Source organism: Ruegeria sp. CDSA246 (assembly GCF_059611225.1).
On the sequence record NZ_JBXWPD010000011.1, the window covers coordinates 115,344 to 173,014 of the forward strand.

Below are 57,671 nucleotides of genomic sequence, written 5' to 3' on the forward strand. Positions count from 1 at the left end.
GGCGGCACAGGCGCTCACTCCCCTGGAGGGCGCAGATTCAGTCGCCGCGCCCGCAGGCTTTGACGGAACATATGGAAACGTCGACGGGCTCCGGTTTCACGCAGACCACCTGCAAGGATACGATATACGACCGGACGGGCCACTCAGACCTCTCCGCTCTGCAACAGGATCTGCTTCCAGACCGAGGTTTCATCGAACAGAGTATATTCACGGCGCAACTGCGGTTGCCCCGCAATCAGTGCGCCAAACTCGGCATGGCTGATCCCGAGGACATAAACCTGTGCCCCTGACGGCGCCCCGAACATGCCCCAGCCGTCATGCTTGCCCCAAAGGCTCCAGCGAATTGCTGATCGCGGCGGCATATCCGGGTCGTCGCGCCCGATCTGGTGTTCAATCTTGAATTCAGCATTCGGGAAACTCGCCCGCAGCCCCATCCAGAACCGGTCGACGGCATTCCAGCCATGCCCCGTGACGCCGCCCACATACTCAGACTGCACCGCACGGTCATATTCAGCCGCGATTGTGCCCATATCGGCACTCATGATCCGGGTCAGGATATCAGCATATCGCTGCCCCCACGCATTATCATTTCCGCGACCCTTGTAGGGGCCGGGCTGGTCGATTTCGGGGGTCAGAGGCTTGGTGCAGCTGTCCTTACCGCCCTCGCGCGCAATCAGACCAGCGGCGTATTCCTTTGGGTCCCAGCCCATCTGCCGCACAATCGCGCCCTGATCGCGGATCAACCATTCGTCGTTGATCTGGTTGTCGATGGCGTGGCAGTCGGCCAGAATTCGATAGCATAGTTTTGTACCCGTAGGTTTGCCGTAAACCCCCTCGGCCAGATGCGTGGCAGTAGACAGGATGCGGTGAGAGCTCAGCATGCCTTCTTCCGGCGTGCCCGACCAGATCACATCTTCACCCATCAACTGCCGGTCCGGAAACTCGGCCAGGGTCGCCATCGTCGCGCCGATCACATTCTGATTTCCCAAAACCACCGAACCGGGTGAGCGAACGACGATATCTTCGCTGTAATACTCGTGCAGGGTTGCGATGCCCCGGTCTTCCCAGATCTCTTTGGTAATTCCGATGATATAGTCGGGAAAATCCCGGAACTTGGGATCAAAGCCTTTCATGTTTTCATCCTTTGCGGGGTCCAGCCTTTGGGCAGCCGTGCCGAAGTGCGCACGATCAACGGCCCATCAATCGCGACCTTGCGGGCTGCGGCAACTGCCGGGTTTTCAATATGGTCCAACAAGGCATCAACGGTTTCCGCCACCATCAGGTTGGCGCGCTGACGAATGGTGGTGAGATTATAGGCAAGCCATCCGGCCTGCGGAACATCATCGTATCCAACGACAGAAACATCTTCTGGTATACGCATTCCAAGTTCAAACCGAATGACGTCCATCACGGCAAGCGCCATATGGTCATTGGCGACGAACACCGCATCGGGTCGTTTTTGCGGTTCAACATCAAACATGCGGCGCGCGGCCAATCGCGCATTCTCGGTCAGAAACTCTCCTATTTCATAGGCGTACAGATCCTGACCTGCATCACCGAGAGCGGCGCGAAACCCGGCCTCGCGGTCTCGCTGGGTTGAGGCACCCTGCCAACCGGCAATGTAAGCGATGCGACCGTGGCCTGCGGCAATAAAGAATTCAGCGACCTTGCGGCCGCCGGAATAATTGTCAGAGGTCACCGAGGTGATCCCGTCGATATCCTGACTACGGTTGAACAGCACGACCGGCACACCAGCTTGTTGGCACCGTGTTGCGATATCGGACGACATCGCGACCGAGGCCAGGATCACGCCATCAACCTGATAATCAAGAATTTCCTCCATAACGTCGTCAATGTTTCCGGCGGTTCTGGAGGCCATGAAAATCAGGACGTGATAGCCCTGCTCCTGCAACTCGTTCGACAGCTTCTCGAGCGCTTCGGGGTAGAAATAGTTGTCCAAATAGGCGACGACCAAACCGATGATGCGGCTTTTGCCCGACACCATCGCGCGCGCCAATACATTGGGGCGATACCCAAGCTCAGTCGCGGCTTTGCGCACCTTTTCTTCCGTCTTCTTGCTGACCGAAGCGCCCGGCGTGAAGACGCGACTGACGGCGGATTGGCTGACACCGGCCAGTTGCGCGACCTGGAGTGATGTTACTTTCTCAGCCATCAATCTGCTGTCCAACCTCCGTCAATCAACATCGAGGTGCCTGTAACCAGCGCTGAGGCATCCGAGGCGAGGTAGCGTACCGCACCCATGATATCTTCGACCTCGCCCACGCGACCCAGTTTGATCTTTTCCATGATCCACGCGGCGCGTTCTGGGTTGTCAAAGGTGGATTGGGTCAGAGGCGTTCGAATGAACGTCGGGCAGACCGTGTTGATTCGGATGCCCTGCTTGCCCCATTCGATGGCCATGGATTTGACCATACCTTCGAGCCCATGCTTGGTTGCACAGTAAAGCGCCCTGTCTACGCCGCCCACATGGCCCATTTGACTGGAGATATGAATTATGGACCCTGGCTTGCCAGCATCGATCAAGGCACGCGCAGCATAGGCGGAAAGGAAGTAGGCGGAACGCAAGTTGACGCCGGTAACGACATCGAAGTCTTCGGGTGTCGTTTCAATTGCGGGGCTATGACGGGCGACCCCGGCCGAGTTCACCACGACTTCGAAGTTTCGCGTTTCGAAAAGCTGTTTCAGCTTTCCCAGATCGCCCTGGTCCAGCACAAGCGCTTCGGCTGACCAGCCCTGCCCCTGCAGAGCAGCCACCGTATCATTCAACCGGTCCTCGCCTCTGGCCGCACAGACGACATGCGCGCCCGCCTCGGCCAGCGCCACGGCACAGCCCTGCCCAATGCCTGAAGAGGCACCTGTCACCAGGGCGGTCTTTCCTGTCAGGGAAAACGAAGGGGTGCGCGGCAGTTCAGTCATCAGCTCATTCCATCCGGTATATCAATGCGCCCCATGTTTCGGGCCTTGTTGAATTCCCGCAGACGGGCAAAGACGTCAACGCCTAGCTGACGATAAGCATCCAGAAGATCGACCAGCACCCAGTTTTCACGAATGCGCCCGTTTTCCTGCCGCCAAAAATCGAGGCTGCGCATGGTGATCTTCTGGCCCGCAGGCGCGATCCCCATCCATCCGTCATGGGTGACGGTCTGGATCATATTAGGCCAGCCGGTCACAGCCGCGTATTCGCCATCGCCGAAGAAATGGTAGGTGATGTCCTCGACGTATTTCCCGCGATCCGGCATCCCGTTCAGGAACGGAATCTGGTGCCAGTTACGGAATCCTGCATAGCCTCGTCCGGTGCCGATGCCTGAGGGGCCGTACCAATTCATACGGGGATGCCAGAACCGCTCCATCTCCATCACCTCGGGGCCGCCTTGCGACGGGTGTTTCTTGAGGTGCTCCAGCATGTCGATGATGTGTTTGCAGGTCTCTTTACCTTTGGCCTCATCATGGGGCCCAGGTACCAACCCGTCCTGCGCGGCCGGCCCGGGCACGTGCCATTCGCGGCCAAGACTGGGGGCCATGGGCCAGGTACTTGCCTGAATCATAACCTCGGGGATATCCCAAAGGGCTTGCATTTCAGCAACTTTGCCGTTTTCGAAACGGTAAAACTCATGAAACCGCATGGTGACCTGGTGGCCTGTCGGCGGGATGTCCAGCCACGGGCCGGTGAACGTACCGGTGTAGTAGCCGCCGCATCCAATCCAGTCAGAACCATGTTCATCCGGTCCACCCATGACGATATAATCCCGCCGTTCCAGATCGGGCCAGGCAACCAACAGATCTTTATAGGCGCGGTCATAGAAAGCGTCGCTGCCAATGCTGTCGCCAAAGGGATGGCATAGGTGGAAAACGGCGTCCGAGGCCGTTACCTCGGCCAGTGCCGCGCGAACACCGGCCTCGGAAAAATCATACATCGCGGCCCTGAGCGGAGCGATCAGGGCCTTGTGTTGAGTATGCCTGTCACTCATTCAGCGGCATCCCGATACGGCGCGGGTTCGCCATAGGGCACATTGATGCCACCATAGCGACGCACGCGGACGTTGCACTGTTCTGCGTGGCCTACAAAACCTTCCAACATGCACAGACGCGAGCCGTATTCGCCGATTAGTGTCGCCGCCTCGTTGGTCAGAACTTTCTGATAACTGTGCGTTTTCAGGTACTTCCCGACCCAAAGCCCACCGGTGTAGCGCCCGGCCTTCTTCGTTGGCAGGGTGTGGTTCGTACCAATCACCTTGTCCCCGTTTGACACGTTGGTGCGCGGACCAAGGAACAACGCGCCGTAGCAGGTCATATTCTCAAGGAACCAGTCGTCACGATCCGTCATCACCTGCACATGTTCCGAGGCGATATCATCGGCAACCTGCAGCATCTCGTCATACGTGTCGCAGACAATCACCTCGCCATATTCCTCCCAGGACACTTTCGCAGTGTCGGCGGTCGGCAGGATGCCCAACAGGCGGTCCACCTCGGAGAGCGTCTCATTAGCAAGCTTTTCAGAGTTTGTCAGCAACACGCAGGGGCTGTTGTATCCGTGTTCGGCCTGCCCCAGCAGGTCGGTTGCGCATAGCTCGGCATCTGCCGCGGTCTCGTCCGCGATCACCATGGTTTCGGTGGGACCTGCAAACAGATCAATGCCGACGCGCCCGAACAACTGGCGCTTGGCTTCGGCAACAAAAGCGTTGCCGGGGCCAACCAGCATGTGGACCGGATCAATCGTCTCGGTGCCCAAAGCCATCGCACCAATGGCCTGTATGCCACCCATAACGTAGATCTCATGCGCGCCACCCAAATGCATGGCCGCAATCACTGCTGGGTTCGGCTTGCCTTTGAACGGAGGCGTGCAGGCAATGATACGAGGGACACCCGCGACCGAAGCCGTGGCCACGGACATGTGAGCCGAGGCCACCATTGGGAACTTGCCACCGGGGACATAACATCCGACCGATTGTACGGGGATGTTCTTATGGCCAAGGATCACGCCCGGCAGGGTTTCGACCTCAATGTCCAGCATTGAATCCCGCTGAGCCTGCGCAAAGTTGCGCACCTGTTCCTGTGCGAATTTTATGTCGGCCAGTTCCCTATCGGTCAGTTGACCGATCAAGTCATCGATTTCCTTCTGGCTCAGGCGGAACGAGGCTGGCGAGTAGTTGTCGAACTTCTCACTCAACTCACGCACCGCAGCATCACCGCGGGTTTCAATGTCTTTCAGCGTCGCCTCAACCACGGCGCGGGTCTTGGCATCATCTTCAGCCCGGTCCGCATCGGATTTGCCGCGTTTAAGATACTCGATTGCCATGTTTCCAATCCTCAGTTTTCGGGCCGGGGTGGACATTTCTCACCCCGGTCAAATGCTTCCCAGCCTTCGCCGTTGAACAGGTCGACGCCCAGTTGCGCCGCGACATGTGCGAAATCGACATTCACCCAGTTGTCGACGATCTTGCCGTCAACGACTTTCCAAAAATCCATATAGCGGATCTCGACCCGCTTGCCGGTAGGGGCGATGCCCAGAAACTCACCCGTATGGGTTGCTTCCTGACGACCAAAGGCTGCTGCCCATTCGCCCATGTAAAGACGGGCTTCATCGATGCAGGTTTTGTCCGAAAACGCCGCTTGAAACGGGCGCTGCCAGTTTTCCTGAAACTCTTTCAGCCCGGTTTTGGTGCCGCAGCCTTGATTGCCCATCCAGCGGAAGCCTTGGGTGAAGAATTCTCCGATGTCATCAATGCGGTGATCGTTCAGACCATCCACCATGGTTTCGATCACGCGGCGCGTGTCTTCGGTTTTGCTCATGTCCGTGTCGCGGGTCAGGACCGCTTGTTCGGGACGGGAACCTTTCATGTCTATGTCCTTTCAGGTTGCCAGAGAGAGAGTTTGGGGATCGCAGCCCCTATACTCAGAAAGTCCCTCGGCATCCTGTTCAGCGCCGGGTGGCGCGACATGGCGTTATGGCGTGCATGGTTGCTCATCAGCCTTTGACCGCTCCGGCTGTCAGACCGCTGACGATCTGGCGCTGGAAGATCAGAACAAGGAAGATCAGCGGCGCAGTGATCGACACGGCGGCGGCAACCGCGACCACCTGATCGGTTGTTGTCGTCTCTCGGTTGAACATGCCGACAATAGCGGGAACCATGGTCTGGTTCTGCGCATCCAGCAGCAGTGCAGTGACAAGAAAGTCGTTATACGCCAGCAGGAAGCTGAACAGACCTGTGGTGATCACCCCCGGCCACATTACCGGCATGATCACACGGCGGAAGGCCTGAAAATGGCTGCAACCATCAACGCGCGCAGCCTCATCCAGCTCTGCCGGGATATTCTGAAAGAACGAACGCAGCATCCAGATCGTGAATGGCTGATTGATCGCAACCAGAACGGCGATCACCGCAAATGGCTTGCCATACAGCGTCGGTGCGTTTTCACCCAGGATCGGGGCCAGCCACTCGGCCGAGTTGATGAATACCGGTAGATAACCGGCCACCAGCACCGAATGCGGCAGGGCCCGGAACACCAAGGCGACAATCAGGATCCAGAAAGCCAAAGTCGATCCAGACCGTGCCAGACCATATCCCGCCAACGTGCCAACGGTCAGCGACACGGTCACCACACCTGTTGTCACGATCAGTGAGTTTTTGAAGTTGTTTGAAAAGCCCCGGTCAATCCAGACGGTCTTGTAGTGTTCGGTGGTCAGGCCAAGCACGTCCCGACCCAAGGGTCCGAACCAGGGGTTCAGCACGTTTAGAACGGCGGGCAGGACGACAAAGAATGCAAGCAGAAAGCCAACAAGAACAACCAGCACGCCGATCACCCAGCCAAACCATTCTTGCTCGGGTTTCGTGTAAGACTTCACCATCGACGGGAGTGTTTTTGTGGAGATCACAATCGTCGCCCAAATCACCGCGATGCCCAGAATGATGTCCAGCAGCGAAAGACCTTTGCCAACGCCCAGAGTGGCAGGACCGAAGATCACGTTCAACGCGTTGCTGTCGAAGGCATCCACTGGCGACTTGAAGCTCATCACCACGATCCAGAAGATCGGGAAGGCCGCGATCAGGCACCACAGCGCAAGGAAGATGTTTGAAGTCAGCCGCAGGCCAAAAGGCTGGCGAAGCGCACGCGAGGACATATCAGTGACCTCCTTTATGATCGCGCCATGTGCGGCGCAGCGGAAGGATAAGCAGGATGACAACGCCAATCATGGTCAGCATCGAGTTGGCCGAGGCACGGCTGATCGACCGGTTACCCGCCTGATCCGGCGTCAGGTAGTCAAAGGTCAGCCACTGTAGCGAGATCACATAGCCCTGGCTTGAGAAGCCTACGATTTCTTCGAACACGCGGTAGCTGTCCATCAGGTGGATCATTGATACAAATATGATAAGCGGCATCAGATGCGGAATGACGATGTATTTCAGCCGCTGCCAGCGGGTCGCCCCGTCAATTACCGCGCTCTCCAAACTGTCTTGATTAACCGTTTGGAGACCGGCGTAAAAGATGATGGCCGCAAAGGGCGCCACGTGCCAGACGCGGTAGATCATCATCAGGACTTCAATCGTCCAAGCCTGGGCAAACAGGGCTATGTCACGGTTCAGCCACCATTCCATCATCGCAGTCAGGATACCGTCGCCGCGAAACAGCCAATTGATTGACAGAACTCCGATCACCGGAGTGATGATAAAAGGTAGCAGAGAGACGAATATCACCGGGCCGCGGATAGAACGCGCGGCATTGTTTATCAGAATGGCAATCCCAAGCCCGCAACCGACCACCAGCGGCAGGGTGATCAAAGTAAACGTCAGAGTGAACCGCAGGGCCTTCCAGAAATTGATCGTCGACAGCACATGCCAGCTGCCATCACTTATGGCGCGCCATGCACGGTCAGGTTCCAGAACATTGCGATAGCTTTGCAGCCCCACGTACTGGGTTTGCGTGATTATCTCACCATGCTCATCCAGCTTTGGCTGCGACACATTTTCAGTCACACAGGTCTGGGTCAGGAAACCGGGGGTACAGGTTTCTTTTTCAACCGTCTCATAGATCGGCTGAGTGACATAGAAACTCTGCTTGAACACGCTGACCAGCGGGAACGCGATGAAGAGAAGCATCATAAAGACAGAGGGACCGACAAAAGCAGCAAATGTCCGGAAGTTCATGGCTCTGCCTTTCTAATGGTTCTCGGGGGAAAGGGATGGGAGGGCCGTAGCCCTCCCAAGGGAGGATCAGTTGCTGATCAGACCCGCTTCTTTCGCGGCAGTGACATAGTCTGCCTCGATATCGGCCAGAGTCGTCTGCGCGTCTTTGGCACCGGTCAGGTAGTCGGCCAGTCCGTTACCCAACGAGGTGTGCATGATGCCCATAGGACCGGAAGCCGGGTAAGCCTTGGCGCCGCCTTCAGCGGACGCTGCAGCACCTGCAGCCAAAGGGCCTGCCGAATAGGCCGTGCTCAGCCATACTGCGACATCGTTGTTCGCACTGACCGTATCGGTGTCCATGCCCTCAAGTGCGACGCGGAAGGCAGCATCCGCTTCTTCGTCGCTCATGTTCGAAGCCAGAACAATACCGTCCCACCAGATTGTGGTCGCCGGAACCGCCGATCCCATTGGAGCCGCGGCCATGGTCACCTTGCCAACGACCTGGCTTTCGGCCTCATCGTTCATCGCAGCGGCACGGCTGGCCCACAGGTTCGCCATGGCAATCTTGCCCTGCTGGAACTGCTGTTGCACATAGGTCGAGTCGGAAACCAGATATTCTGGGTCCATATACTCGGTCATGGCTTTCAGGGTTTCCAGCGCCGCTACGCCTTGCTCGTTGTTGATTGCAGGCATGTTGCCGTCACCAAAGAACGAACCGCCCTCGCCCAAATACATATTGACGAATTCCTGACCAAGGTTCCAACCGGTCTTGAACGTCCCACCAATGGGATAGTCCATGACGCCGGCTTCCTTGATCTTGGCAGCCGCGGAAAGAACATCGCCATATGTCTTGGGTTCTTCGATGCCCAGTTCAGCCAGAACATCGTCGCGATACATCAGGTGCTGCGCATTCACCATCATCGCAATCGCCATGGTCTTGCCATCGACTTTGATCAACTGATTGGGCAGCAAATCCTGACCGTACTTCTCGACCAGATCGTCCAGCGGACGGATCGTACCGGCATTGAGCAAAGGCACCAGAGTTGCGTTCGAAACACCGCCGATCTGATAAAGCGCCGGATCAGCGGCAAATGCCTCAGGTTGCTTTTCGCGGAATTCCTGGTCCAGCGAAGCGCTGAAGTTACCGCATTCCGCCATTGCATCGGTGACCGCTTTCCAGGCTTCAAACCCGGCGGACAGCGACTTCAGTGGCACGTCGTTTTCAAAGGCACATTCCGCCCATGCGCCGGTGGCGGCGATGGACATGGCACCTGCCATAAGGATCGTCTTGAGTTTCATGCGTTTCTCCCTGTCAGGATCGGTCCGTCGTCGACGTCCGGACCGGTGTTAAGCCCGTTTGGGCTGTTTGTGGGGGTGGTCCCCAATCCGCGCACCGCTTTCAGCTTCAAAGAGGTGACAGATTTCTTTTGGCACCGATAACGAGACTGTCTCGCCAATCTCGGCGCGGAAGGCTTTATCGGCTTTGACCGATACCAGAGCACCGCCGACCCGGACCGAGATCATGGTCGCGTCGCCCAGCAATTCCAGCGTGTAAATGGGTGCTGTGATCTGGCCCTGCCCTTCGGCAAGGCTGGCGTCTTCTGCGCGGAATCCCAGTGTCATTGGTCCGTCCGGAGCATCGACTGGAATTTCGACATGCTCGGCTCGGAACACGCCGCCCGAAACCTCGCCATCCATCAAATTCATCGCGGGTGAGCCGATGAAGCTGGCCACAAACGTGTTAGCCGGCATGTCGTAGATTTCCGTGGGGCTACCCACTTGCTGAACCACGCCTTGTTTCATCACCACAACGCGGTCGGCCAAAGTCATGGCCTCAATCTGGTCATGGGTTACATAGATGGTGGTGACGGCCAACTCATGACTTAGATTTTTGATCTGCGCCCGGGTGGAAACCCGCAGTTTAGCATCCAGATTTGAAAGAGGCTCGTCCATCAGGAACACGTTGGGTTCGCGCACAATGGCACGGGCGAGTGCCACACGCTGCCTTTGACCACCTGACAATTCGGCAGGCTTACGATGCAGGAAGTCGTCCAGCTCGACCATCGCGCTGGCGCGGCGCACTTTCTCGTCATGGGTCGACGGGTCGATGCCGCGCACTTTCAGCGGAAAGCGGATGTTTTCATAGACGTTCATGTTGGGATAAAGCGCATAGCTCTGGAACACCATCGCAACGTCGCGGTCCTTCGGCTCCAGATCGTTGACCACATTGCCATCGACCAAGATTTCGCCCTCGGTCACGTCCTCAAGTCCGGCGATCATCCGCATCGTCGTTGTCTTGCCGCAGCCCGAGGGGCCGAGCAGGACCAGAAACTCGCGATCAGCAATGGTCAGGTCGAAATTGTGAACCCCAACGAATGAGCCCCATCGCTTGCCGACGTTCCGCAATTGAATTTCCGCCATGGTGCCCCCTGCAAGGAATCATTTTGCATACGTTTGCAAAACTGTAATTCGCATACGTCAATTCAGGCAAGACTTTTTTGCATACGTATGCAAAACTGACGCAAATACCCGACTCAACCCGGCTTCGTGCCTCTCGTAAAACTTTGATCACAATGGCAAATACCGTGACCTTTCAGACAGAAAAAAAACTCGTCTCTGCGTTTCACACCGCGTTGGATTCCGCGACAGAACAAGAAATCCCGAAGGCAATGGGCCAATACTGCGCCCCGGATCTGAAGTGGCGCGGCTTTCACCCATTCAACGAAATCAATGGCGCCGAACAGGTTGCCCGGCAGTTCTGGCAACCACTAAAGAGCAGCCTAACCCGCCAGCAGAACCGTGTAGATATCCTGTTTGCGGGGCAAAACTCGCTGCGGGACGAGGCCCACGTTTGGGTCGTATCTATGGGGCATTTGATGGGGCTGTTCGACCGTCCGTGGCTGGGCATTCGCCCAACTGGCAAGCTGGCATTCCTGCCCTATTGCGCGTTCTACAAGGTCGCCGGTGACAGGATTGTCGAAACAGCGATGTATTTCGACATACCGCACCTGATGGTGCAAGCCGGGCAGAATCCGTTTCCCCCGCAAACAGCGGCGCATTTGGTGCAACCCGGACCAAGGCCCCATAACGGTCTGCTACTGAACGAGCAGCCCATTGAAGAAGGCGAAAGGACGCTGGCAGTCATCAACGCGATGATCTCGGATCTGGGCCAATGGGACAGTGGGTTGTCGCTTGAGGATGAATTGGCCCGAACCTGGCACCAAGACATGATCTGGTGGGGACCTGAAGGGATCGGCGCGACCTACACGATAGAACGCTATGCCAAGCAGCACTCAGGCCCGTTCCGCGCCGCCTTCGCAGACCGGTCAAAGACCAATCATTTCTGCCGTTTGGCCGAGGGGCATTATGGCGGGTTCTTCGGCTGGCCCAACTTCACGGCAACTCCGTCCGGTGGGTTCATGGGTATGCCCGCAACCGGTACGCCCGGCGAATTCAGGGTGATCGATATCTATCGCCGCGCTGGTGACAAACTGGCAGAAAACTGGGTCTTCATTGACCTGTTGCATTTCTGGAATGCGCAAGGTGTCGATATTCTGGAACGCACGACGGGGATCGAAACGCCATGAGAATAGATGCGCATCACCACTTGTGGGACCTGTCTGCCGTGAACTACCCCTGGCTCATGGAAAAGGGCGTCGCTCGTTTCTTTGGCGACCCCTCCCCCATCCAACGAAACTATTTGCTGCCGGAATTTCGCGCAGATGCCAAAGCCGAGGGTTTCGGCGCCTCGGTCCATATTCAGGTGGGCGCGGCTGACCCCTGGGCCGAAGCGCAATGGGTGCAAACAGTGACCGACCGGTTCCCAGACTGGCCGTTGGTGCAAGTGGCGTTCTGCGATCTGACCGCTGATGATCTGGACAAACAACTCGACCGGCTTCAAACCCTGCCGTCTGTACGTGGCGTTCGTCAGATTATTGGCCGTGCTCCGGGCGAAGATGCCTCAACTGGAACGAACTCGCTGCTAAAAAACCCAGAGTTTTTGGCTGGACTGAAGCAACTGGGCCGCCGCGGTCTTTCCTTTGACCTTCAACTACTGCCTGAACTTATGGGTCAAGCTGCAGATGTCCTTGCGCAAGCTCCGGAAACCCAGACGGCGTTGTGCCACGCAGGTTCACCGTATGACCGGACTCCGCCAGGTTTGCGAAAGTGGGCTGACGAATTGACCGCATTGTCAAGCCTTCCGCAGGTCTATTGCAAACTCTCCGGCCTTGGAATGTTCGATCACAACTGGAGCGCAGAAAGTGTCGCGCCTATCGTTTCAAATTGCTTGTCTCAATTTGGCAGCGATCGCTGCATGTTCGGATCGAATTTCCCAGTTGATAGCCTAACATCAACTTTCAAAGATCTTGTTTCCTGTCACCAACAGATCATCTCAAAATCGGACCATGACGACGTGTTTCATATCACCGCAAAACGCTTTTATCGTTTTGAAGAATGAAAAAACGCATAAACCGAAGTTTTTGGCACCACTTTCTGATGGCTTCTTTGCAATTGCGGCGGATGTCTACTGTCCGCCGTAAGTTCTGAATGCAACGAACAACTTTCGGCTGCCCTTCCAAATGGGTTTTAGCATGCTGCAAAGTACACAATATATGACGCGAGTTGAGTGTACGTAGAATTCGAGAACGAGTGCTGTTGGCCCGCCGCAATGCAACAGTTTTGCCTATCACGTACAAATCTCTTGACGGTAGGCTACTGGCGTGGCTTGCCGCGCTCAGTGCCATTAGGTTGCGACGAGAGATACCTCGTTGTCCGGCGAGTAAGTGTCCCAGATGTTCCAGTGTCCGGTCGTTGGTGTCGGGTTGTTGATTATTGGAACATCGAGCACGGTGGGCTTGCCACCGTCCACAAACCAATATGCCGCAGGTAAATCTGACCGTTCCGTTTAACCCTCGAGGGTATTGGGGCTTATATATTATAAGGTCTATTGTGTGAGGTTCTCATCCAAATTGGGCGTCCGAACCAGTCCTCGCAAAATTCTGTTACTCTTCGCGGGCAATGATCATTGGTTCCCTTGCCACTAATCTTCCCGCAACAGCTCAACTATTTCATCAAGTTCCGCGCGTCGCCTCGATGAATGCGGAAGAGTTATCATCAGCGACCGGCCTGTTTCGCAGGCCTGCGCCGATACACGCACCAAATGCCCGGCCTTCAGCGCAGGCTCGATCAAGCATCCATGCGCCATCAAGGCACCGGCCCCGGACTTGGCCTCTTCGACTGCAAGACCGTAAAGCGAATATTTCGGCCCTTTGGTAGGATCGCTGATAATTGTCCCCGTCTCCTCGGACCACCGCCGCCAATCGTCCTGCCATGTCTGATCGTGCAGCAGCGGGGTGGTTTCAAAGTCGAAACGCTCGACCAGTTCTGGCGCGCAAACCGGGAAAATGACATCCTTCGCGACTACAATTTGATCAGCCGCCCCATCAGGATCGGCAATGAAGACCGAAAGATCAAACAGATCACGTGATAGGCGAGGCGGTGTTTCCATGGCCGTTACCGAGAACTTCATGTCCGGCCAAGTGTTTCGGATGCGCCCCAAACGCGCCGGCAGCCAAAGTTGCGCGACCGAAGGCAGGGCGGCGATGTGGATCTCAACGCTCGGGCTCAGGTTCCGCAGGTTCTGCGTTGCGGCGGCAAGCTGATCGAAGGCCTGGGTGAAATCACTGGCCAAGTGGCGCCCAGGCGCGGTCAGCTCAACCCCTTGCGCGTTTCGCCGGAACAGCGGCACGTCCGCCCAAGCCTCAATCGTTTTGATGTGTTGCGAAATCGCACCGGGAGTGACGCTCAGCTCTTCGGCAGCAGCGACGAAACTGCCCAGCCTTGCTGCAGCTTCAAAAGCGCGGAGTGCGTTGAGAGGTGGCCCTTTCGGGCGTCTTGGTAGAACAGCCATTGTCTTAGACTCAGTTTTTCTACGCCAAGAAATAGCAATTCTGATTTGCGATGTCGCCCCGTTTGTTCAATCTGGTGACAAGCAGGAGGTCACAGACATGACAATCACACACCGAAACTGGGTCCCGGATCAGTGCGAAACCCGTGTTCAGCAAATCGCCGCCAAGGCGTCTCAGGCCGCGTCTGATGAGCTGATCAAACGGATCGGCGATCTTGCGACGCGGAACCGCGAGATCCACGAGCAAGAGTGTTTCAACCTTAACCCGGCAACAAATGTGATGAATCCAAGGGCCGAGGCCCTGTTGTCATCCGGCATCGGGTCCCGACCATCGCTGGGCTATCCCGGCGACAAGTACGAGATGGGGCTGGAAGCTATTGAAGAGATTGAAGTGATTGCCGCCGAGCTTTGCGCCGAGATCTTTGAAGCCAAATTCGCCGAAATTAGGGTGCCGTCAGGCGCGATTGCCAACCTCTATGGGTTTATGGCGACCTGCAAGCCGGGCGATACAATCATTGCACCGCCAGCCTCGATTGGTGGGCACGTGACTCATCACCTTGGGGGGTGTGCTGGGTTGTTTGGTCTGCGCACGATTGAGGCGCCAACGGATGGTGATGGCTATACGGTCGATCTGGATCAGCTACGCGCGTTGGCGCTGAAAGAACGGCCCAAGCTGATCACTATCGGGGGCAGCCTCAATCTGTTCGAACATCCCGTAAAAGAGGTCCGGCAGATCGCTGACGAGATCGGGGCCAAGGTCATGTTCGACGCCGCCCATCAATGCGGGATCATCGCAGGCAAAGCGTGGTGCAATCCTTTGGCCGAGGGCGCGCATTTCATGACGATGAGCACTTACAAAAGCCTGGGCGGCCCCGCCGGTGGTTTGATCGTCTCAAATGACGCGGAGATTGCGCAAAAGCTCGACGCGATTGCCTTTCCGGGAATGACGGCAAACTTCGACGCGGCCAAGTCTGCAGCATTGGCCGTAACAATGCTGGACTGGCGCGACTTCGGCAAACAATACGCGGCCGAAATGATCTCGATGGCGCAAGTGCTCGCAGAACGATTGGACGCCCACGGCGTTCCCGTCTTTGCGGGTCGGGAAGGATTTACCAACTCGCACCAGTTTGCTGTGTTGGCAGACTCTTATGGCGGCGGGCAAGCGGCGTCCAAAACGCTGCGCCGCGCTGGGTTTCTTGCTTGCGGAATTGGACTGCCTGCACCCGAAGTAAAAGGGGACATGAACGGCCTTCGGTTCGGGACGCCTGAACTGGTCAGATGGGGGATGACGTCGCAGGACACTGATCGGTTGGCGGCATTGATCACCTCTGGATTGGCAGGCGCGGATATCGCCGCCGAGGTTGCAGAGTGGCGGCAGAGTTTTTCAAAACTGCATTTCGTGCACTGACGGCACGTTGGGTGCTATCCAAGGCGCTTTCGCCGCGCCCGCATGATTGCGCCTTTGCATCGTATATGGGCGCGGGCCGACCGTTATGGCCCGCGTTTTGGCATTTCACATTGCCAGATCCGGTTGGTTCCGAGTTATCTCATACGTTTGGGTTTGACCGGATCGGGTCACCTGCAAGATCAACGTCTGCGCATTTTCGAACCGCTCGAAATACGCAAACCGAATATTCGCCAGCGCTGTAATATCCTGGCACTGAATCAGGTAGTCGGCCAAAAAATCGCTATGTTGATCTTGATCAGCAAACTTGGTGGTATTGTCCTGCCCCAATCCTTCACCCGTAAGGGTGACATTGGCTGATGCGGTAACGCATCCGGCCTCTTCCGGCAGCACAAACAAGCCCAAAGGTTTGGACAGGTCTGAGACCGCAACCGCCACCTGCGCACGATCTTCATCGGTTTCGGCCGGCCCTTCAAAACCGATAATGTCTGCAGAAGGCACGTTGAGGGACAAAGAAAATGCCTGATCAGAAAAGGCGATATTCACATATCCCGTACCATGTTTATGGGCAGGGCCTTGCACCTGCGATAGAACAATCGCCGGTGTCAGCATCAAAGCAATGGCTGCACATTTCATAAACAAAGCACCATCCAACAAGGAATCACGTAGTTCATTCTAATGTGATTAATACCCCGTGCAATCGCGGCTTCGGTCCACCTACCCCGCTAATTATGGGGAAAGGGTGCGACATTTATTTCTGACAATAAGACTCAGGTTGACTTACCTTACTATTTCACTCAGTTTTTGGTGCGTGCGCGTCGCTGAAGCGGCGCTAGTGAGTTTTTTCTGACAGGAAAGTGTCACCTCCATGACCAAATTTTTTGCCGCCACCAGCGTATTGACCCTTGGGATCGCGACAGCAGCATTTGCCGAAACCCCCGCGAAGATCGACGTTCTGACCACCTATGCGAACATCGCCGAAGCCAAATATGACGACAGCCTGATCGCGGCAAAGTCGCTGCAGGCCGCAGTAAACGCGCTGATCGCTGATCCGTCAGACGCCACACTAAACGCAGCACGCGCTGCATGGATTGCTGCACGTGTTCCGTACCAGCAGACCGAGGTTTACCGTTTTGGCAACGCGATCGTCGACGACTGGGAAGGCAAGGTAAACGCATGGCCGCTGGACGAAGGGCTAATCGACTATGTGGACGCAGCCTATGGTGGTCCAACTGACGAGAACGAATTCGCCGCACTGAACGTCATCGCCAACCCGACGTTCGAGCTGTCAGGCAAAACCATCGACGCCAGCGAAATCACCCCGGAACTGCTGGGCGAGCCCCTGCACGAAGCCGACGGAATCGAAGCGAATGTTGCCACAGGCTACCACGCGATCGAGTTCCTGTTGTGGGGCCAGGATCTGAACGGCCATGGCGCGGGCGCAGGCGACCGTCCGTACACCGATTACGTTCAGGGTGACGACTGCACAAACAGCAATTGCGACCGCCGTGCACAATACCTGAGCGCTGCGACTGACCTGCTGGTCAGCGATCTGGAATGGATGGCGGCGCAATGGGCCGAAGGTGGCGAAGCACGCGCAGTCCTGACTGCCGACGAAATCGCAGGCGTCAGCGCCATTCTGACCGGCATGGGTTCACTGTCTTATGGTGAGCAGGCCGGTGAACGCATGCGCCTTGGCCTGATGCTGAACGACCCCGAGGAAGAACATGATTGCTTCTCGGACAACACACATAACAGCCATTACTACGATGGTCTCGGCGTTCAGAACGTCTATCTGGGCAGCTACACCCGCATCGACGGCACTCCGGTTTCAGGCGCATCGCTGTCGGATCTGGTGATCGCCAGCGACCCATCTCTGGACGCGGAGATGAAGGTGAAACTGGCCAACACCATGCAGGCTCTGGGACGTTTGAAATCAACCGCGGAAGCCGGATTTGCCTATGACCAGATGCTGGAACGCGGCAACGAAGGCGGCGAAGTGCTGATCATGGGCGGCGTTAACGGCCTGGTCGATCAGACAAAGACGATCGAGCGCATTGTGACCACGTTGGAACTTGACCAGATCGTGTTCGAAGGTTCGGACAGCCTGGACAACCCAGACGCGGTCTTCCAGTAAAATACAAGGTTCGCGCCAAACGGAGGCGGCAGTTTCACACCGCCTCCAAATCTTGTGAGGTACCTTTGATCTGTTGCCTCTGGACGTTTCTAAATTAACTTACTAATACAGTAAGAAATACAACTCAGAGCCCTGATTGCTATGATCGTATGCCACTGCACAAACATCTCGGATCACGATATCCGCGCAGCTATCGACTGGATGCGCACGTCTGATCCTTACGCGGTCATTACACCTGGTAAAATCTACCATGCCCTTGGAAAATCAGCAGATTGTGGCGGGTGCATGCCGCTTTTTCTAGACTCGATGCGCTCCAGCGATAAGTTGGAGGTCCCGATGCAGCTTCGCGCACTTCGCAGCGAGGCAACACAGGAGAATGCAGATGAAGGGCGACCCCAAGGTCATAGAATATCTCAACAAATCTCTGCGGCATGAACTGACGGCGGTCAGCCAGTATTGGCTGCATTACCGCCTGCAAGAGGATTGGGGCCTCGGCCACATGGCCAAGAAAAGCCGCGAAGAATCCATCGAAGAAATGGGGCACGCGGACAAGCTGATCGAGCGAATCATTTTCCTGGGCGGTCACCCGAACTTGCAACAACTTGACCCGTTGCGCATTGGCCAGACCCCAAAAGAGACGTTGGAATGTGATCTGGCCGCAGAGGTCGACGCCCGGGCCTTGTACAAGGAAGCGCGCGAATACTGTCAGAGCGCTGGCGACTACGTCACTATGTCTCTGTTTGAAGGATTGCTGGCGGATGAGGAAGGGCATATCGATTTCCTCGAAACGCAGCTGGACCTGTACGAAAGGATTGGCGAAGCCAATTATGCGCAACTCAACGCATCGAAAATGGACGAAGGCGAGTAAGCTTGCCCTTTTGCCGGTGGCCGCGCTTGCGGCTACCCAATCCCTGTCGGCAGAGCTGCGGGATCTTCACCTCAACTACCTTCCCAGAACTGAAGACGAACATGCAAGGATTGCGCGGGTTACCGCCGCACCTGTCGAATTCAGCGCGCCTCAGCGCTTTGAAGAGCTGCCAGGTGGGGCCGCAACTGTCCGCGCGCGCATCGACGCAGATGCGTTCTCGCAGCCCTCAGGCAACCTGAGTTTCGAGCAGGAGCTGGACTTCAAAGTCGGCAACGGCCTGTTCAAGAAGATCTGGGTGTCTTCCCCGTCTTCCACGTTGGCCTCAGATGGGTTGGGGCCGCTATATAACGCACGATCCTGTCAACGCTGTCACATCAAAGACGGGCGTGGGCATACTCCCAACGGCCCCGATGATAACGCAATTTCGATGTTCCTGCGCGTGTCTATCCCCGGAACCCCCGAGGACGGATACGCCGAGATCGAAGACTACTTCGCCACCCGTCCCGAACCGAATTACGGCAGGCAAATGCAGGATCTGGCCCTTCCCGGCCACCCGGCAGAGTACCGGCTTGATATCACTTACGAAGACGTTCCCGTCACTTTGTCGGATGGGGAAGTCGTCACTTTGCGGCGTCCTACGTACGAAGCTGCCGATCTGGGTTATGGCCCTTTGCATCCTGACGCGATGATCAGCCCCCGCGTGGCTCCGCAGATGATCGGCCTGGGCTTGCTCGAGGCGATCCCGGTACAAGACCTACTGTCGAATGCGGACCCGGAAGATGAGGATGGCGACGGAATATCCGGCCGGCCTAACATCGTATGGGCAGTTGAATATGGCGCGCCGATGATGGGCCGGTTTGGTCATAAGGCGGGCATGCCCACGATCATGGAGCAATCCGCTGCAGCCTTTGCCGGTGATATCGGCATTTCCAGCCCCCTCTATCCGGCTGCGCACGGCGATTGCACGGCGGCGCAGGTGGATTGCGTAAACGCTCCACACGGCGATGGCGACGACCGGACCTTTGAAATTGATCAGGTCGGCATGGATCTGGTCGCGTTCTACAGCCGCAATCTGGGTGTACCGGCCCGCCGCGATTTGGACGATCCTCAGGTGTTGCGCGGCAAGCAGGTGTTCCATGACACCGGCTGTGCATCCTGCCACACGCCCTCTTTCGTGACACATCGCATGGAAGACCGCCCCGAGCATAGTTTTCAGCTGATCTGGCCCTATTCGGACCTGCTGCTGCACGACATGGGCGAAGCGCTTGCCGATAACCGGCCCGAGGCCCGCGCCACGGGTCGTGAATGGCGGACACCACCACTTTGGGGGATCGGACTGACCCAACAGGTATCGGGCCATACGCAGTTTCTGCATGATGGGCGGGCGCAATCGTTGCTCGAGGCGATCCTGTGGCACGGCGGTGAGGCGCAGACAGCGCGTGACACGGTCGTCGGGATGCCTAAGCCTGACCGCGATGCCCTTATCCGTTTTTTGGAAAGCCTTTGACCCATGCGCGCCTTCGTACTTGCTCTTTCCCTGACATTGCCGTTGGGCGCAAACGCACAAGATCGCGAGCCGATCCTGTCCGACGCCATCGAGGCTCATATCCTACCCGGCTATTCCGCCCTGTCAGAATCCACCAACGCTTTGGCCGATGCTGCGCAGGCGGATTGTGACCCGAACTCGACCCAGCTTCGCAATGCATACAACGACGCGTTTGACGATTGGATTTCGGTTAGTCATCTGCGCTTTGGCCCATCCGAAGTCGAGGACCGCGCCTTTGCATTAGCGTTTTGGCCCGATACCAAGGGATTCACCCCTAAAGCACTGTCCAGCCTGATTTCTGCTGAGGATACAGCCATTCAATCCCCGGATGCCTTTGCGGAAACCTCCGTGGCCGGCCGCGGTTTTTTCGCGCTGGAACTGATGCTCTACGATCCACGCTTCACCGATCTGGGCAGAGCCGAGTATCGCTGCGCGCTGATGCAGGCCATAACCGCAGACATCAACTGCAATGCCGGGGCAATTGATGCAGATTGGGCGGACTACGCACGCGCATTGGCAAACCCGGGTGAGAACAGTCCATACCGGTCTGAAGACGAAGCCATGCAAGAGCTTTACAAGGCCCTGACGACCGGTCTGGAATTCACCGGCGAAACCCGCCTTGGTCGCCCATTGGGAAGTTTCGACCGTCCCCGCCCCAAACGCGCCGAGGCGCGGCGTTCCGAACGTTCGTTGCGCCATGTGGAGTTGTCATTGATCGCTTTGCGTGACCTGGCCGCGCGTCTGTCGGCAGATCACCCGGAAATCGCCGCCGATCTGGATGACGCATTCGCCGCCGCCATCGATCGGGCGCAGTCGCTGGACGATCCGGCATTTGCCGGGGTGGCAAACCTGCAGGGACGGTTCCGCGTTGAGGCGCTACAACAATCCATCAACGATATCCGCGCCATTGCCTCGACCGAGCTTAGCCCCACGCTGGGCATCAATGCCGGGTTCAACTCATTGGACGGGGATTGAACCGTGACGAGCCGACGAAGTTTTCTTGCTGGGTTGGCTGCTGCCAGCTTTGCGCCCTTGCGTGGATGGTCAGCTGTCGGCGCACCGGATTATCTGGCCGCCGCACTGTTCCCGGATGGGACTTTTCGGCTGGCCGGGTTGGATACGGGCGGCGACATCCTGTTTTCTCTGCCGTTGCCCGCGCGCGGGCACGCGGCGGCGGCGCATCCCCACCACGCGCAGGCGGTGGCCTTTGCACGCCGTCCGGGAACATTTGCAATCATCATCGACTGCGCGACCGGCACACAGACCGCTGTGTTAGAAGCCCCGAAAGGCCGCCATTTCTATGGGCATGGCGTGTTCTCAACCGATGGAACGCGGCTGTTCACCACCGAAAACGATTTTGAGACCGGTCAGGGTGTGATTGGTGTCTGGAACACGGATGACCACACACGAATTGGGGAGTTCGCTTCAGGCGGTGTCGGTCCCCATGATATGCGTCTGATGCCAGATGGTCGCACATTGGTTGTGGCAAATGGCGGGATCGAAACCCATCCAGAAGCAGGAAGAACCAAACTCAACCTGCCTGTGATGCAACCGCGCCTGACCTATCTGGATCAAAATGGCGGGGTTCTTGAGCAGGTGGAACTGCCACAAAAGCTGCACAAAAACTCGATCCGCCATCTGGCGGTGCGACCTGACGGTTTGATCGGTTTCGCGATGCAATGGCAGGGCGACTCATCGCAACACCCTCCCCTCTTGGGTTTGCATCGCCGTGGCGAAAAACCCCTACTACTCAGCGCGCCCGACGCTGACCAAAGTACGTTGCAGGGATATGCGGGCAGCATCGCCTTTTCCGGTGCAAGCGAAACAGTCGCTATCACCTGTCCCCGCGGCAATGCCCTGCACCGTTTTCGGGTCACGGATGGACAGCTTGATGGCGTCTTCCTGCACGAGGATGTTTGCGGCCTTGGCACCGCATCAAACGGGTTTGTGTTCACAACCGGGACTGGTGTGATCGGGCAATTGTCCACAAACAAAGCCCAAATATCCAACCGGTCTAATTGCCAATGGGACAATCATCTGATCCCAATTCGTGCTACCGCATAAATTCGGAAAACTCCGCCCCATAGATTACACTTGGAAGAATCATATAGCTGCCGTATTGGCGGGCGCGAAACTGGCACCCTGACTTACAAGGACTGACTTGATTGAAACACACGCCCGACGCACCGCATTCCATCTACGGAGTTGAGAAATGGGGCAAAGGTCTCATTGAGGTGACGGAGCAGGGCGAAATCGGTCTGCGTAATCCCATGGCACCCGAGGCTGAAGCGATCAGCTTACCGGGTATTCTCAGTGATCTGGATGAACGTGGCATCAAGGCCCCGATGATCCTGCGCGTCAGTTCCTATCTGGAACACGAGATTGTCCACATTAACGAGAGCTTTCGCGATGCGATTGCGCGCACCGGCTACAAGGGCAGCTATCGCGGTGTCTTCCCGATCAAGGTGAACCAGCAGGCGCAAGTGGTCGACCGGATCGTCGAGTTCGGCAAGAAATACAACTACGGGCTCGAGGCCGGATCCAAACCCGAACTGGTGGTCGCGCTGGCGCACCGTCTCGCCCCCGAGGCGTTGATTGTCTGCAACGGCGTCAAAGATGCCGAATTCATTCAGTTGGCCATCCTCAGCCGCAAGATTGGGTTCAACACGGTCATTGTGTTGGAAAGCCCGAAAGAGGCTGACACGGTGATCCAGGTCTATAACGAACTGGGCATCGAACCCCTGATCGGTGTGCGGGTCAAACTGACCAACCAGATCAGCGGTAAGTGGGAGGAAAGTTCGGGCGACCGGTCCGCCTTTGGTATGAACACCGATCAGCTGGTCGCCACGGTGGATAAGCTGAAAGCGGCGGGCCTGCTGCATTGCCTAAAACTACAGCACTCACACCTTGGTTCGCAGGTGCAGGACGTCAACGATGTGCGCCGCGCGGTGGGCGAAGCCTGCCGGTATTACACCGAACTGACGCGCGAAGGCGTGCCGCTCACCCATCTGGACCTCGGCGGCGGTATGGGCGTGGATTACACAGGTGAGAAGAAGGCCGCCGAGAACTCGATCAACTACACGGTCGAGGAGTACTGCGCCAATGTTGTCGAGACCGTCGCCTACGCGATGGATGAGGCAGAAGTGAACCACCCTACGTTGGTTACCGAAAGCGGCCGCGCCGTGGTGGCGACATCGTCGATGCTGGTGTTCAACGTGCTGGAAAGCACGCTTTACGATGCGCCCAACGGCCCAGAGGTCGAAGCGGACGATCACCATCTGGTCTCAGATCTTGCGGCGATCAACGGCTATCTCAGCAGCGACCGACTGCAGGAATGCTGGAACGACGCGAATTTCTACCGCAACGAACTGCGCGCGCTGTTCCGCCGCGGCTATGTGGACCTGCGCCAGATGGCCCGCGCCGAACGGATCTATCTGTCGCTGATGGCCCGTCTCAAGGCACTGGCCGCAAGCGACGATCTGGACACGGATGTCGATGATCAGCTTGAGAAAGTGGCCGATATCTATCACTGCAACTTCTCGCTGTTCCAGTCGCTGCCTGATGTCTGGGCGATCGACCAGTTACACCCAATTGTGCCCCTGCAGGGCCTGAACCAAACGCCTGATCGTCGCGCGGTTCTCTCCGATATCACTTGCGACAGCGACGGGAAGATTGACCAGTTCATCCTGGCCGACGGTGTCTCGCCCAGCCTGCCTGTGCACTCCCTGCCCGAAGATCGGGAATACCTCATGGGTGTTTTCTTTGTCGGGGCCTATCAGGAAACACTGGGCGATTTGCACAACCTGTTCGGCGACACGAACGTCGTTACCATCGACCTGCGCGCGGACGGCGGCTTTGACCTGCTGCACGAGCAAGAGGGCGACACGATCAGCCAGGTTCTGTCGTATGTCGAGTTCGACCCCAACGATTGTGTCGCCGCGTTCCGCAAAATGGTGGACGAGGCGATCTCGACCGGTACTCTGATGGCCAAGGACCGCAAAACCCTGATGAGCGCCTATCGCGACTCCATCAACGGCTACACCTATTACGAATAACTCCAGAGAGGAGATGACCCCCATGGGAACTTTGAGTGGCAAAACACTGGTTGTCGGCGCAGGCGGCGTATCGCACGCGGCCGTGCACAAGATGGCAATGAATTCGGATATCTTTACCGAAATCACATTAGCCAGCCGCACGAAATCGAAATGCGACGCCATCGCCAAGGCAGTGAAAGATCGCGTGGGCGTTGACATCGCCACGGCGGAGCTGGACGCCTATAAGGTCGAAGATACCGTCAAGTTGATCAAGGAAACCGGGGCCGAACTGCTGGTGAACCTCGCCCTGCCCTATCAGGATCTGGTGCTGATGGATGCGTGTCTTGAGGCGGGCATTCATTATCTCGACACTGCGAACTATGAACCCGAAGATGTGGCCAAGTTCGAATACCACTGGCAATGGGCTTATCAGGACCGGTTCAAAGAGGCAGGCCTGACCGCCATCCTCGGCTCGGGCTTCGATCCGGGTGTAACCAGCGTGTTCGCCAAATGGCTGAAGAAACACAAGCTGGACACCATTCGCCAGATCGACGTTCTGGATGCCAATGGCGGCTCGAACGATCAGGAATTCGCCACCAACTTCAACCCGGAAATCAACCTGCGCGAAGTGCTGGCCGAAGTGCGCCACTGGGAAAACGGCGCATGGCATACCAGCCCGGCGATGACCACAAAGGTCGAATACGATTTCCCCGCCATCGGCCAAAAAAACATGTACCAGATGTATCACGAGGAATTGGAGTCGCTTACGACCCACTTCCCCGAGATTGAGCGTGCCCGCTTCTGGATGACATTCGGCGACGCCTACATCACCCACGCCAAGGTGCTGGAAAATGTCGGCATGACTCGCATCGACCCGGTGATGCATGACGGCAAGGAAATCATCCCGATCCAGTTCCTGAAAACTCTGCTGCCCGATCCCGGCGATCTGGGTGCCGAAACTAAAGGCAAAGCCTGCATCGGTGACATCGCCACGGGTCAGGCCAAGGACGGCTCGGGCGAGAAGACCTATTACATCTACAACATCTGCGACCACGAAGAATGCTACGCAGAAGTCGGCAGCCAAGCCGTCAGCTACACCACGGGCGTCCCCGCCATGATCGGTGCGGCGCAGGTGCTGAAAGGCAACTGGTCCGAGCCCGGCGTATGGAACATGGAACAGCTGGATCCGGACAACTTCATGGACATGCTGAACGAGCACGGTCTGCCGTGGCAGGTCCACGAACTCGACGGTCCGGTCGAGTTCTAACTTCATCTTTTCCAAAATATTCCGGGGGTCCGGGGGCAGAGCCTCCGGCCTCTCCACAATTCGGAGGCGCCGGACATGTCCGACATGATGACCACACAGGCCGGAGACGCAGGAGCCTTTCGCAGCTTTGACCTGAGCCGCGTGCCAAGCCCCTGCTTCGTGGTTGATGAAAAGGCCGTCGAGCGGAACCTGACCATTCTCTCCGACATTGGAACCCGATCCGGCGCACATGTGCTGAGCGCGCTCAAGGCATTCTCGATGTTCTCGCTTGCCCCGCTTGTTCGCCTACATCTCGGCGGCACATGCGCGTCCGGCATTTTCGAAGCACGGCTGGGTCGCGAAGAATATGGTGGCGAGGTCGCGACCTTCTGCGCCGGCTACAAGGACGCAGACATCGATGAAATTCTGTCGTTGTCCGATCACATCATATTCAACTCACCAGCGCAAAAAGACCGGTTTCTTGCCAAAGCTCGGAACGCTGGCGTTCAGGTTGGTCTGCGCATCAACCCGGAACATTCCGAAGGTGAGATCCCCAAATATGACCCCTGTGCGCCCTGCTCTCGCCTTGGCACCCCAATCAGTCAGTTGACGACCGACGAATTGACCGGGGTTGATGGCCTGCACATGCACACGCTCTGCGAACAAGGGTTCGCGCCATTGCAGCGCACTTGGCAGGCGGTCCTGCCAAAACTCAAGCCCTTCCTCGGCCAACTCAAATGGCTGAACTTTGGCGGCGGTCATCATATCACGCGCGACGACTATGACCGCGACGGGCTGGTGGCTTTCATCCGGGACATCCGCGAGAAATACGGCATCGATGTCTATCTCGAACCCGGTGAGGCGGTCGCGTTGGACGCAGGTATCTTGGTCGGCGAAATTCTCGACCTGCCCACCAATGGCATGAACCTTGCAATCACCGATATCTCGGCCACATGCCACATGCCTGACGTAATCGAAGCCCCCTATCGCCCCGCCCTAATGGATGAGGCCGAAGCAGGCCATACTTACCGTCTGGGCGGCCCCTCCTGTCTGGCCGGTGATGTGATCGGGGATTACACATGGGATCAGTCACTGGAAATCGGCCAACGCTTTGCCTTCCTGGATCAGGCCCACTATTCGATGGTCAAGACCAACACATTCAATGGCGTACCGCTGCCTACCATCGCGCTGTGGAACAGTGAAACGGACGAGCTGAAGATCATCAAGCAGTTCGGCTATGACGACTTTAAGGACAGACTTTCATGAGCATTTTCCTCGACAGTGAACTGACCGAAGCCGAGCGGACTGAAGATGCCCGCTTTCGCGTGATCCCTGTGCCGCTGGAGCGCACGGTCTCTTACGGCTCGGGCACGGCCAAAGGGCCTGATGCCATCATCGAGGCCAGCAATGAGCTGGAACGCATTACCGGACATGCTGAACCATGCGTCGAGGGGATCTTCACCGAAGAACCAGTGGATTGCGATGCTTCGCTTGCTGAGATCATGAACCGCCTTTCCCAGCGCACCGAAGCCGCTGTTCGCGCGGGCAAGGTTCCGGTGACTTTGGGCGGAGAGCATTCCCTCAGTTACGGTGCCGTCATGGGAGTGGCGCGCGCATTAGGTCAACCAATCGGCATCGTTCAGATCGACGCCCATGCTGACCTGCGCAACGCCTATCAGGGGGAAAAACACAGCCATGCCTCAGTCATGCATCTGCTGGCCGAGGAAGGCGTTCGATTGGCTCAGTTCGGCGTCCGTGCCTTTTCGACTGAAGAGGCGCAGAGCCGCCTGAAAAACCACATCTTCCACGTGGATGCAGAAGATCTGGTCACAGGCAATATCCATGCCGTCGACCTGCCAGAGGATTTCCCCGAGCTGGTCTATGTCAGTTTCGATGTCGACGGGCTGGACCCGGCAATCATGCCCGCCACCGGAACTCCGGTGCCGGGTGGCCTTGGATATTATCAGGCGCTACGGCTGGTAGAACACACCCTGAAAGGCCGCAAATGCGTAGGCTTCGACGTGGTCGAACTGGCCCCGAACGGCAATGCCGCCTGGGACTTCACCGCCGCGCAGATCGTTTATCGCCTGATGGCTGCCTGTTAACCCTCGGACGTTTCGTTCAGTTCCATATGGCCTTCGCCCTTGTTCAGGACGCGGCGCAGCATGGGTTCAAAGAACTCAAGCGGTTTGGTCGGATACTCGGGATCAAACGCCTTCTGATCGTATTCATGGCAGAAGTAACGGCAGTCCTCCCAATAGGGGCTGTCACGGTACTTGTCGCGGGCGTTGCGATCACCACCCAGGTGGTGATTGTAGTAATAGCCTTGGAACACGCAGTGGTGTTTTAGTATCCAGTGGGTTTTCTCGCTGACATAAGGTTTCATCATCGCTGCCGACAGCTCACCGTGGTTATACGGTGACAGAATATCTCCGGTGTCATGGATCAGTGCCGCGACCACCAGTTCTTCATCCGCACCATCCTCATGGGCACGCGTCGCGGCCTGAAGGCTGTGCTGGTAACGATTGACTGGGTATGGGGTCCACGCTTCGTCCAGGGAGCGGATCGCGTCCAGGATTCGGTCAGGAAGGGCAGCGTTGAACGCCTCTTCATACTCCATGACGGCGTCCCAATCGGCTTTGGTCGCCTCTTCAAAACTGGTCCAGGTGGGTTTGTGGCTTTTGTCCAGCATGATGTTTCCTCTGGCTGATCTGCTACGGCCAGCATATCCGAAGGCAACAGCTGAAAAAAATGAATTGATTTTATCTCTTCGATCAAAAAATACTTTCGACATGCAAATCAAAGCCCTTGAGACATTTCTGTGCGTTGCAGACACCGGTGGCTTCCATGCCGCCGCACGACACCTCAACATCACTCAGACAGCGGTCAGCGCCCGTATCAAACTGATCGAAGAGGAAACCGGAAAGCCCCTGTTCACTCGGGGCGCAGGCGGCACCAACCTGACAGAATTCGGACGGCAGTTTAGACCCTATGCCGAGCAGATGTTGTCATTGTGGTCCTTCGCCTCTCGTGACCTTCCGGGGCAGACACCGCACCGGATCGCCCTTCGCCTTGGTGCACAGCTCAGCGTTTGGGACCCATTACTGGTCGATCTGGCCGTTCGCTATGAACAACGCCATGGCCAGCTATTGCTGACCCTGAACTACGATCATGACCTCAACATGGTCGAGGCCGTGGCGACGCATGTATTGGATGCCGCACTGACCCACGAAAAACCATCCGATCGGCGCGTTCTATATCACGAACTGGCACCGGAACGTTTATTGTTGGTCGAAACCCTGGGCGCGGGCAAAGACCCAGTTTTCGTAAATCTCGAGTTAGGCGAAGTTTATCAGGACCACGTGCGGTCAGCAGCGCGCAAAGCAGCAGAACAAACGCTTTTTTTGGGCAATTGCATGATGGGCCTGCGGTATGTTTTGCAGCGCGGCGGCACGGGGTACTTCCCCGAATATGTTATTCGGGATCAATTGAACGAAGGCACCTTGGTGCCGGTTGCCGAAGCGATAGACCTGATGTTGCCGCTTTATCTGGTGACCCGGCGAGACAGCGAAGCCTTCGACGACGTGGTGGCCTGCCTGACCGAACTGCGTGCGGCGGATTAAGCTTGAGACAAGGCTCCATTCGCCCCCCGCGATCGGGTGCGCAGCAATGGCCGCCCGGCGATCAACAGGAACACGCATGAAATCAAGACGCCGACAATCGCCGGAAGATAAAGCAAAATCCACAGGTTTGGATCATCAATCACGACCGGGGACACAAAGCCCCGGACCCCCTCCAACAGGACCAAAATCGTGAAAGCTCCGAATATCTGTGGCCACAGCCCAAAGCGCGAAAAACTGCCCAGCATCAGCGTTGAAAAACCAGCCATCGCCACCGCGATACAAATGGCGATCCATGAAAAACGCTGATGCAGCTCTTCGATCAGTTCCCCTTCCGAGAACTGCTCGGTCGCAAGAATACTTTCCCGGCCCTGCAACAACTCGAGCGTTGGGATCGCCTCAAGACTGCGCATGGCGTTGGTGTCTGAATTTGTGAGTTCCGAGATGTCATAAGAGGCATCCGCAAAAAGTGTCGAAGACAGCGTCCTGCCTTCCGGGTTCAGGCGCAATGCGATCCCGTCCACCATCACCAGATGAATGCCGGTGCCATTGTTGACCAGATAGGCCGTCTTGCTGGAATAGCTGACCGGGCTCTCTTCATCCCGACGATCCGAGACAAAAACCTCGGACAGCGTGCCATCCAAATCAATTTTCCCAATGTAGACCGTAACGCCTTGCGCGGGGTGCAGAAATTCACCCTCATTTAAAAGCTGGGCAGTGACGTCTCCGGCAACCTCGGCCTGGCGCTGCTCTAGCTGCTCCACCGATGCAGGGCGCAGAATGACACTGATCGCGGCCATCATCAGACCGGTCAGGATGCCGAATACGAACACTGGGCGCGCTAATCTCCAAGGGCTGGTCCCTGTGGCCAGCATCACCGTCATCTCGCTTTCGCGGCTCAGGCGGTTGGTGGCATAGACAGCGGCGGCAAAAACCGCCATTGGCATCACGGTGCGGATAAGGGTCGGCAACGTCAGTGCGGTGAATTCCAGAAACACCATCGCGGGTTGGCCGCCGCTGATCACCCGGTCAAATAGGCTGACGGAACGGGTAATCCAGAACACACCCACCAGAACCAGGGTAAAAAAGCCGAACAGAATCAGCAGCTGCCGCAGGAAGTAACCATCAAAACGCGACATGAACCCTCTTCCGCCTGTCTGTTGTGGGCAGGACCATAGGCCATTCCAAAGGCGCAGGAAACCGGATTGATCGAATTGCGCGGCACCTGGCTAAACCAATGTTAACCCCATCTAAACCCCAGGTTCAACACAGCCGCCAATCTGAGTGGAATGAACAACCGAACACGCGATGGAGGAGAATATGATGGCCCACGCAGACTTCATCACCGAAATGGGCGTCTTTTGAAGCCTCGTACATTCGCATGCGGCGTAAAGCCGGTTGGTTGTAGAAAATGGATCGGTCAGATTCAGCCGCCTTTAGACCCCCCCGGGTCTCAATATTCCCGTATGCAACACCGGCAAAGTTTTCTACGCCACATATTTGCCATATTTCCTTTCAGTTGATACGGTCGCAAAAAAGGCGAATGCCGGTGGCCAAGATAGAGCAGCAGTCAAAATATTCTAAGAGCGTCGCAGCGCTCACCGTGCCAGAGTCCCTAAAGGGCAAACGCGGAGGGCTGTTCTATTTGCTTTGCGAAATGGAGCGAGCTCGGCTTATGAGACTGTACGGGCCGAACTTCGAAGACATCATCACAAAGTCGCCCTCGCACCAGGGCTCAAACAACGGTCGATTGGTCAGTATGCTCTCGGTCGACGAGTTCATATTTTTCTAGCAATCAATGCCTGGCAGTTGCGTTGTTCGAAAAGTTAAGAATCGCGTCTTGTGACCGGGTCCCTGCAGCCTCAGATTACACCCCAAATAATTGCAGGATACCTAGCTTGGGTTTCGTTCTTGACGATGAAACGGCCGCAGGTCAATGAGGAAATGGCAGGGGCAGCAGGGTTCGAACCCGCGACCTACGGTTTTGGAGACCGTCGCTCTACCAACTGAGCTATACCCCTAAGGTGCGCTTCAAATATGCCAGCCGCGCAGCGGACTCAAGAGGCTTTTTTAGATTCCGCGCGACTAATGCATCCGACAAACAAGTTGCGTGCAGCGTTTAGTTCTATAAGACACGGTTTGGTCAGTACGAGGGACCCAATCCGTGAGTATCCGCAAAAAGATCGCCGACAGCGAAGCCGTTTTGAACTGGGCCGCGCGCCGCATCGCAAGTTATATCCGGATGGTCAATCGCAACACCAAATGGAAGCGCATCGGATACGAAGAACTGGACCAACTGGCCGAACAAGGTGAGCCGGTGATCGTGGTGCTGTGGCACCAAAGGCTGGCGCAGTCGCCGTATTTCTTCCCGCTGGACAAAGGGCGCATCTGCTCGATCACTTCGTCTGCGCGGGCCGGCAGTATGGTAGGTCGGGTGCAGAAACTATTCGGCATGGACACCATCGCCATGGCCAGCAAACACAAGAGCAACGTTGCCGTCTCGCGAGAGGTGATCGGTAAGATCAAACAAGGGATTTCCATCGGCATCGCTGCTGACGGACCACGTGGGCCTGAGCGTGTGCTTTCCACGGTGCCATTGGTTTGGGCGCGCACGTCTGGCAAACGAATCTTCGGGATCACCTTTTCGGCACAATATGGCAGCGAAGCGGGTACATGGGATCGCCTGTTGATGCCCCGCCCCTGGCGGAACACGGGAGTCTTTCTATGCCGCGAGTGGACTGAGACCGTGCCGCGCAAAGCATCAGAAGAGCAAATCGAAGAGCTGCGCCAAAGCCTTGAGCAGCATATGAACGATATCACTGCCGAAGCCGACCGCATGGTCGGGCGCGAACCGTGGTCGCCAGAGGCCTAACCGCCCCTTAACCGCTGCATCAGGTACACTTCGCTGCCTTCAGGGATTGGCTCGGTCAACCCTGTGGCGATAACGCGGCCGTCAATTGCGATTGACACGCCGGCATCAATAGGGCCTTGAAGCTGTGGGTGGGCCAGCACTAGTGCGCGTAACAAGTCCCCGGTCGTCTTGGCTTCAACCTCGACGACCTGCTGGCCCCCGGTCAATGACCGGAGGCCTGACCAGAGATGAACCTCAACCATCGTCCTTGAGCGCGGCCAGAATGCGCGGCGGTGACATCGGTAACTGACGCATGCGCACGCCAGCCGCATGGGACACGGCGTTGGCAATGGCGGCCAGAGGCGGCACGATGCCGGTCTCGCCGACGCCTCGTACACCGAAGGGATGACCGGGGTTGGGCACTTCGACAATCACCGTGTCGATCATCGGCAGGTCACTGGCGACGGGGATGCGATAGTCGAGGAAGATCGAGTTCTGCAGGCGACCGTCATCGCCGTAGATATACTCTTCGTTCAGCGCCCAGCCGATGCCTTGCGCGGCACCGCCCTGATACTGCCCTTCCACATAGGTCGGGTGAATCGCCTTCCCGGCATCCTGAATGACCGTGTAGCGAGTGATCGAGGTCTTACCGGTTTCCGGATCAACCTCGGCATCAACGATATGAGTGCCAAACGACACACCTGCGCCTTCCGGGGTCGCCTCAAAGTGGCCTGAGATCGGACCGCCGGTCGAACCCATATGGGCCGTGATATCGGCCAACGGCCTCGGATCGAAATCACCGGCATTGGGGCCCGAGGGCACCGCACAGCCGTTTTCCCATTTGACTGCGTCCGTCGGAATTCCCCAGCTGGCCGCCGCACGTTCGCACAGTTTTTCGACTGCGTGTTTGGCTGCTTTGATGGTCGCCAGACCGGAGGCGTACGTCACGCGAGAGCCGTGGCTGACGTCGTTGTACCCAAGCGTCGCTGTATCGGCGATGGTCACCCGGATGTTTTCGTAGGGAATGCCCAGCACCTCAGCCGCCATCAGCGCCATTGAAGCGCGCGAGCCGCCGATGTCCGGCGTACCGACCATCAACTGGGCCGAACCGTCCTCAGACAGAGATAGCGAGACCGAAGTTTCACCACCGTGGTTAAACCAGAACCCGCAAGAGATGCCGCGCCCCTGCCCTGGCTTCAGCGGGGCTGAGTAATGCGGATGCGCCTTGGCGGCTTCCAACGTCTCAACCAGACCGATGCGCTCATAACGCGGGCCGTAGCTGGCCTTTGTGCCTTCATACGCCGCATTTTTCAGGCGTACATCGACAGGATCAAGGTCCAGCTTTTTGCACAGCTCATCAATCACCGACTCAACGGCAAATGCCCCCATTGGTGCACCGGGTGCACGGTAGGCTGCCTGTTTCGGTCGGTTGGCCATAACGTCATAGCCAACCTGTTTGACGTTGGTCAGATTGTAAGGCGCAAAGGCACACATGGCGGTCATATCGCCCGGCGCGCCCGGAAACGCGCCACCTTGCAGGCGGAACACGCCCTGCGCGGCCGAGATGGTACCGTCCTTCTTCATGCCGATCTTGATGTCCATCGACGCCGAGGCCGTCGGGCCAGTTGCCCGGAACACTTCGGACCGGGTCATCACGAGTTTGACCGGGCGGTTGGCCTTTCGGCTTAGCGCCAGTGCAACGGGTTCAATGAACACAGTCGTCTTGCCACCAAAGCCGCCGCCAATTTCGGACGCTGTTACGCGCAGCTGTGCGGTCTCAATCCCCAACAGCGCCGCACAGGTTTTCTGCGCGATCCAGTGGCCCTGGGTCGTGCACCACAGCTCACCCTTGCCATCATTGCCCAACATACCCAAACAGGCGTGCGGCTCGATGTAACCCTGATGGGTCGCCTCAGTGACAAAGCTGTCTTCGATGACCAGATCGGCCTCGGCAAAGCCAGCCTCGACATCACCGTGTCCGCTTTCGTGGTACCGCACGACGTTTGGATGCATTCCTTCAGGAACTGAATAGTCCGCGGCACCTTCGCGAATGACCGGAGCATCCGAGGCCATCGCCTTGTCCACATCGGTGACGTGGGGCAACACCTCGTATTCGACCTCGATCAGCTTGAGCGCATCGCGCGCTGCCAGCGCCGACGTGGCCGCAATGGCCGCTACAGCGTGGCCGTCATACAGTGCCTTTTCGCCTGCCATGACGTTTTCCAGAACATTCCAGAATTCGCCTTCCAGACCCGGTTTGAACGGGACGTCGGCAAAGTCCGCACGAGTCACGACGGCTTTGACGTCCTTATGCGCCTGGGCCTTCGAAGCGTCGATTTTCACGATCCGCGCATGGGCATGGGGCGAGCGCAGGATCGCGCCGTGTAGCATGCCGGGTGCCGAGATATCTGCCCCGAACTTCGCGCGGCCCGTAACCTTGTCCAATCCGTCGGGACGGTTCGGTCGGGTGCCAACGAAAGTAAATTCCGATTTGCGATCGTCCAGTGCCATTACAAAGCCTCCCGCAGCTCTTCCGCCGTTTCCATGACGGCACGAATGATTTTGTCATAACCGGTGCAGCGGCACAGGTTCCCTGCCAGCCAGTACCGGGTTTCTTCTTCTGTCGGGTTGGGGTTCTTTTCCAACAGAGACTTGGCCGCGACCAAAATGCCCGGTGTGCAGATGCCGCACTGAAGCGCGGCGTGTTCGATAAACTTCTGCTGCAGCGGGTGCAGAACGTCGCCATCCGCGATGCCCTCGACCGTTTCGATCTGCTTGCCATCGGCCTCTACCCCCAGCATCAGGCAGGAACAGACCAGGCGCCCGTCGACCGAGACGGAACACGCGCCGCAGTCACCAGTACCACAGCCTTCTTTCGCGCCGGTCAGGTTCAGCTTGTCGCGCAGACAGTCCAGCAGGGTTTCGCGCGGGTCGCAGAGGTATTCAACCGAGTCGCCGTTTACAGTGGTGGATACGTGGAACTTGCTCATGCTTGTTCTCCCTTCGCACGGGCATAGGCGATTTTCGCGGCGCGCGTGGCAAGAACGCCAGCGACCTCGGTGCGGAACGCGATGGTGCCGCGCTTGTCGTCAATCGGGTTGCACGCAGCGGATGCCGCAGCAGCCAGCGCATCAAGCGCGGCATCGTTCAACGTACTGCCGATGATGGCCTTCGCGCAGTCTTCAACCAGTAGAACGGTCGGGGCGACAGCACCCAGCGACACGCGGGCTTCGGTAACAGTGTCGCCGTCCAAACGCAGGTTCACCCCTACGCCGACAACAGCAATATCCATCTCGGTGCGTGGTATGAACCGCAGATAGGCGTCGCCGCCGTCCTCACCTCGTGCAGGGATATGGACAGCCGAGACAAGCTCACCCTTGGCCAGCGATGTCTTGCCAGGGCCGGTCGGGATATCTTCGACAGCAACTTCGCGATCGCCACCCGGGCCTGTCACGGTAACGGTCACTCCGGCGGCGACCATAGCAGGCACGGAATCCGCCGCAGGAGAGCCATTGCAAAGGTTCCCGGTCAGCGTTGCGCGCCCCTGCACTTGGGTTGATCCGATCAGGTCCATCGCCTCGACCACACCGGGCCAATCCCGGCCCAGTTCGGGGTGCTCGCTCATTTCTGCACCGGTGGCAGCGACTCCCAGCGTCCAGCTGCCATCTGCATTGCTGTTGATGTCGCTCACGCCATCAATCTTTTTGATGTCGATCAGCGTGTCGGGTGTCACCAGTTCCGAGCGCAGCTGCACCAGTACATCGGTGCCTCCTGCAAGAAACCGGGTAATGCCCGTCGCATTCGCGGCCAGAGCCGACGCCTCGGCAAAGCTGGCGGGGCTGTGATAATCCATGAAAATACCTCGCACCTGTTGATCAGGATTCACTGGGGTTCGCAGGGGACGTTAGTGCAGCTACCCCACGGCGTCCATGGCTGGAACGACCAATTTTTGTGTTTATCGAAGTCGTTTTCAGACCTCAGATCAGAGGTCGAGTTCGATCACACCGTCAGGTTCAGCCGCACGGCTTTGACACAAGATGATCGCGCCCTCGCGCTGTTTGTTGGACAGAACGAAATCACGATGCTCAATATCGCCGGAAACCACTCCGCATTTGCAGACGCCACATATACCGTCGGCGCATTTAACATCCACGTGAATACCCGCCTCGTTCAATACCTGAGCGGCATCTTTGCCTTCGGGGACGGTCAGTTCCCTGCCCGATTTTGCCAGCTTCAACGTGAAGGGATGGTTTTCATACTCCGGCTGTTCCGGAACTGAGAAATACTCCAGGTGCCGCGCCTCTTCGGGAAATCCCTGACTGTCGGCCGCTTGTATGACACCGTCCATGTAGCGATCCGGTCCGCAGGTATAGACGTGCCACCCTTCCTGATACCCCGACAAGACAGCATCCAGATCGGCGCGTGTTCCTTCATCTGAGAAATGAAAATGCACATGGTCGGCCCAGGGCATCGCCGCCAGATCGTCCAGGTACCCAGCCCCAGCGCGGGTGCTGGCGGAATAGTGTAACGCGAACGGCTTGCCCAAGCTGTGCAACCGATGAGCAAATGCAATCATCGGGGTGATGCCGATCCCGCCGCCCATCAAAAAAGTCTTTGTTGCGCTCTCATCCAGTTCGAAATGGTTGATCGGATTCGAGATAAAGACCTTGCGCCCTTCGCTGAAGATTCGATGCAACAGGGCCGAACCGCCGCGTCCTTCATCCTCGCGCAGAACGCCGATCTGATAGACTGACCCGTCCGATGGGTCCCCCGACATTGAGTACTGGCGCAGAAACTCAGGCGCGACCAGCACATCCAGATGCGCCCCGGCGGTCCAATCCGGTAAAGGCGCACCATTCAGGGCCGAGAATTCATACTTGGTCACATCCGCCGTCATCTTGTCGACCTTGGTCAGCGCAACCCGCATCACCGGCGCATCGCCCGCGATCGAGTAACGATGCACGATCGACGTATCCCCTTCTGCCTTGCGGTTTTTGTATTCTTCGGCTGACACCATCGCCTGATAGGCCGCAATCCCGGCCTCGCGGTCCATCGCAAAGGGATATGGCCACGGATGGGGGGCCAGATAGGCGGGATAGACGGCTAATGTCTGATCGTCGTACTTCAGGTCCAGATCTGTCTGCAGGTCACGCCGGTTCAGCGGGTGTTTCGTCGGACGATAGGCTCCGTCCGTTTGCAATTCGATATCCCACCACCATTTCTTGGTGTCGTTCAATCCGCCATTACCCACGGCATCGTCCAGTTTCGCCAATGCCGGCGCGGCTTTCGGGATGTTCATCGCGGCCCAGCGGAACGGGCGTTCCTTGAAGATGCCCTCAAGGTTCCATGGGCACGTCTTCATGCAGCGCCCGCACATCGCACCGCCGGGTGTGGTCACGCGATAGGTCGCGCATTTCTGGCTGTCGGATTTCCAGATCTCATAGCCGTTGAACATGAGTTTCGGCCCCGCAGTGATTGCCCCCGACGGACATTCGCGCGCGCATTTATTGCAGCTTTCACAGAAGGTCTGCAGACCAAAATCAATCGGTTTGTCGTGCTCCATCGGCATGTCGGTCGTCACCGCGCCGGACTTGAGCCGGGGCCCGAGATAAGGGTTCAGGATGACCTCGCCAATCCGGCTGACCTCGCCCAATCCGGACAGAAGCAAAAGCGGCGGTTGCAGCACTTCGCCATCCATGACCGTATGCGCCTTGGCTTTGTAACCCAGGTTGCGGATCTGCTGCGCGATTACACCGCCCAACAGCGAAAACCGCAGATAAGCGCGCATCGACTGGGCAACTGCGATCCAGTCGTCGCCACTGGACCCCTCCATTGTTTCATAGCCCTGGTCGATGATCACGCTGATGGCTTGATCATGGGGCGGGTTGATCTCTTCTCCTGCCGCGTCGTGAGAGTACCACGCCCATTCCGGGCAACGGCTGAGGCCCACGGCATCGCCTCCAATGAAATAGGTCGCGGCCTTGATATTCGCGGCATTTCGGGCGGCATCGGTCGGGCGCGAGCCATCTGCGCTGTCGCCATCCTGCAATAGCACAAATGCGCCCAATGAGCGGCGCTGGGCGAAACTGGGGGCGGCCTTGCGCACATAGTGCCCCCCCCTGGCTGCATCCTGCAGCGGTTTGCCCATATCCCCGAATTGTGCGCGGGCAAACATGTCGGCGCGTTTGGGAACGCGGGCTACATTTTCTTCGTCGATGTAGGTCGTCGGGTCCTCGACGCGCTTAAGTTTCTCGAAAGGATGCGCCCCGTCCACGTAGCGTCGTTTGGCGTAAGCATCCCGGTTCAGCGCGTTCTTGGCGAACCCCGTTCCCAGCCACCACGCCGGACCTTGTGTACGAAACCACGGTTGCTGCGCCATGGGTTGCAGCGGTTGATCATGCGCAATCTCCATCTCGGTTGTAACAGCTGCCAGACCAAACCGCTTGCCCAGCCACGGCACGACAACATCGCCATCCTCGACCGAGGCCAACCCAGCCGCCACCGCCAGTTTTCCAAGATCAACTTCAGAGGACATCGCGGTATGTGCCCGCGCATCGAACCCCAACAACCGGATATAGTTGGCAATCACCACCGCATTCTCTGTCGCCAGCAAACAGGAACGGTGATCCTGCGCATCCATGATCCAATCAGAGCCGGGCTCATCCGGGTTCGGATCACGGTTGTGTTCATAGACAAAGACGATGGCGTGGCGGTGCGTGTCCATCGGCTTGGGCGCGGCCTCCGTGCTTTCTTTTAGGTCAGCCATGATGACATCGATGCCCGAGGCCAGCGTTTTAGTCTGCCGGGTCTTCAGCGCATGGGCCAGACGATCAATGTCCGGGTTATGACGCGACTGGGGCAGCATCGCCTCGGCAGGCAAAGGCCCGCACCCCATCATCGACGCGTCATTGAAATAGCCAAAAGCCTTCAAGTGATGGGCGCGCGCGGTCGGATCAGCCGGGATTTCAGAGGGCACAGAATTCACGAACCCATCACGAATAGCGTCCATCATCGCCTGAAACTCGAGCATGGCGTTGACGATGCTTTCAGGCTGATCCGGCCGGTGAAAACTGAGTACGGGCATCGGCGGCACGGCAGACAGGTCCGGCACAGCGCTCTGCCGCGCCAATCGTTCCAACGGATAAGGCCCCATGTGGACCGGCCGGTTCTTGTCCGAGAAAAAGCGGATCCCCATCGTGCGCCTCCTGATGTCTAGGTCTCACCTAATGCGGCGTGGACAGTAAATCCATTCATGAATAATCATAAGCGGTATGAGCAAAATAGATTTTATGGATCTGGACGGGAAAGTCCTGAGGGTCTTTCTAACCATTCTCGAAGAAAACTCGGTGTCCAAGGCCGCAGATCGGCTTGGCGTGACGCAATCGGCCATCAGCCACACCCTGTCCAAACTTCGGGTGGTTCTGGGCGATCCGTTATTTATCAGATCAGGGCAAGGTCTGACCCCTACTGAGCGCGCCTTGTCCCTGAAAGACCCCGTGCAGCAGGTTCTGGACAATATGCGCGCACTGACCGAGGACCGCCCGTTCGACCCGCTGTCCGAAGAGATGGTCTTTCACATCGCCACAAACGACATGCCGAGGGAATTGATTTTCCCGCAATTGCTGCAAAAGGTTCGGGCCGAAGGCGTGCGGCTGGGGTTGGGATTTATCCCATCAGGTGTTCCAGATCCTGAGCTGCTGCGCAGCGATCGGTGTCAATTGATGCTGACACCTTTGCCGCCGGATGGACCGGACATCTTTCAAAAGCGCATCCTCAGCAGTCCGTTGATGATCTACTATGATGGCACACGACGATCTCCTCCGGACAGTTGGGAAACCTATTGCGAAACCGAGCATGTCGAAGTGCGCTTTGCCGATGGCCGCAGCTCGCGCGCTGTTATGCGGGGTGTCGATCAAAACCAGATCAGGCCACCGACGGTTACCCTGCCGCATTTCAATGCCATTACCTCATTTGTGAAAGGCGGCGACCTGATTTCAACCGATACGGCGTTGATGAAACACGGGCCGCTACATGCGTTGGATTGTGCACCTCTGCCCTTCGCGTGCGACCCTGTCTCTATCTACATGGTCTGGCACCAAAGATCTTCCAACGACCCGGCACATCGCTGGTTGCGTGACAGGATCGAAGCCATCGCAGCGACGCTTCAGGATTGAGACAGCAACCAGTCTTTCATCACTGCGACCAGCGCGGGTTGGCGTGGCTGTTTGGGTGTTACGATGTAAAAGCCCAAGTCCTCGACCAACTCGTCCGGGATCGGGCGCACCAACTGACCGGCGGCCAACTGGGCAGAAACAAGCGGTTCGTTAGCAAGCGCAACACCCTGGCCCGACACGGCTGCGTCGATGGCAAGGCTGGTCTGGCTGAAACTCATCATCTTCGGCTTGCCCGTGATCCCTGCACGCTGCAGAAACAAAGGCCACAGCCCATGGGTGTCGTTCAGCAGAGTGTGCTTTGTCAGGTCAGCAGGATGCGCAATTCTGGCCGCCATCTCAGGACCGCAAACCGGAATGAAAGTTGTGGAAAACAGAGGCACTGCGACCACCCCGGATCCAAACGGCGCACGCCCTTGCCGAACAGCAATGTCGACGCCGTCCCCCTGGAAATCCGCCAGCCGTTCCCGCGCGTCGACCTGCACGGCAATATCAGGGTGGTGCCGCGTAAAGTCCGGAAGTCGAGGAACCAGCCATTTCGAGGCAAAGCTGGGCGTGACAGAGATAGTAATTTGTCTGTCCCCAGAAAGATCCTCGACGGCCTCTTCGATCAGACGGAAGGCCCGGCGCAAGGGCGCATGGAACCTGCGCCCAGCCTCGGTCAGCGCAAGGCCACGCGGCAGGCGGTCAAAGAGCGTCACAGCCAATCGTGCCTCAAGCCCGCGTACCTGCTGGGCGACGGCACCTTGGGTGACGCCCAGATCCTCGGCAGCCAAGCGAAAGTTCAGATGCCGCGCCGAAGCTTCGAAGGCCCGCAAAGCGTTCAGAGGGGGAAGAGCCGCCATCGTAGCACCCTGTAGTTTTTCTACATCATAAGGCCAGCAGAACTGATTGGTCAATCAGATCGCCAAAGCCCATCTTCATGCCATCAATGAATGGAGAAATCACATGACCAAAGTGGCGCTGATAACAGCGGGCGGCAGCGGAATGGGCGCAGATTCAGCCCGACGTCTGGCCGCAGATGGATTTAAGGTCGGCATCCTGTCGTCTTCTGGCAAGGGTGAGGCACTGGCGCACGAACTGGGTGGTGTTGGCGTGACCGGGTCAAACCAGTCGACGGATGATCTGCAAAAACTGGTCGACACCGCGATGTCCCATTGGGGGCGCATCGACGTGCTGGTCAACTCGGCCGGTCACGGACCGCGCGCGCCAGTGCTGGAGCTGACGGACGAGGATTGGCACACCGGTATGGACGTCTATTTCCTGAACGCCGTCAGACCAACCCGGCTGGTGACACCTATTATGCAGAAGCAAGGTGGTGGATCGATCATCAACATTTCGACCTTCGCCGCGTTCGAGCCCGACCCTGTCTTCCCAACCTCGGGCGTGTTCCGCGCAGGTTTGGCCGCTTTCACCAAGCTGTTCTCGGATCATTACGCGGCTGACAACATCCGGATGAACAACGTCTTGCCAGGGTTCATCGACAGCCTGCCAGAGAAAGAGGAATTCCGCGCGCGCATCCCGATGGGCCGCTATGGACGCAGCTATGACGAGATCGCCTCGGTCGTGGCGATGCTTGCGTCAGAAGGCGGCGGCTATATCACCGGTCAAAACATCCGGGTTGATGGCGGCATCACCCGCGCGGTCTGAGGTCAGAACCGCGCTTTTACAAAATGAGTCAGCGCCGCGCCGGTTTCAAAATAGGCGCGGCGTAGCCCTATCCACTTTTCCTGATACTCTGGGACTGCGGGCACCGGCAAAAGGCTTGGATCGTCCTGCAACAGACTTTGGGCAACAAGGCGGCCAAAGACAGTGCCTGGCCCGATTCCACGCCCCGAAAATCCATGAACGGACAGAGCATTGGGACCGATCTGCGTAATCTTCGGGATGTGGTCCGACGTCATGGCGATGCGGCCATGCCACCCTTCGACCAATGGCTGATCGGCCAGTTGCGGATACAGCTGTGCCAGTTTGCGCTTGATCCAGCTCTTGTGAATCCCGCCGCCTGCTTGATCCAGATCACCCATGGCACCGATGATAAACCGCCCCTCTTGATCCATTCGGAACGAGGTCATGATCAGGTCTGTGTCCCAGCACCCCTCATCCCCCGGCAAAACGCTAGCGCGCAGATTGTCCGACAATGGGGCCGTGGCATATTGGAAATAATAGACTGGTACATAAGCGGGGGCCGATGCGGTCAGATCACGGTGATAGGCATTGGTCGCCTGAATGACCCATTTGGCGCGCACCGTGCGCCGAGCAGTCTTCAACACCCAGATTCCATCCATTTGCTGCATGGACTGAACCGGGTCTTGCGTGGAAACTAACGCGCCAGCCTCAACCCCGGCACGCGCCAATCCACGCACATATGCCAATGGCTGGATGGTTCCGGCGCGCGGATCGAACAGGGCGCCACCAAAGGCCGCACTGCCGGTGCGTTGGGCTGTCAGTTCTGCAGACAGCAACTCAACCGGTGCGCCAGCAGCGCTGAGTTGCGCATGGCGGACCTGCAGGTCCCGGAGGCCCGCAGCCGAATGCGCACAGTGCAGAGTTCCGTTGCGCACAGGTTCACAGTCTATCCCATGCTGGTCGATCAGGCTGAACACCTCTGATGGAGCAGCAGCCAAAAGGTCAACCAGCCGATCCCCAACCATGTCACCCAGATGCGCGCGAATCTCAGCGGGCGGCAACCACAGCCCCGCATTCGCCAGCCCGACATTGCGGCCCGAGCCACCGTGACCGATGTCATGCGCCTCAAGCAGACAGACCGAAGCACCAGCCTTGGCCGCGGTCAGCGCCGCAGAACAGCCGGTATAACCACCACCGATCACCGCCAGATCAACAGTGAAATCACCGGTCGAAACACTGGGTTCGACATGTTCACGGCATGTGTTCAGCCAAAGGGACTGGTTGTGGTCGCTCATGTCGCGCTCCTTGAAATTGCGCGGATCATCAGGGCAGTGTCAGCCGGTTGCAAGCGCTCTTTGATCCTCGCGCCCCATGGCGATCAGGAAGGGTTGCGCATCCTGTTTCGCTTGAAAATCAGCCTTGTTACCCATGCCCCGCCAGTTCGCCAGAACAAGAGATTGCGCCACTGCGCCACCTAAGGTCGCACCGGGGCCGGTAACAATGAACACGTCTGGCGCGAACTCATGCGCGGCGGTCTGGATCGCACGGGTAAAGTCATAGGGTTCGGTCACTTGGTGGCCCAGGGTATAATCCCAAAGCGCATGCGTATCCGTCGCACCCGGCCACCAAACCTTTCCGCGACCGTCGATCAGGGGGCGTTCAGGCTGTCCGAACAAGTCCGCTCCCAAACGCGCACGCCCTTCGGCAGCGACCGGTGCCTGCAAGGATGTGTGAAACGCGGCATGGTTTGGCAGACGCATCGGGAAACGGTCCTGCACGGCGGGTTGCGACGCCTCGAACGCCTTCAGCCCCATTTCATTGCCTGCCAGAACCAGCATTCCGCCCAGTTCAATGGACAAAGCAAGATCATGATCCTGAATTGCGTTGATGCGCGCCACATCTGCCAACAGCTCGGTCTTGCGCGCGGCGTCGTCCGCCCAATCATCGGCAACATAGGGGTAAACCAATTGACCGCCGATCAGGTGATCCTGCATCAGTGTTCCCATCGTGTTCACGACGCGAAACCCGTCCTCAGGCGACAACGCCCCGGCAGCGGCCAATGCAATGTACCACCCCATCGAGTTCCCGGTGACCGCGACCACTTCGATATCATCGGCCTGCGATTGCGCGTCCGCCAGCGAAGCTGCGTAGATGAGCGGTGAGGCAATGTCGCCTTTTGAATACTTGGAAACTGTGAACCGCGCTGCGCCATCCAATGCAGTAACGGCCTCTTGCCCTGCTTCGGCACGTATCGCGTCGAAGCGCCTAAACATCGCAGTCCGCTGCGCGTGGTGGCGATGCAGATAGCCAAGCTCGGGCTTGTTGTATGTACCCCGACCGGGGCAGATCACGACAGCTGTGCGGGTCATGAGCGGCCCCCCGTCAGTTTTAGCGCAGCGGCGAGAATCCCCTCTTTCGACGGCAGCGGAGCAGCATAAGCGGGGCCAGTGGCGATAAAACAATCTTCGGCCACGACGCGCGCGCTAGGGGTAGAGGGACTGTTTTCGGTGAAAAAGGTCATCAGCGCCTCGGACTGGCTGCCAGTACGGCGGCACTCGTCGACGATCAGGACGTGTTTGCAACCCTTTGTGGCCTGACGCAGAGCCTCAATCGGGAGAGGTGCCAGCCAGCGCATGTCGATGATACGGGTTTTCACGCCCGCTGCCTCCAACTCGGGCAGAGCCTGTTTCGACAGGTAATGCCCGTTTCCATAAGTGACCATGGCCAGATCTTTACCCTCGCCATGCACGCCAACCTCACCCAGCGCGATACTCTGGTCAGGCGACGGGTACGCCGTCATCCAACCTGCGTCCTTTGCATCGTGCAGATCGCGCATCGGATAAAGGGCAATAGGTTCCAGAAAGACCACGACCCGCTGTTCTTCGCGCGCCAGCCGTACGCATTCGCGCAGCATCTTAGCCGCATCTGCGCCTGTCGACGGGCATGCAATGATCACGCCGGGAATGTCGCGCAGGACAGCCAGCGAGTTGTCATTGTGGAAATGGCCGCCGAACCCTTTCTGATACCCAAGCCCCGCGATGCGCAGAACCATCGGGTTAGTGAACTGCCCGTTCGAGAAAAAGGGCAGGGTCGCGGCCTCGCCCCTGATCTGGTCCTCGGCATTGTGCAGATAGGCCAGAAACTGGATTTCGGGGATCGGAATGAACCCGTTATGCCCCATGCCAATGGCCAGTCCCAGAATGGACTGCTCATCCAACAGCGTGTCGATCACCCGGTCCGGGCCAAAGCGTTGCTGCAGTTTCTGGGTCACGCCATAGACGCCGCCCTTGCGGCCGACATCTTCGCCCATACAGACGACCTCGCCGTGTTCCAGCATCAGATCGGTCAGCGCCCAGTTGATCAGACGGCTCATGGGTTGCGGATCATCCATTGCCCGCATGTCGCCGCCAAAGGCCTTGGCGCGCGCTTCGGTACTGGGACCGTTGGTGGGCTTACAGATCCGCTTTGGCGGGATCAGGCTGGCCATAACCTCGGACGCATTGGCCAGATGCGGGCGGGTTGCGGCCTCCGCCGCGATGCGGTCCGTGCGGGCGCAGGTATCTTCGTAGTTTTTCAACGCCTGCTCCGGCGCCAACGCCCCGGCCTGTTCCAGCAAGCGCACCGAGTGCAGCAGGGGATCGTTGGCCTCGTCCGCCTCCACTTCGGATTTTGGTAGGTATGTAGTCGGCACATCAGCGCCTGCGTGTCCGTAAAGGCGGACGGTTTTCAGGTGCAGGAAGGCAGGTTTGCGGCGGGAGCGGACATACTCGGCGGCTTCCTTGGACACTGCGTAGGTCTCGTAGATATCCAGACCGTTGGCCTGAAAGTACTTGATCCCGGGGCGATGCTCCATCGACGCCTGTATCCAACCCTTGGGCGTTTTGACCGAGATTCCAATCCCGTTATCCTCACACACAAACAACAGCGGCAAAGGCGTCGACTGCACGCTGGTCCAGCCTGCGGTGTTGATCGCGCCCTGCGCGGTGGAGTGGTTGGCCGAGGCATCCCCGAAGGAACACATCGTAATCCCGTCCAAGGGCAGTTCACGGTGTTCAGGATCGCGTCTCCGCGCGGCGCCTAACGAATAAGCAGCACCCACAGCCTTGGGCAGATGGCTGGCGATGGTCGAGGTTTGCGGCGGGATGGTCAGCGCCTTTGAACCCAAAACCTTATGCCGCCCGCCCGAGGTCGGATCCTCTTTCGAGCAGGCAAAGCTCAGCAACATGTCCCACGCAATTTGCTGGCCCGGCACCTGCTCGGCCCGGGCGATCTGGAACGCCGCGTCGCGGTAGTGAAGAAAGGCAATATCGGTCGGACGCAATGCATGCGCCACGGCTGCCATCCCTTCGTGGCCGGATGATCCGATGGTGTAAAACCCCTGCCCCGCCTTCTGCATGGCCCGGCTGGTCCGGTCCAATGCACGGCTAAGGACCTGTGACCGGAACAGCGACACCGCATCGGTTCCGCTTAGCCCCGGCCTCGGGCTTGCGCCTTCGGGGAAGTCGCGCTTGGCGACCCGGGTCAGGAAATTCTCGTGAACGATCTGGGCGCGATCCATTGGGTGTCTTCCGGTCTTACTTAGTTACAACTTGGCGGTAGCGTCCGCGATACGGCGCATACCTTCTTGCAGGCTTTCGGTGGCATAGGCAAAAGAAAGCCGCAAATGCCCCGGCATCCCAAACGCGCGCCCCGGCACCAGCGCCACGCCCGCCTCATCCAGCAGATAGCGACAGAATTCATGGTCTGTGGGCATTTTCGCATGAGTTTTGGGAAAGACGTAAAACGCGCCATCCGGCACGGCACATTCCAGACCAGCGGCGTTTAGCCCTTCGACAACCAGATCGCGGCGCTCTCGCATTTCCCGACGGCGTTCTGCCAGCAAGCCTTGCGGCCCGTTGATGGCCTCCAATGCTGCAGCCTGGGCAATCGAACACGCCCCCGACGTGATTTGCCCCTGCACGGCAACCATCGCGTTGATCAACTCAGCAGGGCCAATTCCCCACCCGATGCGCCAGCCGGTCATGGAATAGGCCTTGGACACGCCGTTTACGATCAACGTTCGTTCCGCCAATTCGGGAACGGCCAGCACAAAGGGCGTGAAAGGCACAAAAGACAGGTGTTGATAAATCTCGTCAGAAATCACCCAGACCTGAGAATAGTTTTGCAATACCGCGCCCAGCGCCTGCAATTCCGCCTTGGAATAGACCGCGCCGGTCGGATTGGACGGCGAGTTCAGCAGCAGCCAACGCGTGCGCGGGGTGATCGCGGCCTCCAACTGATCCGGCGTCAGTTTGAATTTCTGCGTCGCCGGACAGCGGACGACTACGGGGACACCGCCAGCCAAACTGACCATATCCGCATAGCTTGTCCAGAATGGAGCAGCCATAATCACTTCATCACCAGGGTTCAGAGTTGCCATCATTGCGGAGGACAAAACCTGCTTGGCACCCGTCGAAACGATTACATTTTCGGGGCGCGCGCCAGCCTCAGTCGCAATCGCTGATCGCAAGGCGGGCGTTCCTGCCGTTGCGGGGTATCGCGTCTGCCCGTCAATAGCTGCGCGGTGGGCCGCCTTAACAACATGCGGCGGCGTTGGGAAATCAGGCTCACCTGTGCTGAGCGCAATCACGTCGGCACCCTGCGCGCGAAGACGCGCGGCCTGCTCTGAGATACGAACGATCTCTGACAGCTCAATGCCATTCAACCGGTCGGCGGGCTGAAACTCTTTAATACTGGTCGTCAGGTTCATTGGTCCACATCCACGCTGGAATCCACACCTCTGTATCGGGCTGGCGCGCTGCAATTGCCAGTGATATTCCGTGTGAAAGGTATGAGGATTAGTCATATGATTGCGCCCCGTCGGTTTCTTCCCTCGATCCCCTCTCTTCTGGCATTGGAGGCGGTTGATCGCCTCGGCAGTGCCTCGGCTGCAGCCGAGGAGCTGTCGCTAACCCAAAGCGCGATCAGCCGACAGCTGAAGTCCATGGAGGAACAACTGGGTGTCGCGCTTATCCAGCGCAATCAAATGCGATTGCACCTGACCTCCGCCGCGAAAGATTATGTTCAGGTGGCGCGCACAGCGCTGAACCAGATTGCGCAGGCGTCACTGAAACTGAAGGCCAACCCAACAGGCGGGTCGCTGAACCTGTCCATCCTGCCCGCCTTTGGAATGCACTGGCTGGCACCACGCCTGCAGGATTTTGCCCGTCGCCACCCCGAAGTGACTGTGAACCTGAGCACATGCCTCAAGCCGTTTGACTTCGAGACCGAACATTTTGATGCCGCCATCCACTTCGGCCAAAAGAACTGGCCGGGCGTCAACTACCTGCCGATCATGCGTGAAGATGTGGTTCCGGTCTGCGCTCCGGACCTATTGCCAGATCAGGAGCAGGACTTGAGCTGGCTAATGACGGCTCCCCTGCTGCATCTAGAGACTCGACCGGACGCTTGGGAGCGATGGTTTGCGGCACAAGGGCGTGACGTATCAGGGATGCGGGGAATGCTGTTCGATCAGTTCTCGACTATGGTGCAGGCCACGATCCACGGGTTGGGAGCGGCGCTATTGCCCAGCTATCTGATTGAAGACGAACTGAAAACCAAAAGGTTGGTTCCCGCATGGAACGGACCCCGCATCAGCCTTGGGCAATTCTTTTTGGTCTGGCCGCAGTCACGGCCGGAATCCGAACCGCTACGGTCGTTTCGGATATGGCTCCAAGGTCAGGTTGGCCAATTCTGATCCCAAACTGCGCAGCCTCCGGCCTTGCGTCCTGCGGACGGCAGAGGGGTCGGGCAGGTGCGGGCTGCGCCCGCACCTGCCCGACCCAACGGGAGGAGACGTTTTCCAAAAACGTTGACAACAGGCGGGAGCCCTTTGGGTGCGTTACTTATCCAGCGAGCGGGCGATCAATTCTTTCATGATCTCGTTGGTGCCGCCATAGATCATCTGCACCCGCGCATCCGCATAAAGCCGAGCGATCGGGTATTCCATCATGAACCCGTACCCACCGAACAGCTGAAGGCATTCGTGCATGATCTCGTTCTGCACTTCTGAACCCCAATATTTCACCATCGAGGCCGTCGCCGCATCCAACGTGCCCGCCTCAAGTTGTGCGATGCAGTCATTGACGAAACTGCGCAGAACTTCGGCTTTGGTTTTGCACTCAGCCAATTTGAAACGCGTGTTCTGAAAGTCCATAACGCGTTGGCCAAAGGCCTTGCGTTCCTGCGTATAACGCACTGTCTCGGCAATTGCGAAGTCGATCGCGCCCAACGCCATGATGCCGATGGTCAGGCGCTCCCAGGGCAGTTGCTTCATCATCTGATAGAAGCCCTGGCCTTCTTCTGGTCCGATCAGGTTCGTCATCGGAACCTTGACGTCTTCAAAGAACAGCTCGGCAGTATCGTTGGCCTTCATCCCCAATTTCTTGAGGTTACGACCCCGGCGAAATCCTTCTGCGCCTTCGGTTTCTACTGCGATCAGCGATACGCCCTTGGACCCTTGCGATTTATCCGTCTTTGCAGCCACCAGAATCAAATCGGCGGATTGGCCGTTGGTGATAAAGATCTTGGATCCGTTCAGGCGATAGGAATTTCCGTCCTTGTCTGCGGTGGTGCGAACGGACTGAACGTCCGAACCTGTTCCGGGCTCGGTCATGGCCAAAGCGCCAACCATTTCACCGGATGCCAAACGAGGCAGCCATTTGTGCTTTTGATCCTCGCTGCCATAGGCGTTCAGGTAATGGACAACAATCGACTGAATTCCAAAACCCCAACCCGAGTCACCGCGTGCGGCTTGCCCGTACATCGTGACCGCGTCAAATCCAATCCCACCGCCTACGCCACCATATTCCTCGGCAATAGCGCCGGCCATCAAACCCATATCCCCGGCCTTGTTCCAGAATTCGCGATCGACCATGCCGTTTTGGTTCCAGCGTTCGATATTGGGTACAAGTTCGTCGTCCATGAACCGGTTTGCCATTTCGGCAAACATCTGATGTTCGTCAGTGACCCAGTTGGCGGTTGGCTTGAATAGCGACATATAGGTTTCTCCCAAATCGAATTTCGATAAGGGTAGCGTTGGGCATCGCGCAAACCAACCCATCTACCGGATTGCTACGCAACGTCTTTTTCGTACAAGACCTTACGTTCACAGGTTTAAACCCGGTCAAGCCAGGGCATTATCCAGCAGAACCTGTGCCGCTGCCTTTGCATCTCGCGCAGGATCGCAGCTTTTTACCAGAACGGCCGTGACGATTGCGCCCTCTTGCAAGAGCAGCAGCTGGCATCCCAATGCCTCGGGATCACGTGCGCCTGCCTTGCGGGCCAGATCGGTGAGAAATTCGAGCATCAGATGCTTGTGTTCGGCTGCTTGCACATGGATCGGGTGATCTTGTTCCTGATACTCTGCGCCCGCTTTGATGAACATGCATCCGCGAAAGCTGTCCTCCTTGAACCATTCGCCCAGCACATCAAAACTGGCGATCAGCCGTTCGGCAGGTGTATCGGCTAGCTCATCTACGCGTTGCAGGAACCATTTGCGAAAGTTCTCATCCCGCAACTGTAAAGCCGCCAGGATCAGCTCTTCCTTGGTACGGAAATGTTTGTACATCGACGTTTTCGACACGCCCGTCTCGACCACTAACTTGTCCATGCCGGTGACGTGAAATCCGTCACGATAGAAGACCTGCAATGCCTTGCGGACCAGCTCGTCACGTTTGTTCGGGCGCATCTGTCAGCTCCTGTATGTACTGATCGGTACATAATACACTGCAGCGATGGCTGCAACAGACACAACCTAACCTGCTGTTTTCACTTACTCTCCTTAGGAGACGAAAAATGTTAGTTCAAATAAATCCAACTCAACACTTGAAAAAGGTTACCGATCTGTACACATTCACGGCACAGTGTACCGATCAGTAAATTTAGGAGCGAACATATGAGACCCCGCACCAGACCTCTCTCGCACCAGTACATCCCCCTTCTTTTGACCATCGCCTTGATGGCGGCTTCTCTGACCTGAAAGACCCGCGCATGAACCGTCCTCCGCTGCCCCCGTTCACCCTGGAAACCGCAACGCAAAAAGTGCGATTGGCAGAAAACGCCTGGAACAGCCGTGATGCGGATGTCGTGACCCCGGCCTATACCGAAGACAGCCAGTGGAGAAATCGGGCAGAATTCCTAAGCGGCCATGCAGACATCCATGCCTTTCTGACACGCAAGTGGCACAAGGAACTGGACTATCGGTTGACCAAAGAGTTGTGGGCCTATTCCGGTGACCGCATTGCGGTTCGTTATGCTTATGAATGGCGTGACGACAGCGGCCAGTGGTTCCGGTCTTATGGCAACGAAAACTGGCAATTTGCCGAAGATGGTCGAATGGCCGAACGGCACGCGTCGCTGAACGACCTGCCGATTGCGGAAACCGAACGTCTGTTTTTCTGGCCGCAAGGCCCCCGTCCCGACGATCACCCCAGCCTGTCCGATCTGGGACTTTGAAAGGAATACTCATGCCCCGCGCCTTTTCCGAACTGACCTTCACACCTGCCGTCCGAGCCCATCAGGAACGGATGGGATCTGCCAAGACCTATGCCAAATTCATCGAAAGTGGCCCGCAGCAAGGTCATGAAATCGGCGAGCCTGAAAAGGCCTTTATCGAAGCGCGGGATGGGTTCTATCAATCCACCGTGTCCGAAACGGGTTGGCCATATGTGCAATACCGTGGCGGACCGACCGGGTTTCTCAAAGTTCTGGGACCGCAGACAATCGGTTATGCCGACTTTTCGGGCAACAAACAGTATATCTCGCGCGGTAACCTGGACGGAAATGACCGGGTTGCAATGATCCTGATGGATTACGCCAATCGGCGGCGCCTGAAAATCCTTGGCCGGGTCGCGTTCACCGAGGGCGAAGATGCCACGACCAGCCTATATCCTGACGGTGCCGATGCCCCGGCTGAACGCGCCGTCATCATCCGGGTCGAAGCGCTGGACTGGAACTGCCCGCGCCACATCACGCCCCGCTTTACCGAGGCCGAGCTTCGTCCACATCTGAACTCTCTAGGGCAGCAATTGGCGCAACTTCAGGCCGAAAACGACAGGTTGAAGCAAGAGCTGGCAAAACAGTCCTGACCCAACAGCGCCGGACGAACCTCTCGAACTAGGACTTTGCCCATGTCGCGATTTTCATTGAATATGGCCGGTTTCATTCTTGTAGGCATCGCGCTGACCACGGCCGCAGTGTCGCTTGCGTTCTTTGCCTCCCCCGAGGCCGTCAGATCGCCGCCGCCGGATACCTACAACTCTCTCTTGCTAGAAATGTTTGCGAACAGGTGACGCCAACGCGCGGGTTGAAAAAAAGAAAATCCGCGATACCTCTTGACCTTCCCGTGACTGGAACCCCCATTTGGAGGGCAGATAACACATCGGGACGAGTCGCATGGCTACGCCGCAAACAACACAACTTAAAATCTCGGGCATGTCCTGCGCGTCCTGCGTGGGGCGTGTAGAAGCCGCATTGCAATCGGTGCCAGAAGTGACCGACGCCTCGGTCAACTTTGCGACCGAAACGGCGCAGGTCACACATACCGGGCCGATCAACGCACTGACTGACGCCCTGAGCAATGCCGGGTACCCGGCGGCCAGCAAGCAGACGACCCTGAAAATTGGCGGGATGACCTGCGCCTCGTGCGTGGCAAAGATCGAGAACGCGCTGACCGCTGATCCTGCGGTCGTCGACGCACAAGTCAATCTTGCGACCGAAACCGCTGTGGTCACGTTTATCGACGGGGCCACCGACCCGCAAAAGCTGGCCAGTTTGTCTGAGGCAGCGGGATACCCTGCGCGCGTGGCAGACAGCATGACGGCTGACCAAACAGACCACACGAAATCCGACGAAGCGCATGCGCTGACCCGCACGACGATCTTCGCAGCGGTATTGGCACTGCCTGTATTCATTCTGGAAATGGGCGGGCATATGATCCCGGCCTTCCACCATTGGGTCCAGACCACGATCGGCACGCAAACCAGCCACCTCATCCAGTTCGCACTGACCTCGGCCATACTGATTGGCCCCGGGCGCGTGTTCTACGCCAAGGGTATTCCGTCACTGATGCGCGGATCGCCCGATATGAACGCGCTGGTCGCCTTAGGAACGGGGGCCGCCTATTTGTTTTCCGTCACCGCAACCTTCGCCCCGCAGATCCTGCCGCAGGGTAGCGCCAATGTGTATTTCGAGGCCGCCTCGGTCATCGTGGTTCTCATACTGCTGGGCCGGGTCATGGAAGCGCGCGCCAAAGGCCGGACCGGGGCCGCAATCCGCAAGCTGGTCGGATTGCAGCCCAAAACGGCACGGGTCGAACAGGACGGGAACTTCATAGACAGGCCCATCGCTGACATAACAGTAGGCGATACCCTGCAGATCCGCCCGGGCGAACGGGTTCCCGTGGATGCCGAAGTTCTGGACGGTACCTCTTATGTGGACGAAAGCATGATCACCGGCGAACCGATACCGGTCGGCAAGTCGCCATCAGATCAGGTCGTCGGTGGTACGGTGAATGGCACCGGAGCGCTGCGGGTACGCGCAACGCGCGTTGGTGCCGATACGGTGTTGGCGCAAGTCATCCACATGGTCGAACAGGCGCAGGGAGCGAAGCTGCCGATCCAGGGGCTGGTCGACCGGATCACTGCAAGGTTTGTTCCTGTGGTTATTGGGGTTGCGCTTTTTACGATCGCCATTTGGATGTTCGTCGGCCCGGAACCGGCTTTGCCATTGGCGCTGGTCGCCGGCGTCTCGGTTCTGATTATCGCCTGCCCCTGCGCCATGGGCCTTGCGACACCAACCTCAATCATGGTCGGCACCGGCCGCGCGGCAGAATTGGGCGTGCTGTTCCGCAAAGGCGATGCGTTGCAGCAGTTGCAGCAAGCCAAGGTGGTCGCGCTGGACAAGACCGGGACACTCACGCTGGGCCGGCCGGAACTGGAGAGCGTTACGACCGCAAACGGCTTTGACCGCGACAGTGTTCTGCGTTTGGCGGCCGCCGTAGAGGCACGGTCAGAGCATCCCGTTGCCACTGCCATCACTCGTGCCGGACCATCTGAATTGCCTGAGGTATCCGAATTTGACTCGCTCACAGGGCTGGGTGTTCGGGCTGTGGTCGAGGGGCATAAGCTGCTGATCGGTTCGGCCAGATTGATGGAGCAGAACGACATAACCGTCAGGGACCTGATGGCCGAGGCCAACCAGCGCGCCGAAGAAGGCGCAACCCCTTTGTTTGTAGCCATCGACGGTCAGGCCGCTGCAATGCTTGCGGTCGCGGACCCGATCAAGCCCGGCACTGTGCAGGCGCTTGGGCGGTTGCACGAAATGGGGCTAACTTTGGCGATTGTGACAGGCGACAACGCCCGGACGGCGCAGGCGCTGGCGGACAAGCTGGGCATAGATCATGTCACGGCCGAAGTGCTGCCCGATGGTAAGCTTGCCGCGATCAATACTCTGCGCGACACGTTCGGCGCACTGGCCTTTGTCGGGGATGGCATCAACGATGCCCCAGCGTTGGCTTCGGCGGATATCGGAATCGCCATCGGAACCGGCACCGATGTAGCGATTGAAACTGCGGATGTGGTGCTGATGTCGGGTGATCTGCGCGGTGTCGCAAACGCGGTCGAGATCAGCCGCAGAACCATGCGCAACATCAAGCAGAACCTAGGCTGGGCGTTTGGTTACAACATCCTGCTTATCCCGGTTGCTGCGGGAGTTCTTTACCCGTTTGGCGGCCACCTTCTGTCCCCGGCCCTTGCCGCAGGGGCCATGGCATTGTCCAGCGTCTTTGTCGTCTCGAATGCGCTGCGCCTGCGACGCGTCCGCGCCAGCCTGCCTGACGCCCCGCAAGACCATTCAACACAAACGGTGACCTCATGAATATCGGCGATGTTTCAAACCAGACAGGTCTGCCCGCAAAAACAATTCGGTACTATGAAGATATCGGTTTGGTGAAACCGCTACGCGATGACAACGGATACCGCAGATTTCGCAGTCAGGACGTGCACAAACTGAATTTTCTGGGCCGCGCCCGCGCCTTAGGATTCACGATCGAGGATTGCCGGACGCTGATGGCATTGTACGAGGACGAAACTCGTGCCAGCGCCGATGTCAAAAAGGTGGCCCGCGCGCATATGGCTCAGATCGAAGCCAAGATCGCTGACCTGAACGCCATGCGGGACACTCTGAGCCATCTGATCGACGCTTGCGCAGGGGACGACAGACCCGATTGCCCAATCCTACGGGATTTGGGCGGCAAAGCGTGACGCGGGGTTGCCCTTTGGACGCAGCTTTGCTTTGTCTCTGCTAAACAATCCGGCCCGGTGAAAGAAACGGGTACCGGACAGCAGAGAGGATCTCCAAATGGCAAAAGTCGCGTTTCTGGGCCTGGGCGTCATGGGCTATCCCATGGCCGGTCACTTGCAGGCCGCAGGTCATGAGGTGACCGTTTACAACCGCACCGCCACTAAGGCCGAAGCTTGGGCCGCCCAACATGGTGGCGCCATGGCGACGACGCCCCGAGAGGCCGCGCAGGGTGCAGATTTTGTCATGGCCTGTGTCGGTAATGACGACGACCTACGGATGGTTTGTACAGGTGAAGACGGCGCATTCAGTGGCATGTCCAATGGGGCGACCTTTGTTGATCACACCACTGTTTCGGCTAGTGTGACACGCGAGTTGTACGAAGCTGGGCAAACAAAAGGCATCGCTTTTGTGGACGCTCCGATCTCGGGCGGTCAGGCAGGGGCAGAAAATGCGGTTCTGTCGATCATGTGCGGCGGGGATAAGGCGGCGTATGACGTGGCGGAACCGATCATGCAGGTCTATTCCAAGATTTGCCGTCGCATCGGCGACAGCGGTGCAGGTCAGATGACCAAGATGTGCAACCAGATCGCCATTGCCGGACTGGTGCAGGGCCTCAGCGAAGCGTTGCACTTTGCCGAGAAAGCAGGGCTGGACGGCCGTTCGGTCGTCGAAGTGATCAGTCAGGGCGCGGCAGGCAGTTGGCAGATGGCGAACCGGTACGAGACGATGCTGGATGATCATTTCGACCATGGGTTTGCCGTGGACTGGATGCGCAAGGATCTTGGAATCTGTCTGGATACGGCCAATGAAACAGGGGCTTCGCTGCCTGTGACCGCTCTGGTCGATCAGTTTTACAAGGACGTTCAGAAACTGGGCGGCGGACGCTGGGACACATCCTCGCTGATCAAACGCCTGCGCGCGCTGGATTAAAGGACCGTCGCACTGATGACCGAGTTGACCGAATTCTGGACCCACGCCCTGCGCATCCATTGGGGGCTTGAGGCCAAACTGAACCGGCTGGACGGCGAATATGACCTCAACTTTCTGGTCAGGGCCACCAATGGTCTGGACTATGTGCTGAAAGTCATGCGTGCGGATTGCGAGGCAGAGTTCATTGATCTGCAGATCAAGGCGCTGAAACACATCGCTGTCGAGGCTCCGGGCTTGCCCTTCCCCGATGTGCACCCTGATGTCAGCGGCGCGCTACTTCCGGAAATCTCTGATCAGGATGGGCAGCCGCGACTGGTTTGGTTGCTCGAATGCCTGCCCGGCCAATGCTATGCCAAGGCTGCGCCGAAATCCGAGGAACTGATCCTGAAACTGGGCCGCGTTCTAGGCGCAACCGACCGGGCACTGGAACGGTTTACTCACGACGGGCTACACCGCGCGGATTTCAAATGGGACCTGACGCAGGCGGGCTGGATTTCGGACAAGTTGGATGCCATTGCCGACCCTGCGCGGCAGGCAATGTTGTCAGAGATTTGCGTTGAATTCGATGCGATCTCGGGCTCTCTGGCGGGCCTGCCGAAGCAAGCGATCCACAATGATGCCAACGACTACAATATATTGGTCGACGGTGAACTGGGTCAGCGGCAAACCGTCTCTGGCTTGATCGACCTGGGCGACATGTGCGCCGCACCGCGTATTTGCGATCTGGCGATAGCCGGGGCGTATATCGTCCTGGACCACCCAAAACCCGAGCCGGCATTGACGGCGTTGGTCCGCGGCTATCACGCCGCCAATCGTCTGCGTGCTGACGAGGTCGATTTGATCTGGCCGCTGCTGCGGATGCGGCTGGCCGTGTCCGTGGTAAATTCGACCCTGATGGCGGCGGACAATCCGGACGACCCTTATGTGACCATCAGTCAGGCCCCCGCTTGGCGGTTTTTGGAAAACGACAGGGTGAATGGCGGCTTGATGCTCGCCCGGCTGCGCGCCGCCTGCGGGTTGCCGGTAACCGACGGGGCCGAACGTATCCACGCCTATCTGTCCGAACATCGCGGTCAATTCGCGCAGATGTTCGAACAGGACCTGAGCGATGTTCCGATGGGATCGCTTTCGGTCGAGAATTCAACTTGGCCCCAGAACCCGTTCCACATGCCTCTGGATGAAGCCGCGCGTGTCGGTGAGGAATTCGGTGAGGGGCTCTGGCTGGGCTACTACAACGAACCGCGCCTGATCTATGCCGAGCCAGCGTTCCGCAAAGGGCCGTGGAAAGCCTCTGACCGACGGACAGTGCATTTGGCGGTGGATGTGTTCGCCCCAGCCGGAACCGTGTTGAATTCCCCGATGAGCGGTCGGGTCGAAGCGGTCGAAAACCGTGACGCGCATCTGGACTATGGCGGCGTCGTGATCCTGCATCATGAAACACCCGAGGGCGATCCGTTCTATACACTCTACGGTCATCTCGACCCCGAAGTCTGCGACCGACTGAAACCGGGCGATCCTGTGGCGCAGGGCGCGGCTTTTGCGCGATTGGGGGATGCTACGCAAAACGGCGGCTGGGCTCCGCATGTGCACTTTCAACTGGCCCTGACAACCAATGGCATGCAAAACGACTGGCCCGGCGTTGGTGATCCTGACGAAATGGAGCTGTGGCACGCCGTCTGTCCAAATCCGGCAGCGTTGTTGAATCTGCCGGACGACAAGGTGTTCTATCGCCCGACCGACAAGCAAGCGATCCTGCAAGGGCGGCATGACCATTTCGGTGGCAACCTGTCCCTGACCTACGATGATCCGGTCATGCTGGTGCGCGGGTGGAAGCATCATCT

General features: G+C 57.9%; 51 protein-coding genes and 1 tRNA gene (1 of these 52 only partly in view). 25 read left to right on the forward strand and 27 right to left on the reverse strand.

Going from position 1 to position 57,671, the window contains the following annotated elements; all coding sequences use genetic code 11:
* Positions 1-143 precede the first annotated feature (143 nt).
* The 10 genes from AC2FI9_RS15490 to AC2FI9_RS15535 all read right to left on the reverse strand — a co-directional run bounded on the left by AC2FI9_RS15490 (position 144) and on the right by AC2FI9_RS15535 (position 10,565).
* A complete protein-coding gene (locus AC2FI9_RS15490; RefSeq protein ID WP_496768844.1) occupies positions 144-1,133 on the reverse strand; it encodes a nuclear transport factor 2 family protein in 990 nt (329 codons plus the stop codon).
* On the reverse strand, positions 1,130-2,173 hold the full coding sequence (locus AC2FI9_RS15495) for a LacI family DNA-binding transcriptional regulator (RefSeq protein ID WP_496725441.1): 1,044 nt from the start codon (positions 2,171-2,173) through the stop codon (positions 1,130-1,132). The genes AC2FI9_RS15490 and AC2FI9_RS15495 overlap by 4 nt, the downstream gene beginning before the upstream one ends.
* On the reverse strand, positions 2,173-2,937 hold the full coding sequence (locus AC2FI9_RS15500; protein ID WP_496768846.1) for an SDR family NAD(P)-dependent oxidoreductase: 765 nt from the start codon (positions 2,935-2,937) through the stop codon (positions 2,173-2,175). Before AC2FI9_RS15500 ends, AC2FI9_RS15495 begins: the two co-directional genes overlap by 1 nt.
* Positions 2,937-3,989 (reverse strand): ester cyclase, encoded by a 1,053-nt coding sequence (locus AC2FI9_RS15505; protein ID WP_496768848.1) that lies wholly within the window; start codon positions 3,987-3,989, stop codon positions 2,937-2,939. The genes AC2FI9_RS15500 and AC2FI9_RS15505 overlap by 1 nt, the downstream gene beginning before the upstream one ends.
* A complete protein-coding gene (hisD, locus tag AC2FI9_RS15510; protein ID WP_496725437.1) occupies positions 3,986-5,317 on the reverse strand; it encodes a histidinol dehydrogenase in 1,332 nt (443 codons plus the stop codon). Before hisD ends, AC2FI9_RS15505 begins: the two co-directional genes overlap by 4 nt.
* Positions 5,318-5,328: 11 nt before the next feature.
* The gene (locus AC2FI9_RS15515) at positions 5,329-5,859 is read right to left on the reverse strand and encodes an ester cyclase (RefSeq protein WP_108859141.1); all 531 of its coding nucleotides are present in this window, start codon (positions 5,857-5,859) and stop codon (positions 5,329-5,331) included.
* 127 nt (positions 5,860-5,986) lie between these two features.
* Complete coding sequence (locus AC2FI9_RS15520; RefSeq protein WP_170561322.1) at positions 5,987-7,141, reverse strand: carbohydrate ABC transporter permease; 1,155 nt, start codon at positions 7,139-7,141, stop codon at positions 5,987-5,989.
* Position 7,142: 1 nt separating this feature from the next.
* Positions 7,143-8,165, reverse strand: a complete 1,023-nt coding sequence (locus AC2FI9_RS15525) for a carbohydrate ABC transporter permease (protein WP_496740692.1) — start codon at positions 8,163-8,165, stop codon at positions 7,143-7,145.
* Between the two features lie 66 nt (positions 8,166-8,231).
* Complete coding sequence (locus AC2FI9_RS15530) at positions 8,232-9,443, reverse strand: ABC transporter substrate-binding protein (RefSeq protein WP_282153301.1); 1,212 nt, start codon at positions 9,441-9,443, stop codon at positions 8,232-8,234.
* A gap of 48 nt (positions 9,444-9,491) precedes the next feature.
* Positions 9,492-10,565 carry an ABC transporter ATP-binding protein gene (locus tag AC2FI9_RS15535; RefSeq protein ID WP_496768851.1) on the reverse strand — a complete coding sequence of 358 codons (1,074 nt, stop codon included), beginning with the start codon at positions 10,563-10,565 and terminating at the stop codon, positions 9,492-9,494.
* Positions 10,566-10,717: 152 nt separating this feature from the next.
* Between AC2FI9_RS15535 and AC2FI9_RS15540 the strand changes: the two genes are divergently transcribed.
* Both AC2FI9_RS15540 and AC2FI9_RS15545 read left to right on the forward strand, forming a co-directional pair.
* The gene (locus tag AC2FI9_RS15540; protein ID WP_496768853.1) at positions 10,718-11,731 is read left to right on the forward strand and encodes a nuclear transport factor 2 family protein; all 1,014 of its coding nucleotides are present in this window, start codon (positions 10,718-10,720) and stop codon (positions 11,729-11,731) included.
* Positions 11,728-12,603, forward strand: coding sequence for an amidohydrolase family protein (locus tag AC2FI9_RS15545; protein ID WP_496768855.1), 876 nt, complete (start codon positions 11,728-11,730; stop codon positions 12,601-12,603). The genes AC2FI9_RS15540 and AC2FI9_RS15545 overlap by 4 nt, the downstream gene beginning before the upstream one ends.
* A 582-nt stretch (positions 12,604-13,185) precedes the next feature.
* On the opposite strand, the gene AC2FI9_RS15550 is transcribed toward AC2FI9_RS15545, so the two are convergent.
* Positions 13,186-14,055 (reverse strand): LysR family transcriptional regulator, encoded by an 870-nt coding sequence (locus AC2FI9_RS15550; protein WP_496768857.1) that lies wholly within the window; start codon positions 14,053-14,055, stop codon positions 13,186-13,188.
* Between the two features lie 97 nt (positions 14,056-14,152).
* On the opposite strand from AC2FI9_RS15550, the gene glyA reads away from it, so the two are divergent.
* Positions 14,153-15,460, forward strand: a complete 1,308-nt coding sequence (glyA, locus tag AC2FI9_RS15555) for a serine hydroxymethyltransferase (protein WP_496768859.1) — start codon at positions 14,153-14,155, stop codon at positions 15,458-15,460.
* Between the two features lie 105 nt (positions 15,461-15,565).
* On the opposite strand, the gene AC2FI9_RS15560 is transcribed toward glyA, so the two are convergent.
* The gene (locus AC2FI9_RS15560) at positions 15,566-16,093 is read right to left on the reverse strand and encodes a ZrgA family zinc uptake protein (protein ID WP_496768861.1); all 528 of its coding nucleotides are present in this window, start codon (positions 16,091-16,093) and stop codon (positions 15,566-15,568) included.
* A gap of 232 nt (positions 16,094-16,325) precedes the next feature.
* On the opposite strand from AC2FI9_RS15560, the gene AC2FI9_RS15565 reads away from it, so the two are divergent.
* From AC2FI9_RS15565 to speB, 10 genes are all read left to right on the forward strand, one after another.
* On the forward strand, positions 16,326-17,594 hold the full coding sequence (locus AC2FI9_RS15565) for an imelysin family protein (protein WP_496768863.1): 1,269 nt from the start codon (positions 16,326-16,328) through the stop codon (positions 17,592-17,594).
* A 141-nt stretch (positions 17,595-17,735) separates the two neighbouring features.
* On the forward strand, positions 17,736-18,029 hold the full coding sequence (locus tag AC2FI9_RS15570; RefSeq protein WP_496768865.1) for a (2Fe-2S)-binding protein: 294 nt from the start codon (positions 17,736-17,738) through the stop codon (positions 18,027-18,029).
* Positions 17,977-18,462: a bacterioferritin gene (gene bfr / locus AC2FI9_RS15575; protein WP_496768867.1), complete on the forward strand. Its 486-nt coding sequence runs from the start codon at positions 17,977-17,979 to the stop codon at positions 18,460-18,462. The genes AC2FI9_RS15570 and bfr overlap by 53 nt, the downstream gene beginning before the upstream one ends.
* The gene (locus tag AC2FI9_RS15580; RefSeq protein WP_496768869.1) at positions 18,422-19,969 is read left to right on the forward strand and encodes a di-heme oxidoreductase family protein; all 1,548 of its coding nucleotides are present in this window, start codon (positions 18,422-18,424) and stop codon (positions 19,967-19,969) included. The genes bfr and AC2FI9_RS15580 overlap by 41 nt, the downstream gene beginning before the upstream one ends.
* A gap of 3 nt (positions 19,970-19,972) precedes the next feature.
* Positions 19,973-20,983, forward strand: coding sequence for an imelysin family protein (locus AC2FI9_RS15585; RefSeq protein ID WP_496768871.1), 1,011 nt, complete (start codon positions 19,973-19,975; stop codon positions 20,981-20,983).
* A gap of 3 nt (positions 20,984-20,986) precedes the next feature.
* Positions 20,987-22,072 carry a DUF1513 domain-containing protein gene (locus tag AC2FI9_RS15590; RefSeq protein WP_496768873.1) on the forward strand — a complete coding sequence of 362 codons (1,086 nt, stop codon included), beginning with the start codon at positions 20,987-20,989 and terminating at the stop codon, positions 22,070-22,072.
* A gap of 101 nt (positions 22,073-22,173) precedes the next feature.
* Positions 22,174-24,063 carry a biosynthetic arginine decarboxylase gene (gene speA / locus AC2FI9_RS15595; RefSeq protein WP_496768875.1) on the forward strand — a complete coding sequence of 630 codons (1,890 nt, stop codon included), beginning with the start codon at positions 22,174-22,176 and terminating at the stop codon, positions 24,061-24,063.
* A 22-nt stretch (positions 24,064-24,085) separates the two neighbouring features.
* A complete protein-coding gene (locus AC2FI9_RS15600) occupies positions 24,086-25,309 on the forward strand; it encodes a saccharopine dehydrogenase family protein (RefSeq protein WP_472722978.1) in 1,224 nt (407 codons plus the stop codon).
* Between the two features lie 75 nt (positions 25,310-25,384).
* On the forward strand, positions 25,385-26,554 hold the full coding sequence (nspC, locus tag AC2FI9_RS15605) for a carboxynorspermidine decarboxylase (RefSeq protein ID WP_496768877.1): 1,170 nt from the start codon (positions 25,385-25,387) through the stop codon (positions 26,552-26,554).
* Positions 26,551-27,393 (forward strand): agmatinase, encoded by an 843-nt coding sequence (gene speB / locus AC2FI9_RS15610; protein WP_496768880.1) that lies wholly within the window; start codon positions 26,551-26,553, stop codon positions 27,391-27,393. The genes nspC and speB overlap by 4 nt, the downstream gene beginning before the upstream one ends.
* On the opposite strand, the gene AC2FI9_RS15615 is transcribed toward speB, so the two are convergent.
* Positions 27,390-27,980 carry an HD domain-containing protein gene (locus AC2FI9_RS15615; protein WP_058275703.1) on the reverse strand — a complete coding sequence of 197 codons (591 nt, stop codon included), beginning with the start codon at positions 27,978-27,980 and terminating at the stop codon, positions 27,390-27,392. The genes speB and AC2FI9_RS15615 overlap by 4 nt on opposite strands.
* A gap of 100 nt (positions 27,981-28,080) precedes the next feature.
* Between AC2FI9_RS15615 and AC2FI9_RS15620 the strand changes: the two genes are divergently transcribed.
* On the forward strand, positions 28,081-28,911 hold the full coding sequence (locus AC2FI9_RS15620; protein ID WP_496768883.1) for a LysR family transcriptional regulator: 831 nt from the start codon (positions 28,081-28,083) through the stop codon (positions 28,909-28,911).
* On the opposite strand, the gene lptF is transcribed toward AC2FI9_RS15620, so the two are convergent.
* Both lptF and AC2FI9_RS15630 read right to left on the reverse strand, forming a co-directional pair.
* Positions 28,908-30,047, reverse strand: a complete 1,140-nt coding sequence (lptF, locus tag AC2FI9_RS15625; protein WP_496768885.1) for an LPS export ABC transporter permease LptF — start codon at positions 30,045-30,047, stop codon at positions 28,908-28,910. The two genes, AC2FI9_RS15620 and lptF, sit on opposite strands and share 4 nt — an antisense overlap.
* A gap of 806 nt (positions 30,048-30,853) precedes the next feature.
* Positions 30,854-30,929, reverse strand: a tRNA-Trp gene (locus tag AC2FI9_RS15630).
* A gap of 143 nt (positions 30,930-31,072) precedes the next feature.
* On the opposite strand from AC2FI9_RS15630, the gene AC2FI9_RS15635 reads away from it, so the two are divergent.
* A complete protein-coding gene (locus tag AC2FI9_RS15635; RefSeq protein ID WP_496768887.1) occupies positions 31,073-31,780 on the forward strand; it encodes a lysophospholipid acyltransferase family protein in 708 nt (235 codons plus the stop codon).
* Here AC2FI9_RS15635 and AC2FI9_RS15640 read toward each other — a convergent pair.
* The 5 genes from AC2FI9_RS15640 to AC2FI9_RS15660 all read right to left on the reverse strand — a co-directional run bounded on the left by AC2FI9_RS15640 (position 31,777) and on the right by AC2FI9_RS15660 (position 38,954).
* Positions 31,777-32,022 (reverse strand): MoaD/ThiS family protein, encoded by a 246-nt coding sequence (locus AC2FI9_RS15640; protein ID WP_170559220.1) that lies wholly within the window; start codon positions 32,020-32,022, stop codon positions 31,777-31,779. The genes AC2FI9_RS15635 and AC2FI9_RS15640 overlap by 4 nt on opposite strands.
* Positions 32,015-34,270 (reverse strand): xanthine dehydrogenase family protein molybdopterin-binding subunit, encoded by a 2,256-nt coding sequence (locus AC2FI9_RS15645; RefSeq protein WP_496768889.1) that lies wholly within the window; start codon positions 34,268-34,270, stop codon positions 32,015-32,017. Before AC2FI9_RS15645 ends, AC2FI9_RS15640 begins: the two co-directional genes overlap by 8 nt.
* Positions 34,270-34,749: a (2Fe-2S)-binding protein gene (locus AC2FI9_RS15650; protein ID WP_496768891.1), complete on the reverse strand. Its 480-nt coding sequence runs from the start codon at positions 34,747-34,749 to the stop codon at positions 34,270-34,272. Before AC2FI9_RS15650 ends, AC2FI9_RS15645 begins: the two co-directional genes overlap by 1 nt.
* A complete protein-coding gene (locus AC2FI9_RS15655; RefSeq protein ID WP_496768893.1) occupies positions 34,746-35,612 on the reverse strand; it encodes an FAD binding domain-containing protein in 867 nt (288 codons plus the stop codon). Before AC2FI9_RS15655 ends, AC2FI9_RS15650 begins: the two co-directional genes overlap by 4 nt.
* Before the next feature lie 129 nt (positions 35,613-35,741).
* Positions 35,742-38,954 (reverse strand): reductive dehalogenase, encoded by a 3,213-nt coding sequence (locus tag AC2FI9_RS15660; RefSeq protein WP_496768895.1) that lies wholly within the window; start codon positions 38,952-38,954, stop codon positions 35,742-35,744.
* A gap of 76 nt (positions 38,955-39,030) precedes the next feature.
* Here AC2FI9_RS15660 and AC2FI9_RS15665 point away from each other — a divergent pair, with 76 nt between their 5' ends.
* Positions 39,031-39,933 (forward strand): LysR family transcriptional regulator, encoded by a 903-nt coding sequence (locus AC2FI9_RS15665; RefSeq protein WP_496768897.1) that lies wholly within the window; start codon positions 39,031-39,033, stop codon positions 39,931-39,933.
* Here the strand turns inward: AC2FI9_RS15665 and AC2FI9_RS15670 are convergent.
* A complete protein-coding gene (locus tag AC2FI9_RS15670) occupies positions 39,924-40,775 on the reverse strand; it encodes a LysR substrate-binding domain-containing protein (protein WP_282170991.1) in 852 nt (283 codons plus the stop codon). The two genes, AC2FI9_RS15665 and AC2FI9_RS15670, sit on opposite strands and share 10 nt — an antisense overlap.
* Before the next feature lie 103 nt (positions 40,776-40,878).
* Between AC2FI9_RS15670 and AC2FI9_RS15675 the strand changes: the two genes are divergently transcribed.
* Positions 40,879-41,580: an SDR family oxidoreductase gene (locus tag AC2FI9_RS15675; protein WP_496696479.1), complete on the forward strand. Its 702-nt coding sequence runs from the start codon at positions 40,879-40,881 to the stop codon at positions 41,578-41,580.
* A gap of 2 nt (positions 41,581-41,582) precedes the next feature.
* Here AC2FI9_RS15675 and AC2FI9_RS15680 read toward each other — a convergent pair whose 3' ends face one another.
* From AC2FI9_RS15680 to AC2FI9_RS15695, 4 genes are read right to left on the reverse strand one after another with little or no spacing between them, the layout of a single operon-like run.
* Positions 41,583-42,854, reverse strand: coding sequence for an NAD(P)/FAD-dependent oxidoreductase (locus tag AC2FI9_RS15680; RefSeq protein WP_496768899.1), 1,272 nt, complete (start codon positions 42,852-42,854; stop codon positions 41,583-41,585).
* A 39-nt stretch (positions 42,855-42,893) separates the two neighbouring features.
* Positions 42,894-43,928, reverse strand: coding sequence for an ACP S-malonyltransferase (locus AC2FI9_RS15685; RefSeq protein WP_496768903.1), 1,035 nt, complete (start codon positions 43,926-43,928; stop codon positions 42,894-42,896).
* Complete coding sequence (locus AC2FI9_RS15690; RefSeq protein WP_496768905.1) at positions 43,925-46,117, reverse strand: dehydrogenase E1 component subunit alpha/beta; 2,193 nt, start codon at positions 46,115-46,117, stop codon at positions 43,925-43,927. Before AC2FI9_RS15690 ends, AC2FI9_RS15685 begins: the two co-directional genes overlap by 4 nt.
* Before the next feature lie 24 nt (positions 46,118-46,141).
* On the reverse strand, positions 46,142-47,308 hold the full coding sequence (locus AC2FI9_RS15695; protein ID WP_496768907.1) for a pyridoxal phosphate-dependent aminotransferase: 1,167 nt from the start codon (positions 47,306-47,308) through the stop codon (positions 46,142-46,144).
* 96 nt (positions 47,309-47,404) lie between these two features.
* Here AC2FI9_RS15695 and AC2FI9_RS15700 point away from each other — a divergent pair, with 96 nt between their 5' ends.
* Positions 47,405-48,295: a LysR substrate-binding domain-containing protein gene (locus AC2FI9_RS15700; protein WP_496768909.1), complete on the forward strand. Its 891-nt coding sequence runs from the start codon at positions 47,405-47,407 to the stop codon at positions 48,293-48,295.
* A gap of 144 nt (positions 48,296-48,439) precedes the next feature.
* Here the strand turns inward: AC2FI9_RS15700 and AC2FI9_RS15705 are convergent, their stop codons facing one another.
* Together AC2FI9_RS15705 and AC2FI9_RS15710 are read right to left on the reverse strand one after the other, a co-directional pair.
* Complete coding sequence (locus AC2FI9_RS15705) at positions 48,440-49,597, reverse strand: acyl-CoA dehydrogenase family protein (RefSeq protein WP_108859173.1); 1,158 nt, start codon at positions 49,595-49,597, stop codon at positions 48,440-48,442.
* A gap of 126 nt (positions 49,598-49,723) precedes the next feature.
* The gene (locus tag AC2FI9_RS15710) at positions 49,724-50,287 is read right to left on the reverse strand and encodes a TetR/AcrR family transcriptional regulator (protein WP_496768913.1); all 564 of its coding nucleotides are present in this window, start codon (positions 50,285-50,287) and stop codon (positions 49,724-49,726) included.
* A gap of 302 nt (positions 50,288-50,589) precedes the next feature.
* On the opposite strand from AC2FI9_RS15710, the gene AC2FI9_RS15715 reads away from it, so the two are divergent.
* The 7 genes from AC2FI9_RS15715 to AC2FI9_RS15745 all read left to right on the forward strand — a co-directional run.
* Positions 50,590-51,054, forward strand: a complete 465-nt coding sequence (locus tag AC2FI9_RS15715) for a nuclear transport factor 2 family protein (RefSeq protein WP_496725361.1) — start codon at positions 50,590-50,592, stop codon at positions 51,052-51,054.
* 11 nt (positions 51,055-51,065) lie between these two features.
* The gene (locus tag AC2FI9_RS15720) at positions 51,066-51,686 is read left to right on the forward strand and encodes a pyridoxamine 5'-phosphate oxidase family protein (RefSeq protein WP_058275310.1); all 621 of its coding nucleotides are present in this window, start codon (positions 51,066-51,068) and stop codon (positions 51,684-51,686) included.
* Between the two features lie 42 nt (positions 51,687-51,728).
* Positions 51,729-51,890 (forward strand): hypothetical protein, encoded by a 162-nt coding sequence (locus AC2FI9_RS15725; RefSeq protein WP_496725357.1) that lies wholly within the window; start codon positions 51,729-51,731, stop codon positions 51,888-51,890.
* Between the two features lie 103 nt (positions 51,891-51,993).
* Positions 51,994-54,474, forward strand: a complete 2,481-nt coding sequence (locus AC2FI9_RS15730; RefSeq protein WP_496768915.1) for a heavy metal translocating P-type ATPase — start codon at positions 51,994-51,996, stop codon at positions 54,472-54,474.
* Positions 54,471-54,860: a Cu(I)-responsive transcriptional regulator gene (gene cueR / locus AC2FI9_RS15735; protein WP_058278380.1), complete on the forward strand. Its 390-nt coding sequence runs from the start codon at positions 54,471-54,473 to the stop codon at positions 54,858-54,860. The genes AC2FI9_RS15730 and cueR overlap by 4 nt, the downstream gene beginning before the upstream one ends.
* A gap of 97 nt (positions 54,861-54,957) precedes the next feature.
* On the forward strand, positions 54,958-55,830 hold the full coding sequence (locus tag AC2FI9_RS15740) for an NAD(P)-dependent oxidoreductase (RefSeq protein ID WP_496768917.1): 873 nt from the start codon (positions 54,958-54,960) through the stop codon (positions 55,828-55,830).
* A gap of 15 nt (positions 55,831-55,845) precedes the next feature.
* Positions 55,846-57,671, forward strand: partial view of an aminotransferase class III-fold pyridoxal phosphate-dependent enzyme gene (locus AC2FI9_RS15745; RefSeq protein WP_496768918.1) — the 5' portion only. 1,240 nt of this gene lie beyond the right edge of the window; 1,826 of the gene's 3,066 nt are visible here — the first part of the coding sequence; it begins with the start codon at positions 55,846-55,848; the stop codon falls past the right edge of the window.

Bases quoted from the DNA above. Each gene is read 5' to 3' on its own strand.
- AC2FI9_RS15490 (WP_496768844.1), bottom strand. From the start codon at position 1,133: ATGAAAGGCTTTGATCCCAAGTTCCGGGATTTTCCCGACTATATCATC.
- AC2FI9_RS15495 (WP_496725441.1), bottom strand. From the start codon at position 2,173: ATGGCTGAGAAAGTAACATCACTCCAGGTCGCGCAACTGGCCGGTGTC.
- AC2FI9_RS15500 (WP_496768846.1), bottom strand. From the start codon at position 2,937: ATGACTGAACTGCCGCGCACCCCTTCGTTTTCCCTGACAGGAAAGACC.
- AC2FI9_RS15505 (WP_496768848.1), bottom strand. From the start codon at position 3,989: ATGAGTGACAGGCATACTCAACACAAGGCCCTGATCGCTCCGCTCAGG.
- hisD (WP_496725437.1), bottom strand. From the start codon at position 5,317: ATGGCAATCGAGTATCTTAAACGCGGCAAATCCGATGCGGACCGGGCT.
- AC2FI9_RS15515 (WP_108859141.1), bottom strand. From the start codon at position 5,859: ATGAAAGGTTCCCGTCCCGAACAAGCGGTCCTGACCCGCGACACGGAC.
- AC2FI9_RS15520 (WP_170561322.1), bottom strand. From the start codon at position 7,141: ATGTCCTCGCGTGCGCTTCGCCAGCCTTTTGGCCTGCGGCTGACTTCA.
- AC2FI9_RS15525 (WP_496740692.1), bottom strand. From the start codon at position 8,165: ATGAACTTCCGGACATTTGCTGCTTTTGTCGGTCCCTCTGTCTTTATG.
- AC2FI9_RS15530 (WP_282153301.1), bottom strand. From the start codon at position 9,443: ATGAAACTCAAGACGATCCTTATGGCAGGTGCCATGTCCATCGCCGCC.
- AC2FI9_RS15535 (WP_496768851.1), bottom strand. From the start codon at position 10,565: ATGGCGGAAATTCAATTGCGGAACGTCGGCAAGCGATGGGGCTCATTC.
- AC2FI9_RS15540 (WP_496768853.1), top strand. From the start codon at position 10,718: ATGGCAAATACCGTGACCTTTCAGACAGAAAAAAAACTCGTCTCTGCG.
- AC2FI9_RS15545 (WP_496768855.1), top strand. From the start codon at position 11,728: ATGAGAATAGATGCGCATCACCACTTGTGGGACCTGTCTGCCGTGAAC.
- AC2FI9_RS15550 (WP_496768857.1), bottom strand. From the start codon at position 14,055: ATGGCTGTTCTACCAAGACGCCCGAAAGGGCCACCTCTCAACGCACTC.
- glyA (WP_496768859.1), top strand. From the start codon at position 14,153: ATGACAATCACACACCGAAACTGGGTCCCGGATCAGTGCGAAACCCGT.
- AC2FI9_RS15560 (WP_496768861.1), bottom strand. From the start codon at position 16,093: ATGAAATGTGCAGCCATTGCTTTGATGCTGACACCGGCGATTGTTCTA.
- AC2FI9_RS15565 (WP_496768863.1), top strand. From the start codon at position 16,326: ATGACCAAATTTTTTGCCGCCACCAGCGTATTGACCCTTGGGATCGCG.
- AC2FI9_RS15570 (WP_496768865.1), top strand. From the start codon at position 17,736: ATGATCGTATGCCACTGCACAAACATCTCGGATCACGATATCCGCGCA.
- bfr (WP_496768867.1), top strand. From the start codon at position 17,977: ATGAAGGGCGACCCCAAGGTCATAGAATATCTCAACAAATCTCTGCGG.
- AC2FI9_RS15580 (WP_496768869.1), top strand. From the start codon at position 18,422: ATGCGCAACTCAACGCATCGAAAATGGACGAAGGCGAGTAAGCTTGCC.
- AC2FI9_RS15585 (WP_496768871.1), top strand. From the start codon at position 19,973: ATGCGCGCCTTCGTACTTGCTCTTTCCCTGACATTGCCGTTGGGCGCA.
- AC2FI9_RS15600 (WP_472722978.1), top strand. From the start codon at position 24,086: ATGGGAACTTTGAGTGGCAAAACACTGGTTGTCGGCGCAGGCGGCGTA.
- nspC (WP_496768877.1), top strand. From the start codon at position 25,385: ATGTCCGACATGATGACCACACAGGCCGGAGACGCAGGAGCCTTTCGC.
- speB (WP_496768880.1), top strand. From the start codon at position 26,551: ATGAGCATTTTCCTCGACAGTGAACTGACCGAAGCCGAGCGGACTGAA.
- AC2FI9_RS15615 (WP_058275703.1), bottom strand. From the start codon at position 27,980: ATGCTGGACAAAAGCCACAAACCCACCTGGACCAGTTTTGAAGAGGCG.
- AC2FI9_RS15620 (WP_496768883.1), top strand. From the start codon at position 28,081: ATGCAAATCAAAGCCCTTGAGACATTTCTGTGCGTTGCAGACACCGGT.
- lptF (WP_496768885.1), bottom strand. From the start codon at position 30,047: ATGTCGCGTTTTGATGGTTACTTCCTGCGGCAGCTGCTGATTCTGTTC.
- AC2FI9_RS15640 (WP_170559220.1), bottom strand. From the start codon at position 32,022: ATGGTTGAGGTTCATCTCTGGTCAGGCCTCCGGTCATTGACCGGGGGC.
- AC2FI9_RS15645 (WP_496768889.1), bottom strand. From the start codon at position 34,270: ATGGCACTGGACGATCGCAAATCGGAATTTACTTTCGTTGGCACCCGA.
- AC2FI9_RS15650 (WP_496768891.1), bottom strand. From the start codon at position 34,749: ATGAGCAAGTTCCACGTATCCACCACTGTAAACGGCGACTCGGTTGAA.
- AC2FI9_RS15655 (WP_496768893.1), bottom strand. From the start codon at position 35,612: ATGGATTATCACAGCCCCGCCAGCTTTGCCGAGGCGTCGGCTCTGGCC.
- AC2FI9_RS15660 (WP_496768895.1), bottom strand. From the start codon at position 38,954: ATGGGGATCCGCTTTTTCTCGGACAAGAACCGGCCGGTCCACATGGGG.
- AC2FI9_RS15665 (WP_496768897.1), top strand. From the start codon at position 39,031: ATGAGCAAAATAGATTTTATGGATCTGGACGGGAAAGTCCTGAGGGTC.
- AC2FI9_RS15670 (WP_282170991.1), bottom strand. From the start codon at position 40,775: ATGGCGGCTCTTCCCCCTCTGAACGCTTTGCGGGCCTTCGAAGCTTCG.
- AC2FI9_RS15675 (WP_496696479.1), top strand. From the start codon at position 40,879: ATGACCAAAGTGGCGCTGATAACAGCGGGCGGCAGCGGAATGGGCGCA.
- AC2FI9_RS15680 (WP_496768899.1), bottom strand. From the start codon at position 42,854: ATGAGCGACCACAACCAGTCCCTTTGGCTGAACACATGCCGTGAACAT.
- AC2FI9_RS15685 (WP_496768903.1), bottom strand. From the start codon at position 43,928: ATGACCCGCACAGCTGTCGTGATCTGCCCCGGTCGGGGTACATACAAC.
- AC2FI9_RS15690 (WP_496768905.1), bottom strand. From the start codon at position 46,117: ATGGATCGCGCCCAGATCGTTCACGAGAATTTCCTGACCCGGGTCGCC.
- AC2FI9_RS15695 (WP_496768907.1), bottom strand. From the start codon at position 47,308: ATGAACCTGACGACCAGTATTAAAGAGTTTCAGCCCGCCGACCGGTTG.
- AC2FI9_RS15700 (WP_496768909.1), top strand. From the start codon at position 47,405: ATGATTGCGCCCCGTCGGTTTCTTCCCTCGATCCCCTCTCTTCTGGCA.
- AC2FI9_RS15705 (WP_108859173.1), bottom strand. From the start codon at position 49,597: ATGTCGCTATTCAAGCCAACCGCCAACTGGGTCACTGACGAACATCAG.
- AC2FI9_RS15710 (WP_496768913.1), bottom strand. From the start codon at position 50,287: ATGCGCCCGAACAAACGTGACGAGCTGGTCCGCAAGGCATTGCAGGTC.
- AC2FI9_RS15715 (WP_496725361.1), top strand. From the start codon at position 50,590: ATGAACCGTCCTCCGCTGCCCCCGTTCACCCTGGAAACCGCAACGCAA.
- AC2FI9_RS15720 (WP_058275310.1), top strand. From the start codon at position 51,066: ATGCCCCGCGCCTTTTCCGAACTGACCTTCACACCTGCCGTCCGAGCC.
- AC2FI9_RS15725 (WP_496725357.1), top strand. From the start codon at position 51,729: ATGTCGCGATTTTCATTGAATATGGCCGGTTTCATTCTTGTAGGCATC.
- AC2FI9_RS15730 (WP_496768915.1), top strand. From the start codon at position 51,994: ATGGCTACGCCGCAAACAACACAACTTAAAATCTCGGGCATGTCCTGC.
- cueR (WP_058278380.1), top strand. From the start codon at position 54,471: ATGAATATCGGCGATGTTTCAAACCAGACAGGTCTGCCCGCAAAAACA.
- AC2FI9_RS15740 (WP_496768917.1), top strand. From the start codon at position 54,958: ATGGCAAAAGTCGCGTTTCTGGGCCTGGGCGTCATGGGCTATCCCATG.